At 70.5% G+C, this 57671-nt stretch carries 42 protein-coding genes (1 of these 42 running past the window's edge); 15 read left to right on the top strand and 27 right to left on the bottom strand.

All coding sequences use genetic code 11. The annotated features are described in order from the left end of the window. Nucleotides 1-222 carry the 3' end of an ATP-grasp domain-containing protein gene (locus WMF11_RS30505; RefSeq protein ID WP_437973210.1) on the top strand. The gene continues 903 nt to the left of window position 1, outside the view, so only the last 222 of its 1125 coding nucleotides appear in the window; the start codon falls outside the window, past its left edge; the stop codon is at nucleotides 220-222. 167 nt (nucleotides 223-389) lie between these two features. Here the strand turns inward: WMF11_RS30505 and msrB are convergent, their stop codons facing one another. The 7 genes from msrB to WMF11_RS30470 form a co-directional block, all read right to left on the bottom strand. Continuing rightward, nucleotides 390-788, bottom strand: coding sequence for a peptide-methionine (R)-S-oxide reductase MsrB (msrB, locus tag WMF11_RS30500; RefSeq protein ID WP_012238023.1), 399 nt, complete (start codon nucleotides 786-788; stop codon nucleotides 390-392). 1386 nt (nucleotides 789-2174) lie between these two features. Then, the gene (locus WMF11_RS30495; protein WP_437973209.1) at nucleotides 2175-2804 is read right to left on the bottom strand and encodes an SGNH/GDSL hydrolase family protein; all 630 of its coding nucleotides are present in this window, start codon (nucleotides 2802-2804) and stop codon (nucleotides 2175-2177) included. Nucleotides 2805-3032: 228 nt separating this feature from the next. Next, nucleotides 3033-3440 carry a VOC family protein gene (locus tag WMF11_RS30490; RefSeq protein ID WP_437973208.1) on the bottom strand — a complete coding sequence of 136 codons (408 nt, stop codon included), beginning with the start codon at nucleotides 3438-3440 and terminating at the stop codon, nucleotides 3033-3035. Between the two features lie 168 nt (nucleotides 3441-3608). After that, nucleotides 3609-4025, bottom strand: a complete 417-nt coding sequence (locus tag WMF11_RS30485; protein WP_437973207.1) for a DUF6210 family protein — start codon at nucleotides 4023-4025, stop codon at nucleotides 3609-3611. Nucleotides 4026-4182: 157 nt separating this feature from the next. Continuing rightward, a complete protein-coding gene (locus WMF11_RS30480; protein WP_437973206.1) occupies nucleotides 4183-4755 on the bottom strand; it encodes a hypothetical protein in 573 nt (190 codons plus the stop codon). Nucleotides 4756-4961: 206 nt separating this feature from the next. Beyond that, complete coding sequence (locus WMF11_RS30475) at nucleotides 4962-6392, bottom strand: SPFH domain-containing protein (RefSeq protein ID WP_437973205.1); 1431 nt, start codon at nucleotides 6390-6392, stop codon at nucleotides 4962-4964. A 184-nt stretch (nucleotides 6393-6576) separates the two neighbouring features. Next, a complete protein-coding gene (locus WMF11_RS30470) occupies nucleotides 6577-7416 on the bottom strand; it encodes an SDR family NAD(P)-dependent oxidoreductase (RefSeq protein WP_437973204.1) in 840 nt (279 codons plus the stop codon). Nucleotides 7417-7619: 203 nt separating this feature from the next. On the opposite strand from WMF11_RS30470, the gene WMF11_RS30465 reads away from it, so the two are divergent. Beyond that, complete coding sequence (locus WMF11_RS30465; RefSeq protein WP_437973203.1) at nucleotides 7620-8759, top strand: HEAT repeat domain-containing protein; 1140 nt, start codon at nucleotides 7620-7622, stop codon at nucleotides 8757-8759. Between the two features lie 6 nt (nucleotides 8760-8765). Here WMF11_RS30465 and WMF11_RS30460 read toward each other — a convergent pair whose 3' ends face one another. The 6 genes from WMF11_RS30460 to WMF11_RS30435 all read right to left on the bottom strand — a co-directional run bounded on the left by WMF11_RS30460 (nucleotide 8766) and on the right by WMF11_RS30435 (nucleotide 13225). Further along, nucleotides 8766-9320, bottom strand: coding sequence for a hypothetical protein (locus tag WMF11_RS30460; protein ID WP_437973202.1), 555 nt, complete (start codon nucleotides 9318-9320; stop codon nucleotides 8766-8768). 128 nt (nucleotides 9321-9448) lie between these two features. Continuing rightward, on the bottom strand, nucleotides 9449-9988 hold the full coding sequence (locus tag WMF11_RS30455) for a carboxymuconolactone decarboxylase family protein (protein ID WP_437973201.1): 540 nt from the start codon (nucleotides 9986-9988) through the stop codon (nucleotides 9449-9451). A gap of 75 nt (nucleotides 9989-10063) precedes the next feature. After that, a complete protein-coding gene (locus WMF11_RS30450; RefSeq protein ID WP_437973200.1) occupies nucleotides 10064-10528 on the bottom strand; it encodes a MarR family winged helix-turn-helix transcriptional regulator in 465 nt (154 codons plus the stop codon). 96 nt (nucleotides 10529-10624) lie between these two features. Further along, a complete protein-coding gene (locus WMF11_RS30445; protein ID WP_437973199.1) occupies nucleotides 10625-11947 on the bottom strand; it encodes a hypothetical protein in 1323 nt (440 codons plus the stop codon). Nucleotides 11948-12009: 62 nt separating this feature from the next. Continuing rightward, nucleotides 12010-12747 (bottom strand): HEAT repeat domain-containing protein, encoded by a 738-nt coding sequence (locus tag WMF11_RS30440; protein ID WP_437973198.1) that lies wholly within the window; start codon nucleotides 12745-12747, stop codon nucleotides 12010-12012. Between the two features lie 82 nt (nucleotides 12748-12829). After that, a complete protein-coding gene (locus WMF11_RS30435; RefSeq protein WP_437555523.1) occupies nucleotides 12830-13225 on the bottom strand; it encodes a type II toxin-antitoxin system PemK/MazF family toxin in 396 nt (131 codons plus the stop codon). Between the two features lie 337 nt (nucleotides 13226-13562). Here WMF11_RS30435 and WMF11_RS30430 point away from each other — a divergent pair, with 337 nt between their 5' ends. Beyond that, entirely contained in the window at nucleotides 13563-14900 is a 1338-nt protein-coding gene (locus WMF11_RS30430) for a serpin family protein (RefSeq protein WP_437973197.1), read from the top strand. Nucleotides 14901-15370: 470 nt separating this feature from the next. Then, nucleotides 15371-16969, top strand: a complete 1599-nt coding sequence (locus tag WMF11_RS30425; protein WP_437973196.1) for a DUF885 domain-containing protein — start codon at nucleotides 15371-15373, stop codon at nucleotides 16967-16969. Between the two features lie 16 nt (nucleotides 16970-16985). On the opposite strand, the gene WMF11_RS30420 is transcribed toward WMF11_RS30425, so the two are convergent. The 5 genes from WMF11_RS30420 to WMF11_RS30400 all read right to left on the bottom strand — a co-directional run bounded on the left by WMF11_RS30420 (nucleotide 16986) and on the right by WMF11_RS30400 (nucleotide 23413). Beyond that, the gene (locus WMF11_RS30420) at nucleotides 16986-17924 is read right to left on the bottom strand and encodes an aldo/keto reductase (RefSeq protein WP_437973195.1); all 939 of its coding nucleotides are present in this window, start codon (nucleotides 17922-17924) and stop codon (nucleotides 16986-16988) included. A 21-nt stretch (nucleotides 17925-17945) separates the two neighbouring features. Next, the gene (locus tag WMF11_RS30415) at nucleotides 17946-19859 is read right to left on the bottom strand and encodes a RiPP maturation radical SAM C-methyltransferase (RefSeq protein ID WP_437973194.1); all 1914 of its coding nucleotides are present in this window, start codon (nucleotides 19857-19859) and stop codon (nucleotides 17946-17948) included. A gap of 15 nt (nucleotides 19860-19874) precedes the next feature. Then, on the bottom strand, nucleotides 19875-21080 hold the full coding sequence (locus WMF11_RS30410; RefSeq protein WP_437973193.1) for an aKG-HExxH-type peptide beta-hydroxylase: 1206 nt from the start codon (nucleotides 21078-21080) through the stop codon (nucleotides 19875-19877). A 281-nt stretch (nucleotides 21081-21361) separates the two neighbouring features. After that, nucleotides 21362-21580 (bottom strand): hypothetical protein, encoded by a 219-nt coding sequence (locus WMF11_RS30405; protein ID WP_437542242.1) that lies wholly within the window; start codon nucleotides 21578-21580, stop codon nucleotides 21362-21364. 315 nt (nucleotides 21581-21895) lie between these two features. Continuing rightward, nucleotides 21896-23413 (bottom strand): xylulokinase, encoded by a 1518-nt coding sequence (locus tag WMF11_RS30400; protein WP_437973192.1) that lies wholly within the window; start codon nucleotides 23411-23413, stop codon nucleotides 21896-21898. A 136-nt stretch (nucleotides 23414-23549) separates the two neighbouring features. Here WMF11_RS30400 and WMF11_RS30395 point away from each other — a divergent pair, with 136 nt between their 5' ends. From WMF11_RS30395 to WMF11_RS30385, 3 genes are all read left to right on the top strand, one after another. Continuing rightward, nucleotides 23550-24584, top strand: coding sequence for a zinc-dependent alcohol dehydrogenase (locus tag WMF11_RS30395; RefSeq protein WP_437973191.1), 1035 nt, complete (start codon nucleotides 23550-23552; stop codon nucleotides 24582-24584). 158 nt (nucleotides 24585-24742) lie between these two features. Further along, nucleotides 24743-25501 carry an SDR family oxidoreductase gene (locus WMF11_RS30390; protein WP_437973190.1) on the top strand — a complete coding sequence of 253 codons (759 nt, stop codon included), beginning with the start codon at nucleotides 24743-24745 and terminating at the stop codon, nucleotides 25499-25501. Between the two features lie 266 nt (nucleotides 25502-25767). Next, nucleotides 25768-27429 (top strand): hypothetical protein, encoded by a 1662-nt coding sequence (locus tag WMF11_RS30385; protein ID WP_437973189.1) that lies wholly within the window; start codon nucleotides 25768-25770, stop codon nucleotides 27427-27429. A gap of 23 nt (nucleotides 27430-27452) precedes the next feature. Here WMF11_RS30385 and WMF11_RS30380 read toward each other — a convergent pair whose 3' ends face one another. Beyond that, nucleotides 27453-27722 carry a hypothetical protein gene (locus WMF11_RS30380; protein ID WP_437542234.1) on the bottom strand — a complete coding sequence of 90 codons (270 nt, stop codon included), beginning with the start codon at nucleotides 27720-27722 and terminating at the stop codon, nucleotides 27453-27455. A gap of 519 nt (nucleotides 27723-28241) precedes the next feature. On the opposite strand from WMF11_RS30380, the gene WMF11_RS30375 reads away from it, so the two are divergent. Further along, on the top strand, nucleotides 28242-28796 hold the full coding sequence (locus tag WMF11_RS30375) for an RBBP9/YdeN family alpha/beta hydrolase (protein ID WP_437973188.1): 555 nt from the start codon (nucleotides 28242-28244) through the stop codon (nucleotides 28794-28796). A gap of 16 nt (nucleotides 28797-28812) precedes the next feature. Here the strand turns inward: WMF11_RS30375 and WMF11_RS30370 are convergent, their stop codons facing one another. Genes WMF11_RS30370 through WMF11_RS30360 form a run of 3 tightly spaced genes read right to left on the bottom strand, consistent with a single transcriptional unit; the run spans nucleotide 28813 to nucleotide 38341 of the window. Next, complete coding sequence (locus WMF11_RS30370) at nucleotides 28813-29670, bottom strand: hypothetical protein (RefSeq protein ID WP_437973187.1); 858 nt, start codon at nucleotides 29668-29670, stop codon at nucleotides 28813-28815. Between the two features lie 58 nt (nucleotides 29671-29728). Further along, entirely contained in the window at nucleotides 29729-30106 is a 378-nt protein-coding gene (locus WMF11_RS30365; protein ID WP_437973186.1) for a hypothetical protein, read from the bottom strand. Nucleotides 30107-30148: 42 nt separating this feature from the next. Then, a complete protein-coding gene (locus WMF11_RS30360; RefSeq protein ID WP_437973185.1) occupies nucleotides 30149-38341 on the bottom strand; it encodes a CARDB domain-containing protein in 8193 nt (2730 codons plus the stop codon). 232 nt (nucleotides 38342-38573) lie between these two features. Between WMF11_RS30360 and WMF11_RS30355 the strand changes: the two genes are divergently transcribed. Together WMF11_RS30355 and WMF11_RS30350 are read left to right on the top strand one after the other, a co-directional pair. Further along, nucleotides 38574-39401 carry an SDR family oxidoreductase gene (locus WMF11_RS30355; protein ID WP_437973184.1) on the top strand — a complete coding sequence of 276 codons (828 nt, stop codon included), beginning with the start codon at nucleotides 38574-38576 and terminating at the stop codon, nucleotides 39399-39401. A gap of 60 nt (nucleotides 39402-39461) precedes the next feature. Beyond that, on the top strand, nucleotides 39462-40682 hold the full coding sequence (locus WMF11_RS30350) for a lanthionine synthetase C family protein (protein WP_437973183.1): 1221 nt from the start codon (nucleotides 39462-39464) through the stop codon (nucleotides 40680-40682). Between the two features lie 11 nt (nucleotides 40683-40693). Here the strand turns inward: WMF11_RS30350 and WMF11_RS30345 are convergent, their stop codons facing one another. Both WMF11_RS30345 and WMF11_RS30340 read right to left on the bottom strand, forming a co-directional pair. Then, nucleotides 40694-41395, bottom strand: coding sequence for a DUF4336 domain-containing protein (locus WMF11_RS30345; RefSeq protein WP_437973182.1), 702 nt, complete (start codon nucleotides 41393-41395; stop codon nucleotides 40694-40696). Nucleotides 41396-41557: 162 nt separating this feature from the next. After that, nucleotides 41558-42508, bottom strand: a complete 951-nt coding sequence (locus WMF11_RS30340) for a hypothetical protein (protein ID WP_437973181.1) — start codon at nucleotides 42506-42508, stop codon at nucleotides 41558-41560. A 350-nt stretch (nucleotides 42509-42858) separates the two neighbouring features. Between WMF11_RS30340 and WMF11_RS30335 the strand changes: the two genes are divergently transcribed. Then, nucleotides 42859-45864 carry a PEP/pyruvate-binding domain-containing protein gene (locus tag WMF11_RS30335; RefSeq protein ID WP_437973180.1) on the top strand — a complete coding sequence of 1002 codons (3006 nt, stop codon included), beginning with the start codon at nucleotides 42859-42861 and terminating at the stop codon, nucleotides 45862-45864. A gap of 169 nt (nucleotides 45865-46033) precedes the next feature. Here the strand turns inward: WMF11_RS30335 and WMF11_RS30330 are convergent, their stop codons facing one another. Further along, complete coding sequence (locus WMF11_RS30330) at nucleotides 46034-46804, bottom strand: hypothetical protein (RefSeq protein WP_437973179.1); 771 nt, start codon at nucleotides 46802-46804, stop codon at nucleotides 46034-46036. Between the two features lie 452 nt (nucleotides 46805-47256). Between WMF11_RS30330 and WMF11_RS30325 the strand changes: the two genes are divergently transcribed. Beyond that, nucleotides 47257-48297: a Gfo/Idh/MocA family protein gene (locus tag WMF11_RS30325; protein WP_437902723.1), complete on the top strand. Its 1041-nt coding sequence runs from the start codon at nucleotides 47257-47259 to the stop codon at nucleotides 48295-48297. 7 nt (nucleotides 48298-48304) lie between these two features. Here the strand turns inward: WMF11_RS30325 and WMF11_RS30320 are convergent, their stop codons facing one another. Then, nucleotides 48305-51841 (bottom strand): AgmX/PglI C-terminal domain-containing protein, encoded by a 3537-nt coding sequence (locus tag WMF11_RS30320; RefSeq protein WP_437973178.1) that lies wholly within the window; start codon nucleotides 51839-51841, stop codon nucleotides 48305-48307. 263 nt (nucleotides 51842-52104) lie between these two features. Here WMF11_RS30320 and WMF11_RS30315 point away from each other — a divergent pair, with 263 nt between their 5' ends. After that, a complete protein-coding gene (locus tag WMF11_RS30315; RefSeq protein WP_437973177.1) occupies nucleotides 52105-52815 on the top strand; it encodes a hypothetical protein in 711 nt (236 codons plus the stop codon). Nucleotides 52816-52866: 51 nt separating this feature from the next. Beyond that, nucleotides 52867-53961: a Kelch repeat-containing protein gene (locus WMF11_RS30310; RefSeq protein ID WP_437973176.1), complete on the top strand. Its 1095-nt coding sequence runs from the start codon at nucleotides 52867-52869 to the stop codon at nucleotides 53959-53961. A gap of 113 nt (nucleotides 53962-54074) precedes the next feature. Here WMF11_RS30310 and WMF11_RS30305 read toward each other — a convergent pair whose 3' ends face one another. Continuing rightward, complete coding sequence (locus WMF11_RS30305) at nucleotides 54075-56153, bottom strand: ATP-binding protein (protein ID WP_437973175.1); 2079 nt, start codon at nucleotides 56151-56153, stop codon at nucleotides 54075-54077. A 164-nt stretch (nucleotides 56154-56317) separates the two neighbouring features. Between WMF11_RS30305 and WMF11_RS30300 the strand changes: the two genes are divergently transcribed. After that, nucleotides 56318-57544: a sigma-54-dependent Fis family transcriptional regulator gene (locus WMF11_RS30300; protein WP_437973174.1), complete on the top strand. Its 1227-nt coding sequence runs from the start codon at nucleotides 56318-56320 to the stop codon at nucleotides 57542-57544. The last annotated feature ends 127 nt before the right edge of the window (nucleotides 57545-57671 follow it).

Below are 57671 nucleotides of genomic sequence, written 5' to 3'. Positions count from 1 at the left end.
TTCGTTCGAGACGGCCAGCCAGTGGTTCTTGAGCTCAACCCACTCTATGCCGCGGGGTACAACGTGCCCTCGGCGCACGCCCTGCTCGTCGCTGCGCTCGGCGCCGACCTCGCCCACCGTGCCGGGTACGCAGCGTTGCCGTGGACCGAGATCCTCGACAGCGCTGGGATACTTGCCGGCGAACGTGTCGAGCAGAGCCCGGCGGTATGGCTGCTCGGGTAATCGGTTTGCCTGGCTGTCCAGCCGGCCGACCGGCCATGTAGCAGCTGGAGCGCCTCGTGGCCGAGGGCATCCCACTCCCCGGCGACACCCCGGGCGCTCCGAGCGGCGCTCGGCGGGACCTGCCGGTCACGGCCCAGCTGTCGACGTGACGTTCGCCGCCTAGCGCGTCATTCGCTCTCGAACTCGAGGCAGGCGGAATTGATGCAGAAGCGCTCGCCCGTCGGCGCTGGCCCGTCATCGAAGACGTGCCCCAGATGTCCATCACAGCGCGCGCATACGACCTCCACCCGATCGAGGCCATGCTTCCGGTCGGCTCGGCGCTCGATCCGCTTCTCGTCGAGGACTGCGCCGAAGCTGGGCCAGCCCGTCCCAGAGTCGAATTTCGTCTGCGACGAAAAGAGCTGGGTTCCGCAGCCGGCGCATCGATAGACGCCCGTGCCGTGGTGGTTCCAGTACTGCCCCGTGTACGGACGTTCGGTGTTGCCGTAGCGGAGCATTCGGTAGCGATGCGGCCCGAGCAGCAAGAGCCACTCGGGTTCGGTCTTCGAGATCTTCTTGTCTGCCATCGCTGGATCCCATCGTTGAATTCTGGTGGTCGCCGTACAACGAGAAGTAGACATCGTGGACGGCGTATTCGACGGTACCGTCACTTCTCGCATGCCGCATCACACGCGGCTGGTAGTACTCGCCGGAAGCCTCGATGCGAAGCTCGGTCGCACGGCTGCGCGCCGCGGACGCGGCGATATGGCGTGCCGCCGCCGATCGCGCTTCGGCCAGCTGTTCATACCATGCAGCGCCCCGCTCCAGCGTGCTTCGTGACGATTCGCCCCAAAGACTCAGAGCCTCTTCGAGCAGCTTCGCGGCAGACTCCGGATCGCCGGCGCTCGACTCGATCTCGGCATGGCGCGCGAGCCGCGCCGCAAGCTCATCCTGTGAAGCGTGATTCTTTCGCAGCAGGTCAATCAGTCGGCCGTAGACCATGGACGCCTCCGCCCACCGCTCTCGGCCGTCAAGGTAGTCGGCGATCGACTCGAACGCGCGCACGCGCTCCGCTGCTTCGGTCTCCGCCTCCGCAGAGCGAATGGCCCGCCCAACGAGCTCGTCGGCACGGGCCGGGTCGTCTCGGTGGTTCCATCGGGCATCATCCAGCAGAGTCTTCCACGCCATGGCTTCACCAGGTCACCGGCACCAGTCCAACGACCTTGCGCTGCGCCGCGGGCGCGACGCGCCCGTCGGCACCAGCGCCTGATTGGGCAGAGGTCGGCATGATCGAGGTTGCCCGCTCCTGATGCTCGGAGACGGTTCGTACGACGCGCTCCACGTCTGCCGAGTAAAAACGGCTTCCGTTGAAGCAGTTGCACTCGACAATCTTTCGGATGTCGATCCAGGCTCGACGTTCGTCTGAACGATCCAGGTGGTTCGCATGGTTCGGATCTCCGCTCGCTGCGGGAGGTCTTGTTCCTTCTGTCCAACGGAAGGCATCCCGGACCGGCATCGTCGTGGTGCGATGCTACCACGTTCTACCGCACACGGCAGCAGATGAGCCGGTTCGAGGTGCCATCTGTAGCGTTCGGCTTCGTCCGACGGCCTCGTTCTGCGCCTGGGGGCCGATCGCGTTCGATCGGGAACCCAGCACGCCTCGAGGTGTCGTGCACGAGGTGGACGACGTGTTGCGCCCTCGAGTGAGCGGTCCCTATCGGAGCCCCTCGCCGGTTCCTCCAAGCGCTCCGCCTGCACCCCGAGTCGCCGGGCTCGGCCTCAAACCAGGCGCGTGTGCGCTCGCCGTCGTTGTTTCGGCGCTCATCCATGGAGCAGTCCTCGCAACCTCCGCCTTGGCTGCTCCTGGAACGTCGACGCCGGCGCATCCGGAGCCGCCGCAGAAATTCATGTGGGGCGACGTGGACTGGTGCCGAGTCGAAACGGCGGTCGGCTCGCGCAGCCGCAACGGCTTTCTAGCCGGCGGTCACGGTCGTCGCTCGCTTCTGGACTGCGGCGGCGCCCAGCGCGCGGACGAGCGCCTGTGCGATCTTCAAGCCGCCGGCGCCCGACGGCTCGATGGCGTTCGCGAAGTCCCCCACCTCCGAGCAGACAAGGCGGAGGTCGACGACGTCGAGCGCGCGCGAGAAAGCTTGACGGAGGATGACGTCATTGAACGTCATCAAGGCGATGCGAGCTCGCTCCGCCTCACCGGGAGCGAGGTTGCCGTTGTAGATCGTGCAGACCGTGGTCGGTCGACCGAGCGCGACGACGGCCTCGAGCGCCCATGAGTAGGATTGCTCGAACGCGTCCACGCGTTCGCGGAATATGTCCAGCGCCTCGGCCGTCGACCGGACGGGCAGTCCGAGAATGTCGGCGTTCGAGAGCGCGTCGTTCCCGCCGAGCGAGAGGAGGACGTGGGTCGCGTCCTTCGGTAGCCGATCGAGCTGGGGTCCGATATCAGAGGTGGTCGTACCGTCGACCGCGCACAGGGTGACTCGCCAGGAGGGCAAGAGAGCGCGGAGGTGCGATGCGACATCGGGCTCGCCGTTGGTATACGAACCATTGTCGAAGATTGAATCACCCAAGAGAACGACAGACGACATGATTCTCTCCCGTGAAATGAGCTGTTCTCCACGTACATGATCCGGCGCATCGCGACCCCTCTCGTCCGTTTCTATCACGACTCGAGCTCGAGCTCATCCGCGAGCTCGTACGCCAGGCGCTCCGAGAGCCGCGGCGGCCGGACCGGCCACGGGCCGGGCGGAGCCTCGATCGGCCAAGAGGCCCCCCGCCCAGCAGGTCGGCGATCGAGCCGGCCGACGGCCGCACGGTCAACGTTCGTGCAGCACCGCCTCCAGCCGGTGGCCGTCGGGGTCTCGAACGAACGACGCGTAGTAGCCGGGATCGTAGCTCTCGCGAACGCCGGGCGGTCCTTCATCGACACCGCCCTTGCTGAGGGCTTCCGCATGGAAGCGATCGACCGCCTCGCGGCTCGGGGCAACGAAGGCGAGGTGGAAGCCTCGACCGGGCGCCTTCGCGTCAGGACCGGACGCGACGATGGCGAAGGGCGGCTCAGCTTCGTATCCCTCGGGCCCATACGCCACGTGCCGGGCGTTTTGCGAGAGCCGGACAAAACCGAGCGGCGCCAGACAGGCGTCGTAGAACTCCGCAGCACGCTCGAGGTTCTCGACACCGACCGAGACGTGATCGAACACGAAGACTCTGGCGTCCTTGGGCATGGGGACGAGGTACCTCTTGCGGTCGTCCGTGGCAAGCGACGAGGCGCGGGAGGACGTGAACGATCGCGCCGGAGCGAGCAGTACCGAGCGGACAGCCGAGGACTGCCGAGGACAAGGGTCGCCTGGCGCTCGCCGCCGAGCAGCTCGCGCCCGACGAGCGCGCGGTCCTCAATCGGAATTGGGCCAGGTGAGAATCCCAGGGCGCGGGTACGGGCCGAACCCAGTGAAAGGGCTCCAATCCGATTCGCCTTCTATCACAGCGTGCACCCACGCTTCATGCGAGTCCACGAGACGCGCCCGGTCGGTCACGATGCCAACGATGCGACACTCGCGCAGGATGCGGTCAACGACATCCGCGTCCTCCCGGTCGAGTCCGAGCATCGCGCCGCTGCCCATGTACTTCGGTCCTTCGAAGTGCGCCGCGAGGGAGCGCCACCCGTCTTCGGCGTCGAGCGGAACGAATACGCCCTCGATCTCGGGTTGCATGCAAATGTTTCCACAGGTCTGATTCGAGTAGATGACCCCGCTCGGGCAGGGGATGAGCAGGCCGAGGCCTGCGTCGTATAGCCTGATGATCTTGTTCATCGTCCTCGCCTCCCGAACGCTTGCGGCTCTGTCGCGGCGCCGGTCGCCGCCGCTCGCTGGGCAGCTCGCGCGACGGTTCGTGAGCAATCCGGCCTATCCGGCTCCGCGATGTTTGCTCACGAAGCGATGGTTCCAGACCGTGGGCCACGGCGCAGGCTCAAGGTGAGAAGTCGAAGGAAGACTCCACCAGATCGAGGCCAGGCTTCACATTCTCCATGTCCTCGTCATGGCATTGCTCCACCGCGATGAACGAACGTTTGTCGTCCGCGTGAGAAAACACGCGAACCGAGCCCGAGCTCACGCCGAGCAGCTTCCCTTTCAGGAGCATGCCTTGTCCGGCGTACTTGCCCCAGGTGGTAAACGGCGTGCGTGCAGGCGCAGAGAGCAGCTTGGGGACGAACCCGTCGATCTGCGCCTGGACGTTGTCCGCGGGATCGGTCGGCACGTCAAGGACGAAGAGCATCGTCATGCACGAGCCGGGGCTCTCGACGTTCACGTGGTGATCGGGATCATTGTCCGGCGGGTCCGCCTCGACTCTCCAGTTTCCTGGGTATTTGAAGGAGAAGCCGGGCCGCGCATAGCTCCGGGCGTGCGCCAGATCGGCAGGCGCCTCGCTCGACGCGAGATCTTCGAGGAACGCAGCGCCGGCCTTCGTCGCGCCGATTCCGGCGAAGAACCCCACCACGAGCCCGATGAACAAAAACAGGAAAGCGACGGCGGTCTTGCTCATTCCGGGTGCTGGTTGCGGCGGGCCGTGGGGTGTCATCCTTGGTTGATCCTGCTGTGTTTCAGGCTGGCAATTACAGCAGCCCGATGCGGTACCTGTCCAGCGACTCGCTCAGGCGCGCGTGTGTCGCGCGTCAGTTGATCCGGCTCCTCAAGGAGACCAACGCGTGATCGCGCGGGCTCCAACGCCGGACGACGGCGCGGACGGGCTCAACGCCGGCGGCTGTCCGGCCCGCTCTCCTCGGTCAGCTCCGCCTTCTGCGCGCGCGCCGACGGCACCTCGAGCCCTGCCGCGCGCGCGAGCCCCATCACCCCCTCCACGGCCGCCGCGATGTACCCGAACGGGTTCGCCCCATCGACGGCCGTGACGTGCACCTCTCCCATCCGCTGCTGGAACGCGGCGGCGAGCGCCGGCATCTGCTGCGCGACCGTCAACCGGATGACCTCCGGCGACACGGTGTTCTCGATCTCCCGCAGCGCCCGCGCGCGGTCGATCTCGATCTCCTGCGTGAGCCGCGCTTTTTTCGCCTCGATCTCGGCGATGGCGAGCTCGGCCTCGGCCACGAGCCGGCGCGCGCCCGCGATCGCCGCGCGCTGCCTGAGCAGGTCGATCTCCTGGGCGCTCGCGGCCATCTTCGCCGCGTGGCGCGCCGCCGCCGCCTCCGCCTCGAGCGTCGTCTTCTCGATCTCGGCCCTCAGCGTGAGCGCCGCGATCTGCTGCTCGTGCGCCAGCCGCGTCTCCTTCAGCCGCGTTTCGGAGGCGAGCTCCTCGAGCCGGGTCTTCTCGCTGGTCTCCTGGCGTCGCGTGCGCAGCTCGACCTCGGCGGAGAGCTTGGTCAGCTCGATCGCGCGCTGCGCCTCCGCCTCGCCCTGCCGGACCGCGCGCTCGGTGAGCAGCGACGCCTCCCTCGCCTTCCGCTCCTGCTCCTGGCGATAGTGCGCCTGCAGGTTGCCGAACACCGCCGGAGAGAGGATGCGGACGTCCTGGATCTCGATGGTATCGATGAGGACGCCCCACCCCTTGTCCGTGGCGTCCTCGGCGCTGCCCCGCCCGGAGACGACGGGCACGATCTCTCGTATCAGCTCGCTGGCGAGCCCTTCCTTCCGCCGCGTCAGGCACTCCTCGACGGAGAGGTTCGCGACCAGCCGGCGCGCGGCGCCGGCAAACATGTCCACGAGGAGCGCCTCGAGCTTCTCCTGCGCGCGCTCGGGGAACGAGAAGTTCAGCATCCGGAACGCGATGAGCGGCTCCACGATGCGGTAGACGGCGAGCCCCGTGATCTCCACGCCGACCTTCTCGAGGGTGACCTGGTCGGCCGTGAACTGGAGCTTCTGGACCGTGGTCGGCACGATGGCGACGCTGTCGCCCGGGAGCTTGAAGCACGAGGCGCCCTGACCGGAGGTGGGCCGGAGGCTACCCCGCCGCATGTGAATCAGGTATTCGCTCGGCTTCGCGCTGACACGGCCCCATTTCTTGAGCTTCTCTGGATCTTCGGCCGGCTTGCCCGCGCGCCAGCCCTGATCGTACCGCCCGCGATTGGCCGCCCCGGTCCCGTGATCGTCCGCGTGGAGGACCGTCGCGGCGCCGCCCGGCACGCCGTTCTCGTGGATGATGACCCTGCGTTGCTCGATGTGCGTCATGACCTCTACCTCGCGAGAACGGCTTTCGCAGGAAACGGGCCAGGCAGGAGACACGGCGAAGGAGGCGTCCCGGGGCCGCGCCGCGCGCCGCCGACCCGCGACACGCGAGGCGCCGATCCGGAATGGAGCGCAGCGCCGATCCGGAATGGATCTCAGCGCCGGTCCAGGATGGATCGCAGTCGCATCATATCCAGGGAATTATCCGTCGGTGCTGTACGAGCTCGCCATGGACCACGCGCGTCGACTCGGCGGGTTGCGTGCAGATCCAGAGGACGTTCTTCGCGGCATCCGCTGGCGACTGCGCCGACGACATGTCGTCGAACCACGGGCGCGACGCGTCGGTGTCCACGAGCCCGGGGCAGAGCGCGGCGATGGTGAGCCCGCGCTGTGCGGCCTCGGCCTGTCGCTGGCGCGCATGGATCTTCATCGAGGCGACCTGCGCGACCTTGGACGGGATGTTGATCCACGCCGGCCAGTGGTGGGCCTCTGCTTCGCCGCGCTCGACCAGCTCGACGTACTCGTCCATGACGCGCTCGATGTCCTCGAGAGATCGCGTGGCGGGGTCGAGGCGGTGGTGCAGCCGCGAATCCAGCTTGCCGAGGGAGCCGAAGGCGCTCGCGACCACGAGGAACCGCCCGCCGTCGCGCAGCAGGGGCCCGAAGGCGCGGATCATCCGGTAGGTGCCGTGGTTGTTCGTGTCGATGAAGGTGCGGACCTGGACCGCCTGCGGCTGGTCCTTCACGATGCGCGCGGCCGCGTTCGAGAGCACGATGTCTATCCCGCCGTGCCGGCGCGCCACCGTCTCCGCCAGGGCCTGGACGCTGGCGTCGTCGGTCACGTCCAGCCGGGCCAGCGACGGCTGCAGGCCTTGCTCGCGCAGGCGCGCCACGGCCGCCTCGCCGCGCTCCGGATCCCGCGCCCCCAGGTACACGGTGCTGCCCGGCGGCAACTCCTGGCACAGACGGGCCACCATCGCGTAACCGAGGCCCTGGTTCGCGCCTGTAACGAGTGCGATTTTCGACATCGATGCCTCCTCACCCTCGCGCCGCGAAGACGTGGTGTTCGAGACGTGCTACCCCAGCCTGGCTCGGGGCGCGACGATCGTCGTTCAGGGGGCGCGCGATCCGCTCGACGCGCCCGGCGAGGCCAGCCGGAGCGAAATCAGTCCTGCCGAGTCGTGTCGGGCAGCGCTTGCCGACTGCGCGCCAGCACCGCATGCATGGATCCATGCCGCCCTCGCTCATCGCGCTCGTCATGATGGCGTTCGCCCTCCCTGCCAGCGACGGTTCCGCGGCGCCGGCGGTCGCGTCCGCTCCGCCGCCTCCTCCGCCTGCGGCGGCCCCCTCGGCAACCCCTGCCGCTTCAGCCGCGCCCGCCGCTCCGCCGGTGGCCCCGCTGCCCGTGCTGAAGGGGGTCGACGTCTACGGCACCGACCGGTTCGACGGCGCCTGGGTGAAGACGCGCTTTGGCGACGTGCTTCAGCGCTTCTTCGGCACGGAGGACGAGGCGGAGAGGAAGGCCCTCGCAAAGGAGATGGTCGAGGTGATCCTCGCCGAGCACAAGGCGATCGGTTGGATCGAGCTCTCACCCATCATCTATTACGACAGGGGCGGGGTCATGAAGGCCTATGTCACCGTCGACGTGGTGGAGCGCAGGGACATGAAAAAGCGCCTCACCTTCGGCCTGCAGCCCAAGGGCGATCTCGAGGATCCGGCGGGCCTGCTCGCGGCGTGGAAGGACTACCAGGACACGTACTTTCGCATGATGCATAAGAAGGAGATCGGCCCTGAGCGCGCCGCGTGCCCCGCGTTTCATTGCCTGGGCGGCTACGAGCACGAAGCGCTGCGCCCGTACGGCGAGAGATTCGTGAACGACGTTCCGCCGAACGAGGACAAGCTCATCCGCATCCTCGAGGCGGACAAGGACCCGGAAGACCGGGGCGCGGCGGCGTTTCTGCTCGCGCACATCAAGGATGGCGAGAAGCTCGTCTCGCTGATGCTGCCCGTGCTGAACGATCCCGACGCCCTCGTGCGGAACAATGCCATGCGCGTGGTCGCGCACGTCGCCATGTTCCACCACGACGTCCCCATCCCTCTGACGCCGTTCCTCAAGGCCCTGGACGGCCCGACGACGACGGACCGAAACAAGGCGGCCGCCGTGACGTGGGGCCTCATCGACCGGCCGGAGGGCACGAAGCTCTATGCACAGGTCATCGAGGAGGCGGGGCCGACGCTCCTCAAGCTGCTCAAGCTCGAGCAGCCGAACAACCACGACTTCGCGTACCTGATCCTGAAAAAGGTGAGCGGGAAAGATTTCCCGGAGCGCGATTACGCGGCCTGGGAGAAGTGGCTCGCCGCGGCGGCGTAGGGGGCTTCAGTACTTGCGGGAAAAGGCACGCTCGACCCACGCCTCGATCTCCTCGTGGGAGCTCCCCGGGCCTGGCTCATCCGTGCGCGCGATGCGGCTGCGGATGTCGGCCATCGGCTTCGAGCAGTCGGTGACGCGCGAGATTCGCCCCGCATCGAGCTCCACCTCGAGGACGTGGGCGTATTTCCACGCCGGGTGGAAGCCCATGTGAACATACAGATCGAGCAAGAAGTCGCGCGCGAGAAGCAGGCCGCCGCTGAACGGGACGTGGAGCCCGATGCCTTCGTAGGCGGCCGTGAATCCGAGGGGCGTCGCCGGCTTCTGCGGCATCTTGTCCAGCAGGGGAGGAGCTTCGCCTTCGAGCGCGACGTCCAGGCCGTCGAGGTACAGGGTGTTGTCGCGAAGCTCATAGCGACAAACGAAGCCACGCCAGCACGCCGTGCTCGCCGGGCGAACACGAAGTCCGTAGCTCGCCGGGTCGAACAGCTCGCCGCCGTTCACGCCCGCCAGGCTCCAGTCAGCGCCCGCATAGGCGACGTCGTCACCGATTTGCGCAGTCATACACCTGCTCCCTCGAACCCTTCTGTCGTGGAGAGCCAGCGTAGCTGACGCTTCCCCCACCTTGTCAAGGAGACCAGCGCGAGAGCACCGCGGCGCTTCCGCTCTCGAGCCCCGCGCTTCTGTCGCGATCAGCGCAGCGCGTGGGAGCGGGTCATCCGGTTCGCGAACGTCGACAGCGTGGTTGTGCCGATGCCGACGATCACCTCCAGGGCCTGCTCGGCGGTGAAGCCCGCGCGGAGGAAGGCGTCGAGATCGGCGTCCGGCACCTGGCCCCGCTCGCGCAGCGTGGCCTCGGTGAACGCCGCGAGCGCCTGGAGGCGCGCGTCGGGCGCCGGCCTTCGCTCGAACAGCGCCGCGGCGACCTCGGGGGAAGCCCCCGCGCGGAGGAGCAGCCCGCGGTGCATCGTGCGGCAGAGATCACAGCCGTTCTCGCCGGCGACGACCATCACCACGACCTCGCGCTCCACCGGCGAGAGCGTCGCCCCCTCGAAGACCGCGAGGAGCTCATCGAAGGCGCGCACCAGGAGCGGCGAGGTCGCGAAGCGCGCCAAGGGCAGCGGCAGGAAGCCGAACTTCCGCGAGGCCTGCTCCAGCGCGGGGCGGGCCGCCGCGGGCGCCGTGTCGAGCGTGTGCGCAGGAAAGTGAGGGGAAGCAGCGGTCTGGCTCATGCGGGTCTCTCCTGAATTGGTTGTCTATGCAATTAATTGACGATGAAGAAGGCGGCGTGGAGGGCGGGGCGACCTTCAGCCCTCGGGCTCGAGGTTCGCGAGGATGCGCTGCAGCGTGCGCCGGGTCGTGAGCAGATCGTCCTCCGGGATGCCGGCGCGCGACGTGTCCACGAGGGCCTTGGCCTCGCCCGACAGGGCCTTGCGCAGCGCTCGCCCGCGCGCGGTGAGGTAGACGAGCCGGGCGCGCCGGTCTGTCGGGTCGGGCCGGCGCTCGACAAGCCCGTCGCGCTCCATGAGCGCGAGGATCCGGCTCATCGTGGGCACGTCCCGGAAGGTGCGCTCGGCCAGGTGCGTCTGCGTGACGCCCTCCTGCTCCCACAGGCGGACGAGGACCATCCATTGCTCGGGCGTGATCTCGACGCCGTGCGCGCGGAAGCGCCGGTACATCTCGGCGCGGGAGGCGAGGTAGACGCGCGCCACCCAGAAGCCGAGCGCGTTGTCGAGGACGATCCCCCCGTCGGCCGTGAACTGGTCGCGCATGACGGCCGATCCTACCGCACAGGATTTGGTTGTCAATGCAATCAATTGTGTGGTGTGCCGCACGGCCTCGCCGGGCCCTGTCGAGCGACATGGCTCTCAGGGCGCCGCGAGCTCGGTCTCGATCAGGTGCGCGAGCGCGCTCCGCCGCTCGTACATCGACGCGTGCGAGGGAAAGGATCTCGCGGACTCGGCCAGAGGACGAAGCTCCGCGTAGAGGGCGTCCCTGGCGATCGGCTCGACCTGGAACGCCGAGCTCGTGGCCGGCAACAGGTAGCGCGGCACCGCGGTCGGCCCGGCATCCCTGGAGATGAGCAGATCGCGCATCACGTCGTCGCGGGTGATGAACTCCGCCCACGCGGAGGCCGCGGCATTGCAGGCTGGGTCGCCCGAGCATCCCTTGCGCCGCACGAAGGCGTCGGTGAACAGGAGGGGCGTGGCGCTGGTGCCGAGCGGGATCGTCGACACACGCAGCCCCTCGACGGGCGCTCCCTGCGCCTTCATGAGGGTGACAGTCCGATGCAGGCGCTCGCTGTATCCCCAGTAGCCGATCGCGTTGCCCTTCACGAACTCCTCGACAGGACCCTCCAGCGTCTCGTCGTACGTGCCGTCGATGCAAGGGTTCCTGTCACCCTGTCGACAGAGCGCGGCGAGCTGCTTGAGCGCCGCCGTGCTGCCCGCGTGAAGGGGTGGCTTCACGGCGTTGCTCAGGGTCAGCGGGTTCGTGGCATCGAGCCCGTTGTCGAGACGCGCGTCCAGGTAGAGGGCGGGTAGATCCCAGCTGCTCACGAAATTCCCGAGGAGGGGCTTCCCGCTCTCGCGCGCGGCCTTCACGAGGCCGGCGATGCTGGAAGCGCCATCGAGCTTCTCGGATCTCGTGACCAGGAAGAACCCGCAGCTGAGGTGGGGTACACCCCACCAGACGGACTTGCCACTCCGGTCGATCTCGGTGCTGGCTGACCTGGCTGCGGCCAGGTAGTCGCGCTCCGGCACGGAAGGCCACGGCTCGAGGACGTCGGCGTCGATCAGATCTCCCAGCACCACGGTGTCGATCTCGACGAGATCGTAGCGACCGGACGCGAGCCATCCGGCGAGGCGCGCCGGATTGCGGTAGCTGTCATCGGACTTGATGAGGCGCAGGTCCAGATCGACCGCCGCATGCTGCGATTCGAACCCGTCCTCGATCATCGCTCGCAGGGACGCGAAGTCATCGCCGGCGGCGTCTGGAATCCAGGGGACGAGGGCAACGCCGAGCTTCGTGCGGCCGGGCTTGCCGGCGGAATCGACCGGCGAGGCCGCCGGAGGCGGTGTGGGGGGCGGGCAGGGCATGCTGGTGGCGGAGGTGCCCGCCGCGCCTCCGCAACTGGCACCGGAGAGCGCGAGCACGGCGGTCCGCAGCCAGGCGCTTGGTCGTCGGATCATGGTCATGGTGTCCATGGACGGACGCGCTGGCATGGCCTCGTGTGTGCGTGAAATGAGCCCGTTCAGGGGTTACCCTGGGTCGCACGAAGCTCCCGTACGAGCTGCTCGATCGTGAATCTCGCTTCGTGCCACGACGGGTCGCTCCGGCTGGGACCGGAGGTCCGGTCCAGGAGCTCGTTCATCTCGGGCAACAGCACGGAAGCATGCTGTCCAAGCGCCGCGACGGCGCGCAGCCAGTCCCCGAGCCGATAGGCAGCAAGCGGAGCGTCGAGGCGTGGACGCGACGCCGCAAGGACGGGCGCCAGCGGGTGTTCATCGCCGCTGCGCGCGAGCGCCTCCACCGCCAGCCAGCGCACGGTGAAGAGCTCTTCGGAGAGCGCACGACGGAGCGCCGGTGCCTGCTCGGGACACGGCGCAGCGCGCGCGAGCACGCGGGCTGCGGCGAGCCGCACGAGGGGCTCCTTGCTCGTCAGCGCATCGGCGACCACACCCAGCACAGGCTGCGCTGCCGCCCCAGCCCTCTCGAGGGCGGAGAGGGCGGCTCGCTGGACGTCAGGATTGGACGCAGCCACCCAGCGCGCCGCGCTCTTCACGCCACGCTCGGTCGGGGCGACCGGCGGCAGCCACCTACCGAAACAACTCCGATGAACCGGGCGGCCCCACGCCTCGGCCAGCGCGAGCAGGAACCGCCCAGGCTTCGGCTTGTCCCCCGAAAGCCGCTCGATCGTCGCCTCGATGCGCGCCCGATCCTGGGCAAGCGCCTTCTTGAAGTCGTCCTCCCGGTCACCGTGGTGAGGCATTCATCGTCCTCCAGAGAAACCGCGCTCGTCCAACGTCGCTGCCTCGGTGAAGTCGACCTGTCCCACGAGGCGCACCCGCTCGCTACCGCCTGAAGAACGATACCTGCTGGAAGCGCAGGCCGGCCAGGATCTGATCCACCCGTGCGTCGGACAGCGACCCGATCCGCTCGCCCAGGCGGGCCTTCTCGACCGAGGAGATCTGCGACACGACCACGACGCTCTGCCTGGGAAGGTTGCCCTCGCCCACGTCGAGCAGGACGTTCCCAGGCTCGTTCGCCCGGCCCAGGTTCGACGTCAGCGCGCACACGACCACGGTCGTGATGCGCGAGTGGTTGAAGACGTCGTCCTGGACCACCACATGGGGATGGGAATAGCTCGGGACAGGCCCCCGCGAGTCATCGGGCCCTATCCAGAACACGTCGCCGCGATCGATCCGCGCCGAGCGCGTGCCTGTCGGTTCTCCTGCGCCCTCGTCCATCTTCATGTGCCTCTCGCGTCGGCCCGAAGGATGGTCCGTGGCGCACCTCGGCGCAACCCGCTCGTGCGGCACGAGCCTCCCAGCACACCACGGGGTTTGGCAGAGAGGCACAGGCACATCCACCCCCGCCGATCCCTCGGTTTCGTCGCCACCGACGCATCCCGGCTCACCCGTGAGCACCCCGTTCGGCTCATATTGGCACAATCTGATCCAGGCTTGCCGGGTCTGCGCGTCTCCCCCAGGGCGAACATGCGATTTGCGGCGCAAAAGCGCACTGGCACGCAGGCTGCAAAACCCTGGCTTCATGAGAACATCAATTGTCTTGGCGACCCTTGTCATGTCGGCTCTCGTGGGGTGCAACTCGAACGATGGAGGCGGCACCGGCGGCGGTGGCTCGGATCAGGGACAGGGCGGCTCGGGCCAGGGCGGGGGCGGGGGCGGCGGGGCCGTCGAGTGCTTCGAGAAGAAGGCTGGCTGCGTGCTGCCGTCGGACGCGGCGCGGATCGAGAGCCCGGTCGTCTCGGAGGAGGATCGGGTGTTGTTGACGCGCAACAACGCGAGCTTCGCGCTCGACCTCGGCCGCGTGCTCCCCAGCGAGAACGGGAACGTCGTCTACTCGCCTTACAGCATCTCGACGGCGCTCGCGATGACGTACGCGGGCGCGCGGACCACCACGGAGCAGGCGATGGCCGCGACGATGCGGTTCGAGCTCCCGCAGGAGCGGCTGCACCCGGCGTTCAACTACGTGGATCTCGAGCTCCACAGGCGCGCCGAGGGCTCGAGCAACGTCGAGGGAGGCGGCTTCCGGCTCCACACGGCCAACGCCATCTGGTCGCAGATCGACCTCCCGCTCGAACAGCCGTTCTTGAAGGTGCTCGGCGAGAGCTACGGGGCGCGCGTGCGGCTCGCCGACTTCGGTGCGCCGGACGAGGCTGAGAGCCTCATCAACGCCTGGGTGAAGGACCAGACGGAGGGCATGATTCCGGAGCTCCTCAAGAAGAACGTGAACCCGGAGACGGTCGTCGTGCTCACCAACGCCATCTACTTCGACGCCGCGTGGCACACGCCGTTCAAAGAGGACGCGACGAAGCCCGGCGCGTTCCAGCGCGGCGACGGCGCGAGCGTCACCGCCCAGATGATGCACGGCACACAGGAGACGCGCTACGGCGCCGGCGACGGCTGGGAAGCGGTGGAGATCCCCTATGCGGGCACCCCTGTCTCGATGTTCCTCGTCCTGCCTGCCGAGGGGAACGCGGACGCGCTGGCGGAGTCGCTCGACGGCGAGGGGCTCGCAACGATCATCGCCTCGACGCAGACGCGGTCGGTCGACATCACGATGCCGAAGTTCTCGTTTGGCACCGGGGCCTCTCTCAAGAAGGCGCTCACGGATCTCGGAATGGGCGCCGCCTTCGGCCCCAGCGCCGACTTCTCGGGGATCCTCGCGGGTGGAGGGCTCCAGATTCAGGACGTCATCCACAAGGCGGTCATCGACGTGGACGAGGCCGGGACCGAGGCCGCGGCGGCGACGGCGGTCCTCATCGGCTCCACGGGATCGGGCTTCTTCCCCGAGCCCGCGCAGATCGTGCTGGATCGGCCGTTCTTCTTCTTCATCAGCGATCTGCACACGGAGGCGCTCCTCTTCGCTGGGCGCGTCAACGATCCGACAGCGCACTGAGGAGACGTGAGGCAGACGGGACCTGGCCCGCGTGGCACCGGAGCCAGGTCCTTCCAACCGTCGTCGGATCGACTGCCCTCGTGAGCACCGTGGCCTCACGCCACGAGCAAGACCATCACTGCCGTGCCGGGCGGCGGATCTTGTGGTGGTCGTGCCTGTAGGTTAGAGTACCTCCCTCGATGCGCCCCCGTGACGTCGCCACGGCCCTGAGGCGGGATCACCGCTCGGAGAGGCTGCTCCAACGATGGGCTCGGCGCGGCGCGATCACGGCCCGGGGGGCTGGGGGGCACCTCGGCGCAGCGCCTGCGGGCGTGTGGCGCGCCTGCCGCGCGCTCGCGGCCTCCACGCTCATCGCAGCCTCCTCCGGGTGCCAGACGCAACCACCCAACGTGGCGGTGACCGTGCCCTCGCCCTCCCCGTCTCAGACCGCTTCATCGCGCCGTGATCGATATGCCCAGGAGCTCCTGCAGGTGATCGGCCAGGCTGCGCCGGAGGAGGTCGGTTACCTGGGCGTGGAGGGCTTCGAGGAGGCCGTCGTCGACGTCGCCGTGTCGTCCGATGAGCGCGACGTGCGGGCGCTCCAGGCCGTCGCCTCGCGCTTCGCGGACGGGCGCAAGGAAGAGCCCGACGCGGACGCCCGCACCGATCTGCTGATCCTCGAGGACGCCGCGAGGAGGATGGCCGAGCGGACCCGGCTCTCCACCCGCGTCATGGTGCGGGTGACCGATGTCGGCCAGACCATCTACCAGGGGCTCGCCCCCCTGCTCGGCGCAGGGGCCCCGCCGGGGCACCGGGCGATCGGTGAGCGCCGCGCGCGGCGGTACCTCGGCGACGGCGCCGTGCCCCTGGTGGACGCGGCGATCGCCCGGATCCGCGAGGACGTCTCCGCGCGCAAGCTGCCGCCGACCCAGCCCGAAGCGCAGCAGCTCCTCGTGAACATCCCCTCGCTCCGCGACGCGATCGTGGCGCTTGCCGGCGAAGCGCGGCTGCCGCAGGCCGAGGCGCTCGGGGCGGCGCTCGACCGCTGGCGGCGCTTCGTCGAGACGGAGCTCCTGCCCACGGCGCGCGACGACTTCCGGCTGCCGCCCGAGCTCTACGCGATGAACCTGCGCGACGCCGGCGTCGACGATGCGCCCGCCGCGCTCGCCGCGCGCGCCCGCGCGGCCTACGACGAGACGATGACGGCCTGGCGCGCGCTCGCGGGCGAGATCGCCGCCGAGCGCCGGCTCGCCGACAGCGACCCGGCGCGCGTGCTCGCGGCGCTCAAGCGCGATCAGCGGACAGGCACCGATCTCCAGGCGCTGTTCGGGCGGCGCATCGCCGAGATCGAGCAGGTGATCCGGAGGGAGCATCTGATGACGCTGCCCGGCCGCCCGCTCCTGTTCCGCGCGGCGACCCCGGCCGAGATCGCGCTCAACCCCTCGCCGACGATCGACACGCAGGGCTTCCTGAAGGGCGAGCGGGACATCGCGGTGCTGATGCCGGGCGCGCCCGCGCCGGGCGCGCCGCCTTATGACGACTTCACCTACGAGGCCGCCGTGTGGCCGCTCCTCGTGCACGAGGGGCGCCCCGGACACGAGATGCAGTTCACGACGGCGATCGCGCGGGGGATGTCGCCGGCGCGCACGCTGTTCGCGTTCAACGCCGCGAACCTCGAGGGCTGGGCGCTCTACTGCGAGGACCTCATGCGGCCGTTCATGCCGAAGGAGAGCCGCTTCGTCGCGCTGCACTACCTCCTCGTGCGGCAGGCGAGGGCGTTCCTCGATCCCTGGCTGCAATCCGGGCGCGTGTCGGTCGCCGAGGCGCGCGACGTGCTCCACGCCCAGCTCGGCACCTCGGAGGCGCTCACGGACGCCGAGATCCAGCGCTACACGTTCCGGTCGCCCGGCCAGGCGACGGCGTACTTCTTCGGCCTCGAGAAGTTCAGGCAGCTCCGGAGCGAGGTCGAGCGCGCGCTCGGGTCGCGCTTCGACCAGGCCCGCTTCCATGACGCCATCCTGCACCAGGGCTTCGCCCCCCTGCCGATCGTGGCAGAGGGGGTGAAGCGAGAGCTGAACGCCGCGCCCTAGCAGGCCCCGGGAGAGCTCAGGCCGCGGTGCTCGCCTCCAGCTCCTGGAAGCTCGGGACCTGGGTCGCCCCGAAGTTCTCCCGTGCTTGCTCGGGGGTCTTGATGCCGACGATGGTCGTGCTGATCGCCGGCTCATCCAGGACGAACCGCAGGGCGGCCTGGCTCAAGCTCACGCCGGGCCGCTCGAGCCGCCGCAGGGCGTTCGCGAGGGCCACGAAGAGCCGCCGGCGCCCCATCGGCCAGTGCCCGCGGTTGTCGCCGGCGCCGTACCGCGTGTCGAGGTCGTGCCGCCCGGAGAGGAAGCCTGCGGCCAGCGGCTCACGCGCGATGAGGCCCATCCCGCGTTGAACGGCCCGATCGAAGATGACCCCGAGAGACGACTCCGGCTCGAGGAGCCCGAACAGGTTGTAGACCAGCTGGAGCGCCTCGGCCCGCTGCCCCTCGATGCACGCCTCGCCTTCCTCCGCGGTGTGTATCGAGACGCCGTAGTGCCGGATCTTGCCGCTCCGCTTCACCTCGTCCAGCGCGTCGAACGCCTCCCCGGACCGGATCAGCTCCACCGGCGGGTTGTGCAGCTGGTAGAGGTCGAGGGTGTCACGGCCGAGCCTGCGGAGGCTGCCGTCGATGGCGGTGACGATGTGCTCCCGCGAGAAATCGAGCACGGTGCGCCCCGTGCTGAAGTTCCCGCCGACCTTGCTCGCGATCACGACGTCGTTCGTCCGCCGCGCCTCGCGGAGCGCGCGCCCCAGCACCTCCTCGCTGTGGCCGTACCCGTAGACATCGGCGGTGTCGAAGAAGGTGCACCCCAGGTCGAGCGCCGTGTGGACGGCGGCGATCGAGGTGGCGTCATCGGTGGGTCCGTAGCTGTTTCCTGTCCTGTGTCCGCCGATGGCGAAGGCCCCGAAGCCCAGCTCGGATACGAACAGATCGGTCGTGCCCAGTCGCTTGATCTTCATTCGCGTATCCTCCTGCGGCCGCTACCAGTTGGGGTTCGACGGGAGCGCCAGGCTGAAGTACTTGTCGTCCTCGCCGAGCATCAGCCGCGCGCGGCAGAACTCGTCCATGGCCTCGCGGACCTCGTCGGCGGAGTACGCGTGCTCCGCCGACAGAGCACGCAGCTGCTCGGCCACCTGGGCCGGCGTCCGGATCGTCTCGGTGCACAGCTCGTAGATGGCGGCGTTGGCGCCGCTCACGCTGTACGTCTTCTGGTGCTCGGGGCCCCGGTTGACGTCGATGAGGATGCCGCTCGTCGTCCGGCGGTACGTCAGCGTGTGCTTCGCGTCGGAGCGCCACGTCTCCCGCCATTGCTCGACATGCGCGTGCGTCGCCGCGTGCGCGGCGGACGCCACCGTGTCACCCATCTCGTAATCGAAGAAGTACGCGGCCTTCATCAGGTCGACGTGCGGCGGATACACGTGGCCGTAGCTGGCCTCCGGGCGCATGTTGCTCACGGGGAAGCTCTTGTCCGTGAAGTGCGGAGAGAAGCGCTCGAGCCAGATCCGGCCGCTGCCGACCGGCGGCTCGAGGTGCGTGATGCACTGCAGCACCTCGAGCTCGCGCTCGTAGTCTTCGACCACCTCGCCCGGGAAGCCCCAGATCAGGTTCCAGTTCACGCCGATGCCGTAGTACATGCACCACTTCAGGCAGCGCACGTTCTGGAGCATCGTGCAGCCCTTGCGCATGAGTTCGAGGATGTGGCTGCTCATGCTCTCGATGCCGGGCTGGACGCGCCGGATGCCGCCGCGGTAGAGCGCCCGTATCTGCTCGCGGGTGAGGTTCGCCTTGACCTCGTAGAAGAAGCAGTAATCCACCTTGGCGCGCTCGATCTCGCCGAAGAAATCCTTGACGTATTTCTGGTCCAGGATGTTGTCGACCGCCATGAACGAGCAGATGCGGTGCTTGCGCGCGAGCACGGAGAGCTCTTCCAGGACGCGCGCCGGGCGCTTGGCCCTGTACGCCATGCCCTGCCCGTTCAGCCCACAGAACGTGCAATGGTGCTTCTGGCCCCACCAGCACCCCCGGGAGCTCTCGTAGGGCAGCGTCCACGTCGACTTGTAATATGGCGACAAACCGAGACGGACGGCGTGCTCGAAATAGGTATCGTAGACGGGTACGGGCAGCTGATCCAGGTCGTGGACCGGCGGCGCCTGGCCTCCGTCCACGAGCCCGAGCCGGGTGCGCGCGATGACGCCGGGGAACCGGAGGTGGGTCTCCTTCCGCGCGAGGGCGAGCAGCAGCTTGGGGAACACCTCGTCGGCTTCGCCCGAGACCACATAGTCGATGCAAGGGAAGGCGCGCGCGTACTCCCGCCCCATCTCGCCTTCCATGTTTGCGCCCCCGAAGACGATGTGGACCTGGGGGTGACGTTCCTTGATGCGGCGCGCGAGCGCGAGCGACGCGACGTTCTGCTGGAACAGGGAGCTGAAGCCGACGATGCGGTACGAGCCCCAATCCACCGCGTCGAGGCAGCGATCGATGAACGCGGGCAGGATCTGCCGGCGCAGCTCCGCGAAGTACGCCCGGCCCTTGCCCAGGGTCTCGACCCACGAGACCTCGCCAGGGAACGCCTCGAGATAGCTCTCCTCGTCGCCCGGCGCGGATTCCCCGAACGCGGCGCGCGCGAAGAGCCACTCGCCGGTCATGTACGAGCGCCGCTCGCAGAGCTGCTCGTAGATCGGCGGGGTGAGCTCGGCCGCGAGGTCCAGGTTGAAATGGTAGAGATCGGCCGTGAACCCGGCCGATCGGGCGATCGCGCCGATGAGCCCGAGCTGGATGGACGGCCGGTCCGCCGACGCGAACGGCATGCATACCAGGGCCACGCGGAAATCGGCCACGTCGCGCGACGGAGCGACGGGCATGTGAGGTTCTCGCACCAGGGGCAGCGACGTCATGCTCAAACCTCCTCGCTAGGCGTGCAGAACGTTGTAGAGCGGCTCCCACAGCGCTCGCCCGAGCGGCGTGAGCGATCGGGCGTTCTTGAGCGGATCCTCGATGGCGCGGAGCTGCTTCGTCAGCGTCTCCTCCCGGCTCGCGAACGCCTCCGAGGTGATGACCCTCTCCGGCACGAGGCCCCGCTCGCGGGCGGTCCGGTAGAACATGAGGACGTTGGCGAAGGCGTGGTACGCCACGACGATGAAGAAGATCGGGCGCTCCTTGTTGCGGAACGGAGAGAAATAGAGGCTCTGGTCGGTCCCGTCGTCGAGGGGACCCAGCCGGGTGATGATGTGCAGATACTGGTGCGTGGCCTCGTGCACCAGCATCTCTGCGAGCGGCCACCGGAAGGGCTGGTCAGAGACGCAGACGACCCCCGGCGAGAACCGCTCGCTGCCGCTGTTGAACGTGGACGGCCTCGCCCGCAGCGGGATGAGGTCCCGCAGCACCCGGTCGACCCACGTCGCGTAGAAGTCGGCCGTCTCTCGGATCAAGTCCACCGCGGCGTCGCAGGTGGCACGCCACGCGTCCGCCGTGCTCACCTCGGCGCGATCGAACTGGTATGCGTCGGCCTGCAGGAGGCGCTCCGCGCCGGACGGCGACAGGGACTGCGCCGTCGACAACGTGAACCGGAAGTCCGGCCGCTGGCACGTGGCGAGGACGTCGACGTCGTCCCCGTCCACGAGCGCCCAGCCGCGCTCGCCGTCGCGTAGAAACGCGGCTGAGCGCCACTCGCCGGCGGCTCTGGTCCGGACGGCGGCATTCTCGGCCGCCGCCGAGACCTGGATGGCCTCGGCCGCCGGCAGCAGCCACCGGCCGAACCGGAGGCGGGCCGGGGCGGGGAGCTCGGCCTCCCACGCGCCCGCGTGGCCGCGCTCGTTCATGCGCAGCGCGAGCGCGCTGGCGCACCGGACCACATCGTCGGCGTGCGAGAGCAGGAGCGCGTGCGCATCCCCGAACGCGAGGTTCCATACCGTGTCGAACCGCTCGTCCTCGCGCGTCAGCCACGCTGTCAGGACCGTCGAGAGCCCCGCGGCATGGCGGTCGAGGTGAGCGCGGTGCCGCTCGAGATACGTCTCCACGACCTGCCGCGCATGACCGACGGCCACGACGTCGAGCACGTCGTCGCCGAGTCCAACCTGGGGACATGAAAAGCCAGAAAAATCCAGTGCTTCACTCATCGCTGGGCCTCCGCTTCTCGCCACCACGCCGTGGTCGGCGTCGCGAGTTGCACAACATCCAGGCGAGTCGTCACGCGCGGCCGGGTCGAGGGGGCATGCCGCACGGGCAGCGGACGCCGCCCCGTGCGCGCATGCGATCGACCGCGCCGTGGCGCTGGGCGGCGGGGATGGCGTTCGGCTCGCGATGCGGTCTACTGGCCATTCCACGGTGTCGCCCTGCGTCGGTGTGACGAATGGTTGCGCGGGTGGGTTCACCGCCCGGGCAAGGCAGCTATCGCGGTCTAGAAGCTGATGCTCTGACCGATGGAGCTGCTGATCGCGACCTTGTCGCCGGGCTTCAGCCCGAGCGTCTCGCCGCTCGCGGCGAGCTCGGCGTTGAGCGCGTTTTTCAGCTGGGACCGGAGCCGCAGCTTGGAGTCGTCCGACAGCGCCGCCCCGGCGCTGGTGACGAGGGTCTGCCCCCTGACAGTCTGAAGCTTGAGATCCTTGGGATCGGCCATTGTGCACCTGTCCTTCTTTGAATCACGTTCCGCTAGCCCGTGTGGGCGTAGCGATGGTGAAGGTACTAAGTCCCAGGAAGAGGTGTCAATCGTGCGAGCCTGTCGGAGTTCACGTGTTCTGGTGGTGCGTTCGTGTCGTGTGCTGAGGTTCGATTTCGATTTCTGTCGGGTGCTCACGCTCCTCGACGGATGGATCAGGGGATCGATTAAAGAATTGATTGAATTTTCATTCGGCCGACGCGTCCACGCAGAGGGTCGGTTCGGTGGGCGACCGGCGCCGCGCCCGGCTTGCGCCAAGAGGAGAGCGAGCCGCGCCTACTCCCTCGTGAAGGCCGAGAGGCGGCGCAGCAGCCCCGAGAGCTGCGGATACATGTCGCGGTAGATCCCCAGCAGCGCCGCGTAGCGCTCCCGGCGCGCGGCATCGGGATGGAACGTCGCCGTGGCGGTCCCGCGCATCGCCCTCGCGGCCGCCTCGATGCTCCCGGCCAGCCCGGCGCCGGCGGCCGCGCACATGGCGGCGCCCAGGCAGGCCGCCTCGACCGTCTCGGACCGCTCGATGGCGACGCCCGTCGCATCGGCCATCACGGCGCACCAGAGGTCGCTCGCGGCCACGCCGCCGACCGCGGCGAACTCCGCGACCTCGACCCCCGCCGCGCCGCGCATCAGGTCCAGCACCAGCGCCTGCTCCAGCGCGACGCCCTCGATCAGGGCGCGGTAGACGTGGCCGCGCCCGTGCGCGTCCGTGAGGCCCAGGATCGCGCCGCGGGCGTCGGGATCCCAGTGGGGGTTCATGGCGCCTTCCCAGTAGGGCAAGAGCAGCAGGCCGCCGCTTCCGGGCGGGAGCGACGCCGCCTCGGCCTCGAGCGCGGCCATCGCGGCCCCGTCGCGCGGATCGACGCCCAGCTGGCGGCGCAGGTACCAGTCCGAGAGCAGCGCGCCGCTGCGCAGGCTGCTCTCCAGCACGTAACCGCGGCCGGAGGCGCTGGTCATGGTCCGCCACGCCGGGTCCTGCCGCGGCTCGGCGCTCCAGACCCCGAAGACCACCGCCGTGCCCAGGTTCAGGTAGGCGCGCCGCGGGTCCAGGGCATCGACGCCGAGCCCGGCCATCTGGCCGTCGCCGCCGCCGGCCAGCACCGGCGTGCCCTCGCGCAGCCCGGTGGCCGCCGCTGCGGCCGCCGACACCGCGCCGAGCGGCGCGCCGGGAGGGAGCGCCTCCGGCAGCCGGTCGGGCGTGATGCCGGCGGCGGCGCAGAGCTCCTCGGACCAGCGGCGCGCGCCGATGTCGAAGAGCGCGAGCGGGTCGGCGCTCGCCCAGCTGGTGCGGGCGCGCCCGGTCAGCGCCTGCACGAGGTACGCCTGCACGTCGCAGAAGAGGGCCGTGCGGCGATGGGTCTCCGGCTCCTCGCTGGCCAGCCAGGCGATCTTGGGCAGCGCCGGGCCGAAGTCCGCGGCCTTGCCGGACAGCGCCCGCAGGCGGTCTTGCCCGATGCGGTCGATCACGGCGCCGAGGTGCCCGCGCGCGCGGCCGTCCAGCCAGAGCATGGCGGGGCGGAGCGGCTCGCCGTCGGGACCGAGGCAGGCGAAGGTCTCGCGCTGGTGCGCGATCGCGAGGCCCGCGATGCGGCCCGGGTCCACCGCGGCGGTGACGCCGGCGACCGCCTGGCACAGGGCAGCCCACCAGTCCCGGGGATCCTGCTCGAACCGGTCAGGAGCCGGCCGGGCCAGCGAGAGCGGCGCCCGGCCGGCGGCGTGCAAGCGCCCCTGGACGTCGAAGGCCGCCGCCTTGGCGGCGGTGGTGCTCAGGTCGATGCCGAGGACGAGGTCGGCCGGCATGGCGCCTTCAGCGACCCGGAACGCAGGATTGACAAGCGATCACGGGCGCAGACTACAGTAGGGAATCGCGCCGGCACAATCGTCCAGCGCGGCGCCGCCGGGGAGCCGGCGGAGCCTTGAAAGGGAGACTGGAACAGTGCGCGCAACGTTCATTCACGGCATCCGCGATGTCCGGCTCGGCGAGGTCGAACCTCCGCGGCCGCGCGAGGGCATGGTGACGATCCAGGTCGCGGGCTGCGGGATCTGCGGCAGCGATCTCCACTATTACCTGGAGGGCGGGATCGGCGCGGCGCAGGTCCGGGACCCCTTCGTGCCAGGGCACGAGTTCGCCGGCTGGGTCGTCGACGACCACCCGGCGCTCGGCCTGTCGAGGGGGCAGCTGGTCGCCGTCGACCCCGCGCACGCCTGCGGCCGCTGCGAGTGGTGCCACCGCGGCCACGTGAACCTGTGCCCGCACGTGGAGTTCCTTGGCGCGCCGCCGCTCCACGGCGGCATGGCGGAGCGGCTTGCGGTGCGCCCCGACCAGGTCGTGCCGGTCCCCCGCGGCTTCTCGGTGCGAAAGGCCGTGATGCTGGAGCCGCTGGGCGTCGCCGTCCATGCGATCGACCTGGCGCGGCCCCACCTGCAGGAGACGGTGGCGGTGCTGGGGTGCGGGCCGATCGCCCTCTGCCTGGTCCAGCTCGCGCGCCTGGCCGGCGTCGCGCGCGTCTTCGCGATCGACCCCGTCGCGTACCGGGCCGAGGCCGCGCGCCGGCTGGGCGCGCACGACGCTGCGCCGACGTTCGCGGCCATCGCGGAGTGGACGGGCGGCCGCGGCGTCGATCTCGTGATCGAGGCGACGAACTCGCCCGAGGGCTTCCACCACGCGGCCGAGGCCGCGCGCATCGGCGGGCGGATCCTGCTGGCGGGCATCCCCGAGGGCGATCGCTACGCGCTGCCGGCGGCGCTGTGCCGCCGCAAGGGGCTGAAGATCAAGTTCTCCCGGCGCATGGGGCACGTCTACCCGCGGGCGATCCGCCTGGTCGCCGAGGGGGCGGTGGACGTCGAGTCCATCGTCACCCACCGGTTCGATCTGTCCGAGGCCGAGAAGGGCTTCCGCCTGCAGGCGGATTGCCAGGACGGGGCGCTGAAGTCGATCATCGTTCCGGGCGAAGGCGATACGCCGTTCTGAGCGGGGTCGTCGCGCGGGATCTCCAGGCGAGGCAGCGCGGCTGTCGTTTTTCCTTTGCCCCATGTCACACGAGCTAGACCCGCTTCGTCATCGAGGGCGAGCGCGGGGTCGCAGGAGCAAGGCGCCGGTCGCTCGCGTGACGGACAAGGGAGAAAGACATGAAGATCGTGGTTATCGGTGGAACCGGCCTGATCGGGACGAAGCTCGTGCGCAGGCTCCGCCAGCAGGGCCATGAGGTCGTCGCGGCGTCGCCTTCCACGGGCGTCAACTGCCTCACGGGCGAGGGGCTCGCCGGGGCGCTCGCGGGAGCCGAGGTCGTGGTCGACGTGGCGAACGCGCCGTCGTTCGAGGACAAGGCGGTCCTCGACTTCTTCGAGACCTCGGGCCGCAACCTGCTCGCCGCCGAGGCCGCCGCGGGCGTCAAACACCATGTGGCGCTCTCGGTGGTCGGCACCGATCGAATGCTCGGCAGCGGCTATTTTCGCGCGAAGATGGCGCAGGAGGCGCTGATCGAGGCCTCCGGGATCCCCTACACCCTCCTGCGGGCCACGCAGTTCTTCGAGTTCATGGACGGCATCGCGCGCTCCAGCGCCGACGCCGAGCGGGTCCGCCTCTCGTCGGCGCACCTGCAGCCGATCGCGTCCGAGGACGTCGCCGAGGCCCTGGCCGATGTCACGCTCGGGGCGCCCGTGAACGGCATCCTCGAGGTGGCCGGCCCCGAGAGGCGCCCGCTCGCCGAGTTCGTCGGCAAGTACCTGAGCGCCAAGAAGGACCGCCGCGAGGTGATCGCCGACGCGGAGGCGCCCTATTTTGGTCTCCGGATCGACGATCGGTCGCTCACCCCCGGCGACGGAGCGCGCGTCATGCCGACGCGCTTCGACGACTGGCTCGCCCTGTCGCTGGCCGGCGCGGGGTGAGAGCTGTCGATCGTGGCCGGCGAGGGCGCGGCGGCTCGAGCCGTCGGCGGTATCGCGGTACCGGGGGGCGAGCGCGCTCTTGACACGAGCGTGAGCCGTGCCGTTCCCTGGACGCATGTGCTCCCGACACCATGTGTCGCGCCATGGATCGAAAGACGACCGCGGGCGCGCGGGTCCGTGAGGCTCGATCCCCCGAGGCCATGAGCGATCGAGGATGCGCAGGAGGTCCCATGCGCGCGTATTGCAGACGGTTAGCAGCTCTCCTGATGGCCCTCGGCCTCCTGCTCGGCAGCGCGGCGGTCGTGGTCGCGCACGCGCAGGCGCCAAAGGCGCAAAAAGCTCAGAAGAAGCCGAAGGCTCAGAAGGCGACCTCGCAGCCCAAGGCCCAATCGGTCGGCACGTCGCCGCCGTCCGGGGCCCCGCTCGCGCTCTTGCGCAGCAAGCTGCCCCCGGGCTCCGGGGTCTACTTCGTCTACTCCGTGAAGGCCCAGTCGAACGGCTTCGACAAGGCCTTCAGGTACGTAGGCTCGTCGTGGAACCTGCGCAATCGTCTGACGGATCCCAAACACCCGATCAACGATGTCAGCTCGCATGCTCCGGGTGTGCCCCTGCTCGAAAACGCCAAGGATCTCGTGGTGCTGATCTGGGAGCTCCGCTTCGCCGACTTCCCGAGCAACAGCGCGTGCATGTGCGTGCGCTACTGGGAGCAGCGCGCCATGGCCGCGACGAGCACGTGGCCGGGGAACGACGGCGTGCTCAACGAGCGGCTTCCGGTCTCGGAAGAGGAGGCGGCCAACATGGCGGCCGTGTGCAAGGACATCAAGCCCTCCCGGGTCCGCGTCATCCTCGGCGACAAGCTGGAGATCCTCGAGACCACCGAGGAATACAACGCTTTCCTCGCCCGGCAGCGGCAGAACAATCCGGAGACCGAGGCGGAGCGCGCGCAGCGCGAGCTGCGGAAGCCCGACAGACCAGGCCCGAACGACCTCCCCTCGAGCCGGAATCTGTGGGGACGGCACTGGGATCTGCGGCCGAGCCAGGACGTGCCGGCGCAGCTGCCAGCCGGCGGCCAGAACGCGATCCGCCGGGGCATCGACTACGGCCGCGAGCGCTATACGCTCAGGCGCGATCTGCCTCGCACGCTCGGCATCTACCACCTCACCGGCACGTTACCCAACGTCGGACAGCAGTACTATACGGGCTCTGCGTCCAACGTCTTCGACCGCCTCCTCCGCCAGACGCACGCCAAGGCCGACCACATCCTGAACCATCACGATGCGTCGGTCATGGTATGGCCCGTCAACCTGCCGAGCGCGTCGGATCCGGAGAAGATGTGCAGCTGCCTGCTCTGGGCCGAGCAGAAGATCATGGGGCTCATGGCAAACACGCCGAACAGCAGGGCGAGCATCGCGCCGAGCTGGCTCGACGCGAACAAGGGGTCGCTCAACTCGTACCGGGCCCTCTCGGAAGCGGCCGTCAATGAGCTCGAGCCCATCTGCCGCACCACGCTGGCCGGGACCACGCAGCAGGTCGAGGGCCGGCCGGTCCTGACCCCTGCCATGGGCAAGACCGTCTGGCCCGTCCCATCAGGCGTGTATCCCGCCTGCGTGCCCCAGGATGAAGGCCGGTGCGAGCTGGACGTGGAATGCTGCGAGAACGGGGTGGACGACGCGCCCTATACCGGCGCCTTCTCGTGGAGAGCCCGGTGCGTGAAAGACAAGAACACCAACATCGGCACCTGCCGGAAGCCGACGTGCGTGAAGGCGGGCGACGCGTGCAACTGGACAGCCGAGAGCTCGCAGCAACACTGGCTCGGAAAATCGTGCTGCCTGGATGGCGCCACGCAGGGCGGGGCGCGGCAAGGCCAGACGTCCTATCATTGCTACCCGACGAACAACCGCACGAAGGACGGCACCTGCGTCCAGTAGCGGCGTAGCCCTGCGAGGCGCGGTCAGCGCCGTCCGAGCGGCTTCACGACGAGCGCTCCGGTCTTGACATAGCGCTCGTACACGACACGCAGCTCCGCGTCGTTGAGCCCCTGCTCGTCGTCGATGATGTAGACCCCGCGCTGCGGGTCGCGGTGAACGTTCGCCTGGAACTCCTCCCAGCTCATGATCTCGTCCCCGTTCGGCGTGGACTCGTCAGACTCGGACGAAGAGGAGGGCTCCGTGCCGCCGCAACCGGCGAGCGCGAGCGCCACCACGGGCACGCAGAGAAACACAGACAGGGAGCTCCCGACGCGGCTCCTGGACAGACGTCTCGAAGACGATCCTTGATTCATTGAAACACCTTTCACGGTAAGGTCACACGTTGTTCGCAACCAAGAGGATCCTGCCGGCGGCGATTGGACATTCAGCGCCGACAGCATCTGGCATATTTACACAGGAATCGAGGGACATGGAAGTCCCATGCGGGAGTAGCAGGGCATTTTCATCGCCGCATCGCCGCATCGCCGCATCGCCGCATCGCCGCATCGTCGCGTTGCCACCAGCGGGGTGTGGTCTCGGCGGTGACTGCGCCTCGCGAGCCACGAGCGCGAGCCACGAGGATGAAGAGAGGCGCGCACGGCGTCTGCCACAGGTCGTGTAAATCGAATGAATCCGGCGCGCCTGGGCTACCTCGGCCCCGTCATGGCGCGCGTCGGAGGGGTCGACGTGGCTCCGGGGTCAGCGGAGGGTGACGACGTGATTTTCACCCGCTTCCTCTGTACCCTCTTCGTTCGCGGGGAGGTCTTGTCACGATGCTTTCGCTTCTCATCGTCCCTGGCTACAGCGGCTCCGGCCCTCGCCACTGGCAGACGCTCTGGGAGCAGAGGCTCTCCTTCGCGCGCCGCGTGGAGATGCCCGACTGGGATCACCCGGACCGACGCGCGTGGGTCGAGGCGCTCGACCGGGCGGTCGCCGCCAGCGCCGAGCCCCCGGTGCTGGTCGCGCACAGCTGCGGCGTGAGCACGGTCGTCCACTGGGCGGCGCCGGGCGCGCGACCCGTGCGCGCCGCGCTGCTCGTCGCGCCGGCCGACACCGAATCGCCGAGCTACCCGCGCGAGGCGTCGACGTTCCACCCGTTGCCCGGCGTCAGGCTGCCGTTCCCCTCGATGGTCGTCTCGAGCGCGAACGACCCGTACTGCACCCCGGAGCGAGCCGAGGCCTTCGCGCGCGCCTGGGGGAGCCGGCTCATCCATGCGGGGCCGTGTGGGCACATCAACGTCGACGCCGGCTTCGGGCCCTGGCCCGAGGGCGAGCGCCTCCTCGCGGCGCTGATAGGCGAGCCCGTCTCACGGGTGTTTCGCGCTTGAGTTGGCGAGCGCCGTCTCAGCGATTCTCGGCCTGGGCCGGGACTTCGAGGCGCAACGTCCATGCCTCGTACGCCGGCACGCCCAGCGCGGCGAGCGAGGGGAGGATCACGCGGTCGATCCGGTCGTAGAAGGCGCGCGCCGCGGCCGGGCGCGAGGGGATCCCGAGGTTCGGGCCGGCGGGCGGAGGCGCCTCGGGCAACGGCTCGCCGTCGGCGCGCGAGGCGCCGGCGTGGATGCGGTCGTAGTGCGCGAGCGAGAACGCCAGATCGGCGGCGAGCCAGTCGCGCTCGTCCTCGGTGAGGCGCGGAAAGACGAGGCGCGCGAGCGCCCAGCCGAAGCGGTCGTGGAGGATCTCGTCCCGGAGGAGGGTGCCCACGACCACCTGCAGACAAGGATCGGTGGTGTGCTGCTCGAGGACGTCGAGGATGCCGACGGACGCGGATTCTCCCACGCAGAACATCGATGCGGTCCACCGGGCAACGAAGAGATGGGCCGGGAGGCCGTCCCGCGGGAGCTGGAGATCCGAGGGGGCGAGCGTCGCTCCGTGGTTGCCGCCGAGGGCGTCCGCCGCGCGCGCACACAGCTCGGTGTGGCGAGCCTCGTCCTGGAGGAGGCGCGAGGCCGCGGTCGTGACCTCCAGGGGCAAGCGCATCTCGGCGAAGCGGGCGATGAGCTCGCCGAAGACGATCATCGAGCGGTATTCGGCGACCGCTCGCCCGGCCCACGCAAGGCGGGCGATCTCGACGTCGGCCGGCGGGAGCGCCGCCGGGTCGAGGCGGTCCCACGGGGGCGCGGGGTAATGGCGATCGAGGAAGCGGCGGTGGAGCGTCGCGAAGAGCCGCTCGGTCGTGCCGAGAGGGAACGCGGTGTTCATGAGGGGATGGGGCGCGGCCGCCGGCGAGCGAGGGGGGCGGCGGGGGATGCCGCTCGCGTCACGGCTTCGTGCGCGACGGCGTGTTGATGTGCACCGGCGACTTCGGCGGGAGCTGGGGTTGGCCGGGCGGAGGACGACCCACGGTCGCGGAGGACGACGCAGGGGGCGCCGTCGGCGGCGCAGGCGGGGGCGTGTTCACGTCCACGGGCGCGTCCGGCGGAGTGTCGCTCGGATTGGCCTGCGGAGCGTCCGGCGGGGTCGCGGAGGACGAGGACTCGGTGGGCGCCGCGGTCGGCGTCGGCGGGACGTGGTCGATGGGAGCCGGTTCGTTAATGGTGTGGTCGGGCGCGGAGCTCCCGCCGCAGCCGGTGACGAGCGCGGCAGCCGCCAGGAAATGGGCGCGAACACGGGCGAGGCGCTGCGGGTCGAGGGGCATGCGGCGAGACTAGCGGGGCGCGCGGGGGTTGGCGAGCGATGATCAGAAGCTGACGACGAGCTCGCCGCCGGCCGCGGCGTTGTTGCCCTCGAGGAGCTCGGGGACTTCGCCGTAGGCGTCCACGATGGCGCCGAGCGTATAGGTATCCGCTGGCGCGTAAGTGTCGGCAGGGACGACGAGGCTCTCGCACTGGCCTACGGCGAGGCTCGGCACCCAGGCGCCTCCGGGGAGGAAGTCGGCCGTCGTGATCGTCGCGTCGGCCGACAGCCGGACCTCCACCATGGTGCCGTAGCTCGCGGCCGTCCCCTGGTTGCAGACGGTGATCGAGACGTCGAAGAGGCTCCCCTGCGTGACGCTTGGCGGGCCGCTCACCGCCGAGACGACGAGATCGGGGCCGTAGCCGATGGCCATCAGCTCGCCGGCGGCGGCGTTGTTGGTCTCGATGAGCTCCTGGACTGGGCCGTTCAGGTCCACGATCGCGCCGAGGTGGTAGGCGCCGTCAGGAGCATAGGCGCCGGCGGCCACGGTGATGCTTTCACACTGGCCAGGGCTCAGCCCGGGGACCCAGCCGTTGCCGACAGGGATATCGGAGGGCGTGACCGTCCCGTCTGACGACAGAAACACATCGACGCTCGTGCCGCCGCTCGGGGTCGTGCCCTGGTTGCACACGGTGACGATGGCGTCGAGGCTGCTGCCCGGCGCGGCGGACGATGGGCCGCTCACGGACGCAATGAGATCCGGCTGGTAGCCGACGCCGAACACGCCGCTTGTGTTGGCGTTGTTGGTCTCGATGAGCTCCTGCGTCGAGCTGAAAGGGTCCACGACGGCGGCGAGGCGATAGGCGCCGTCGGGCACCGCCGAGTAGGCGGGGATGGTCACGACCGTGCACTGGCCAGGATCCAGGTACGGAACCGGCGCGCCCCCGGCGATCACACCCGCGCTGGCCGCCTGGTCGCTGGCCGCCAGGCGCAGCTCCACATCGGTGCCGTAGCTCGGCTGCGTGCCCTGGTTGCAGACGGTGACCTCGGCGTCGAAGCTGCTGCCCGGGAGGGCGCTGGGCGGGCCCTCCACCGCGGAGACGATGAGGTCCGGCCGATAGCCGACGCCGAGAACGCTGCCGGCCGTGGCGTTGTTGGTCTCGATGAGCTCGGGAGCCCAGCCGTACGGATCGACGATCGCGCCCAGGTGGTAGGTGCCGTCGGGCCCGTACGCGCTCGCCGTGAAGGTCACGGTGGCGCACTGGCCAGGATCCAGGTACGGCACCGGCCCGTTGCCAGCCAGGAAGTCGGCCGTCGTGACGGCCGCGTCCGAGGAGACGCGCAGCTCCACATCGGTGCCGTAGCTCGGCTGCGTGCCCTGGTTGCAGACGGTGACCTCAGCGTCGAAGCTATGGCCCGGGGCGACGCTCGGCGGCCCGCTCACGGCGGAGACGATGAGGTCCGCCCCGGAGCCGACGCCGATCACGCTGCCCGCCGCGGCGTTGTTGGTCTCGATGAGCTCCGTGAGCGACTCGCTCCGGTCCACGATCGCTCCCAGGCGGTGGGCGCCGTCGGGCCCATAGGCGCTCGCAAAGACGAGCAACGAGGTGCACTGTCCAGGGCTCAGGCCGGGCACAAAGCCGTTCCCGGCGTGGATGTCCGCGGGCGTGATCTCGTCGTCGCTCGAGAGGAGCAGCTCGATGTCGACGCCGTAGCTCGGCTGCGTGCCCTGGTTGCAGACGGTGACAGAGGCATCGAATCCGCTGCCTGGCGGGGCGCTCGGCGGACCGCTGACCGCCGAGACGACGAGGTCCGGCCCGAAGCCGACGCCGATGAGGGCGCCCGAGGTGGCGTTGTTGGACTCGATCAGCTCTTCCTGCCAGTCGTTCACATCGACGATCGCTCCGAGGTGGTAGGTGCCGTCGGGAGCATAGAGGACTGCGGCGACCGGCACCGCGGCGCACTGCCCGGGTGCCAGGAAGGGGACCGCGCCGCCGCCGGCGGGTATGTCGCCTGCCGTGATCGTGGCGTCGGCGGACAGGTAGAGAGCCACGTCGGTGCCGTAGCTCGGCTGCGTGCCCTGGTTGCAGACGGTGACGGACGCGTTGACGCCGCTGCCCGGCATGGCGCTGGGCGGGCCGCTCACCGCGGAGACGATGAGATCGGGCCAGTTGCCGACGCCGATCAGGTTGCTCGCGTCGGCGTTGTTCGTCTCGATGAGCTCGGGAACCCAGTTGTCCCGATCGACGATGGCGCCCAGGTGATAGGCGCCGTCAGGCACGTACGCGCTCGCCGGGAAGGTCACGGTGGCGCACTGGCCCGGATCCAGGTACGGCACCGGACCGTTGCCAGCAGGGGCGTCGGCCATCGTGAGGGCCGCGTCCGCGGAGAGGAGCAGGTCCACCTGGGTGCCGTAGCTCGGCTGGGTGCCCTGGTTGCAGACCGTGATCGACGCCTCGAAGCTTCCGCCAGGGATCACGCTCGGCGGCCCGCTCAACGCAGAAATAACGAGGTCTGGCTGGTAGCCGACGCCGATCACGCTGCCCGCCGCGGCGTTGTTGGTCTCGATGAGCTCGGCGACCGCGCCGTACGGGTCCACGATCGCGCCGAGGTGGTGCGCGCCGTCGGGCACATAGGCGCTCGCGGGGATCGTCGTGGAAAAACACTGCCCTGGGTTCAGGTAGGGCACATAGCCGCCGCCGATCGGGACATCGGCGGGCGTGAGCGCGCCGTCGGGTGAGAGCAAGAGGTTGAGCTCGGTGCCGGAGCTCGGCTCCGTGCCCTGGTTGCAGACGGTGACCGAGGCGTTGAAGAGGTTGCCCGGCGCGACGCTCGGAGGGCCGCTCACCGCCGAGACGATGAGGTCGGGGCCGTGGCCGATGGCGATCAGGTCGCCGGCGGTGGTGTTGTTGGTCTCGATCAGCTCCTGGACCGGGCCGTTCAGATCCACGATCGCGCCGAGATGATAGGCGCCGTCAGGAGCGTAGGCGCCGGCGGCCACGGTGACGCTCTCGCACTGGCCAGGGTTCAGCCCGGAAACATCGTCGTTGCCGACGTGGATATCGGAGGGCGTGACGGCCAGGTCTGACGACAGCAGTACATCGACGCTCGTGCTGCCGCTCGGGGTCGTGCCCTGGTTGCAGACCGTGACGATGGCGTTGAAGCCGCTGCCCGGCGCGGCGATCGATGGCCCGCTCACGACGGACGCGATGAGATCCGGCCGGCTGCCGACGCCGAACACGCTGCTCGCGTTGGTGTTGTTGGTCTCGATGAGCTCCTGCATCCAGCCGTAGGGGTCCACCACGGCGCCGAGGTGATAGGCGCCGTCGGGCGCCGCCAGGTAGGTGGGGATGATCACGACCGTGCACTGGCCACGATCCAGGTATGGCACCGGCGCGCTTCCGGCGTGGAAGCCGGTGCTGGCATCCTGGTCGCCGGCCGCAAGGCGCAGCTCCACCTCGCTACCGTAGCTCGGCAGCGTGCCCTGATTGCAGACGGTGACCTCGGCGTTGACGCTGCTGCCCGGGAGGGCGCTGGCCGGGCCCTCCACCGCGGCGACGATGAGGTCCGGGCCATAGCCGACGCCGAGCACGCTGCCCGCCGCGGCGTTGTTGGTCTCGATGAGCTCGGGAGTCCAGCCGTACGGATCGACGATCGCGCCGAGGTGATAGGCTCCCCAGGGCACGTACGACGCGCTCGCCGGGAAGGTCACCGTGGCGCACTGGCCCGGCGCGAGGAACGGCGCCGGCCCGTTGCCGGCCAGGAAGTCGGCCGTCGTGATGGTCGCATCCGAGGAGAGGCGGAGCTCCACGTCGCCGCCGTGGCCCGCCTGTGTGCCCTGGTTGCAGACAGTGACCTCGGCGTTGAAGCTATCATTCGGGGCGAGGCTCGGCGGCCCGCTCACGGCGGAGACGATGAAATCCGGCCCGAAGCCGACGCCGAGCACGCTGCCCGCCACAGCGTTGTTGCTCTCGATGAGCTCGTCGAGCGATTCGCTCGGGTCCACGATCGCCCCGAGGTGGTAGGCGCCGTCGGGCCCATAGGCGCTCGCGGGAACGAGCACGGAGGTGCACTGTCCAGGGCTCAGGCCGGGTACATAGCCGCTCCCCGCGTGGATGTCCGCGGGCGAGATCGCGTCGTCGCTCGACAGGAAGAGCTCGAGGTCGACCCCGTAGCTCGGGGACGTGCCCTGGTTGCAGACGGTGACGGAGGCGTCGAATCCGCTGCCCGGCGGGGCGCTGGGCGGTCCGCTGACGGCCGAGACGACGAGGTCGGGCCGGAAGCCCACGCCGATGAGGCCGCCCGAGGCGGCGTTGTTGGACTCGATCAGCTCTTCCTGCCAGTCGTTCACATCGACGACCGCTCCGAGGTGATACGCGCCATCGGGGACATAGGCGCTCGCGAAGACGAGCACGGAGGCGCACTGCCCGGGCGCCAGGAAGGGGACGGCGCCGCCGCCTGCGGGTGTGTCGTCTTCCGTGATCGCGGCGTCGGCGGACAGGTAGAGAGCCACGTCGGTGCCGTAGCTCGGCTGCGTGCCCTGGTTGCAGACGGTGACGGACGCGTTGACGCCGCTGCCCGGCATGGCGCTGGGCGGGCCGCTCACCGCGGAGACGATGAGGTCGGGCCCGTTACCGACGCCGATCACGGCGCTCACCTCGGCGTTGTTCGTCTCGATGAGCTCGGGAACCCAGTTGTCCCGATCGACGATCGCGCCCAGGTGGTATGCGCCGTCGGGCACGTACGCGCTCGCCGGGAAGGTCACGGTGGCGCACTGGCCCGGATCCAGGTACGGCACCGGACCGTTGCCAGCAGGGGAGTCGGCCATCGTGAGGGTCGCGTCGGCGGAGAGCAGCAGCTCCACCTGGGTGCCGTAGCTCGTCTGGGTGCCCTGGTTGCAGACCGTGACCGACGCGTCGAAGCTTCCGCCAGGGATGATGCTCGGCGGCCCGCTCACGGCGGAGACGACGAGATCCGGCGCGTGGCCGACGCCGATCACGCTGCCCGCCGCGGCGTTGTTGGTCTCGATGAGCTCGGCGAGCGCGCCGCTCGGGTCCACGATCGCGCCGAGGTGGTAGGCACCCTCGGGCACATAGGCGCTCGCGGGCACGACGACGGAGGCGCATTGCCCGGGGTTCAGCCCGGGGACATAGCCGTTCCCGGCGTGCATGTCCGAGGGCGTGATCGCCCCGTCGCTCGACAGCAGCAGCTCGACGTCGGCGCCGTAGCTCTGGGTCGTGCCCTGATTGCAGACGGTGACGGCGGCGTTGAAGCTGCTGCCGGGCGTCACGCTCGACGGCCCGCTCACGGCCGAGACGACGAGGTCGGGCCAGGTGCCGACGCCGATCAGATCGCCCGGCGTCGCGTTGTTGGCCTCGATCAGCTCGGGCTGCCCGCCGTACGGATCGACGATCCCGCCGAGGTGATAGGCGCCGTCGGCCACGTAGACGCTGGCGGGGATTGTCACGGCCGCGCACTGGCCGGGATCCAGGGTAGGCGTCGGCGCGCCGCCCGCGAACGCATCGGCCTCCGTGACCGTGGCGTCGGCGGACAGGCGCAGCTCCACCATGCTGGAGCCCGGGGTCGTGCCCTGGTTGCAGACGGTGATCTCTGCGTCGAAGCCGCTGCCCGGCAGGACGCTGGGCGGACCGCTCACGGAAGCGACGGTGAAGTCAGGCCCGTAGCCGACGCCGATCAGCGCGCCTGAGCCTGCGTTGTTCGTCTCGATGAGCTCGGGGACGCCGCCCTGCGGGTCGACGATCGCGCCGAGGTGGTAGGCGCCCTCGGGCACATAGGCGCTCGCCGGGAACGTCACGGTGGCGCACTGGCCGGGATCCAGGTACGGCACAGGACCGCCGCCGGCGAGGGCGTCGGCGGTCGTGAGCGTCGCATCCGCGGAGACGCGCAGCTCCACGTGGGTGCCGTAGCTCGTCTGCGTGCCCTGGTTGCAGACGGTGACCGACGCGTCGAAGCCGCCGCCGGGGAACACGCTCGGCGGTCCGCTCACGGCGGAGACGATGAGGTCGGGGCCATGGCCGACGCCGATCAGGCTGCCCGCCGCCGCGTTGTTGGTCTCGATGAGCTCGAGCAGCGAGCCGCCCGGGTCCACGACGGCGCCGAGGTGATAGGCGCCGTCGGGCACGTAGGCGTTCGCGGGCACGGCGACGGAGGCGCACTGCCCGGGGCTCAGACCGGGCACATAGCCGCCCCCGGCGGGCGCGTCGAACGGCGTGATCGCCTGATCGGACGAGAGCACCACGGCGACGTCGCTGCCGTAGCTCTGCGTCGTGCCCTGGTTGCAGACGGTGACCGAGGCGCTGAATCCGCTGCCGGGCACGAGGGTCGGCGGCCCGCTCACGGCGGAGACGATGAGATCCGGCCGATAGCCCACGCCGAGCAGCCCGCCCGACGCGGCGTTGTTGGCCTCGTTCAGCTCTTCTTGCGCGTCGTACAGATCGACGATCGCGCCGAGGTGATAGACGCCGTCTGGCACGTAAGCGCTCGCAGGGATGGTCACGGCGGCGCATTGCCCCGGTTCCAGGTACGGCGCCTGGGCGCCGCCGGCGGGCGGGTCGGCCCACGTGATGTTGTCGTCGGCTGACAGGCGCAGCTCCAGCGCGGCGCTGTAGCTCGGGGTCGTGCCCTGGTTACAGACGGTGACGGTGGCGCCGAAGCCGCTGCCCGGAAGGGCGCTCGGCGGGGCGCTCACCGAGGAGATGATGAGATCCGGCCGATAGCCGATGCCGACCACGGCGCCAGCTGCGGCGTTGTTGTTCTCGATGAGCTCGGGAACGCTGCCGTACCGATCGACGATCGCGCCCAGGTGGTAGGCGCCGTCAGGCGCGTAAGCGCCCGCGTGGAGCGTCCGCGTGGTGCACTGCCCCGGATCGAGGTACGGCACCGCATCGCCGCCGATGGGCACGTCGGCCGCTGTGATGATCGCGTCCGAGGAGAGGTACAGCTCCACGTTGCTGCCATAACTCGCCTGCGTGCCCTGGTTGCAGACGGTGACCGAGGCGTCGAGGGAGCCGCCAGACATCGCGCTCGGCGGCCCGCTCACCGAGGACACGATGAGGTCCGGCTGGTAGCCGACGCCGATCGAGCCGCCCGCCGCGGCGTTGTTCGTCTCGATGAGCTCGGGGGTCCAATTGGGGACGTTCACGATCGCGCCGAGCGTGTACGCGCCGTCGGGCACGTACGTGTTCGCGGGGATCGTCGCGGAGAAGCACTGTCCGGGGCCCAGGCTGGGCACATCGCCGGCTCCGATCGGGAAATCGGCGGGCGTGATCTCGCCATCGGGCGAGAGCAGGAGGTCGACCTCGGTGCCGTAGCTCGACTGCGTACCCTGGTTGCAGACGGTGACCGAGGCGTCGAACCAGGCGCCGGGCACCTGGCTCGGCGGCCCGCTCACCGCCGAGACGACGAGGTCCGGCCGATTGCCGACGCCGAGCAGCCCGCCCGCAAGCGCGTTGTTGGACGTGATGAGCTCCGCGTACCAGCCGTTCTCGTGCGCGATCGCGCCGAGGTGATAGGCGCCTTCGGGGACACTGGCGCTGACGGGCACGGTCACCGACTCGCACTGGCCAGGATCCAGCCATGGAACCGGGGTGCCGCCGCCAAGGAGGTGATCCGACGGCTCGATCGCGGCGTCCGGCGAGAGGAGCACATCCACGAGCGCGCCCTGGCTCGGCGTCGTGCCCTGGTTGCACACCGTGGCCTGGACCTCGAAGCCGCCACCGGGGAGCGCGCTCGGCGGGCCGCTCACGGCCGACACGATGAGATCCGGGGCGAAGCCGACGCCGATCTCGCCTGCCACGGCCGTGTTGTTGGTCTCCGACAGCTCGATCTCCTGCTCGAACGAGTCCACCACGACGCCGAGCGTGTACGCGCCATCGGGCACGGCCGCGGCGGTCTGGACGCCGAGCTCGACGCATTGCCCCGCGTCGAGATACCCCAGCGGCGCATAGCCGGTGATGGGATCCGACGGTGTGATGATGTCGTCGTCCGACAGGCTCACCTCGACCTGGGTGCCGTAGCTCGCCGAGTTGCCCTGGTTGCACACAGTGACCCACGTCGTGAAATAGCCGCCCGGCAGGACGCTGGGCGGCGCGCTCGCGCTCGAGATCACGAGGTCCGGTTCGTTGCCCGTGAGCGCCCCGGTCGCGGCCCCGATCGGCTCGGGATCGTCAGGGGGTCCGCTGCTCCCGCACCCCACGGTCATCGCCAGCATGCCGAACACGAAGCACGCCCGTCGCACCCGAGATACTCTTAGGCTGAGCATAGAGAATCAGGAGAAGCTGGGGGCGCGTCCACGTCAAGGGGGTCGCAGATTCTTGCCGGAGTTTCGCGGGATAGGGACGTTGCGCCGTCGCGAGGCGGGGGGCTCCTCCGCTTCCGTGACGTCCTCGGTGACGTCCTCCGTGACGTCTTCCGTGGCGTGCGCGCGCGGTGGCCTTGCGCTCACCGCTGGAACTTGAGACAGGAGCTCCATGAACGGGAAGGTCTGCATCGTCACCGGCGGCAACACGGGCATTGGCAAGGAGACGGCCCGCGGCCTCGCTCAGCGCGGCGCGAAGGTGGTGCTGGCGTGCCGCGACACGGGCAGAGGGGAGGCGGCGCGCGACGACATCGCGCGCTCCACCGGCCGCGAGGACGTAGCGGTGATCGCGCTGGATCTCGGGAGCAAGGCGAGCATCCGCGCCTTCGGCGAGCGGTTCCGCGCGGCGCACGAGCGCCTGGACGTCCTGGTGAACAACGCCGGGGTGTGGCGGAGCGCGCGCGGCACGACCGAGGACGGGATCGAGGCGACGTTCGGGGTGAACCACGTGGGGACGTGGCTGCTCACGCAGGACCTCCTCCCGCTCCTGAAGAAGAGCGCGCCGTCGCGGGTCGTGGTCCTGTCCTCGAAGCTGCACTACCGCGGCCGGATGGACTGGGAGGACCTGCAGTTCGAGCGGCGCAAGTACGGCACGACCGCGGCGTACAGCCAGTCGAAGCTCGCGAACGTGCTCTTCACCAAGGCGCTGGCCCGGCGGCTCGAGGGCACCGGCGTCACGGTCAACGCCGTCCATCCGGGCGTGGTCGGCACTGACCTGATGCGCGATTATCCAAAGCTCCTGATGAAGCTCTCCAGCCTGTTCCTGCTCACGGCCGAGCAAGGGGCCGAGTGCTCGCTGCACGTGGCCACGGCGCCGGAGCTGGCCGGGGTGACGGGGGAGTACTTCGAGAAGAGCCGCATCAAGCCGGCCGCCGAGGCGGCGCTCGACGAGGCCGCGCAGGAGCGGCTCTGGGCGCTGACCGAGGCGCTGGCGGCGTAGCGCTGCGGCGGCCCGCCCGCCCGAGGTGGGCGGCGCGGGCAGAGCAGGCTAAGGCACCGCATGCTGCACGAACCCGAACGCCACGAGGCATTGACGTCGGTCGCGTGGGACGAGGACATCGCGCGCGACGCCATCAAGGGCATCGTCCGCGACACCGAGGGGCGCTTCTCGGAAGACGCGTACTGGCCGCTGCACCCGAAGGACCTCGAGCCCGGCGACGACCCGGGCCAGCCGGCGCTGCCGCTCTACCACGGCGCTGCAGGCGTCCTCTGGGCGCTGCGCTACCTGCACGGGGTGGGGGCGGCGCCGGGCGCGCGGCGCTCCACGGAGCAGCTCGACGCGCTCTCGCTGCGCAACCGCGCCTGGCTGGCCTCGATGCCGGGCGACGAACGCGCCGCGTTCTTGATGGGGGACACGCCCATCCTCCTGATGGCGCAGGGCGAGCGGCCCACCGAGGAGCGAGCCGACCGGCTCGCGGCGCTCATCGAGAGCAACCTCGACCACCCGGCGCGCGAGCTGATGTGGGGGGCGCCCGGCACCCTGCTGGCGGCGTCGTTCCTGCATGAGCGCTTCGGCCACCCGCGCTGGGCCGATCTCTTCCGCCGCACTGCCGAGCGCCTCTGGTCGCAGCTCCAGTGGTCGGAGGAGCACGGTTGTCATTACTGGGCGCAGGACCTCTATGGCCAGCGGAGCACCTATCTCGACGCGGTCCACGGGTTTGTCGCGACCGCGCGCGCCCTCCTCCGCGGCCGGCACCTGCTGGACGCCCGCGCGTGGACGGCCTGGGAGCAGGTCATCGTCACGACGATCGAGCGGACAGCCATGCGAGAGGGCAGCATGGCCAGCTGGCCAGCGCAGCTGCCGCTGCAAGGCGATGCCTCGTACCCCCGGCTGATGCAGTTCTGCCATGGCGCGCCCGGCTTCGTCATCTGCCTTTCCGAGCTCCCCGGCCCCGCGCTCGACGAGCTCCTCCGGGCCGCGGGCGAGGCGACCTGGGCGGCCGGGCCCCTTTGCAAAGGCTCGAACCTTTGCCATGGAACGGGCGGAAACGGCTACGCCTTTCTCAAGCTCCACGAGCGCACGGGCGACGCGCTCTGGCTGGATCGCGCGCGCGCCTTCGCGATGCACGGCATCCGGCAGACGCAGGAGGACGCGCGCCGGTACGGACAGCTGCGCTACTCGCTCTGGACGGGCGATCCGGGGTTCGCGATCTATCTCTGGGACTGCATTCGCGCCAGGCCGGCTTTCCCGACGCTCGATGTCTTCTATCCGCCCGCGTAGCGAGGCCCTGCTTACACCTCCACGCCCTCCAGTCGCCAGGCTTGTGCGAGGTGGTCGCGCCAGCCTTCTTCGATGACCTCGGCATGCCCCACGATGAGGCGCTGGGCCGGTCGCTCCAGCATGGCGCGGATGGAGCGCGCGGCCGCGGTCTTGTCCGGGATCTTCTTTCTGGCGTCGGGCGGCACGCGCACCCGCTCGTAGAAGCCGGTAATGCGCGCGGCATAACGCAGCGTCCAGTGGTCCTTGGCGCAGGCGCAAAGGACAATGTCTGCGCCCAGCAGGGTTTGCGTCGGCCGATGGTAGAGCACCGTCTCGTCCCAGAACGGCACGCCCCCGAGCGGCAAGGCCTCGAGCTCGGGAACCTGCTCGCCGAACTGGCCGTCGTGGATATCCACGTGGAGTTTCAACGCGTTGTTCCTGCTCAGCGCCGACGCCGGTCCCACCACCTTGGCCTCGGGGAAACGGGCCGCCGCCGCGGGGGTCCCGAGATGATGCCAGCAGTTGGGTACCACCAGCCAGCGCACCGGGCCCAGGGCTCGCAGCTGCTCTGCCAGCGCATCGGTGGGAGGGGCTGGCGTGTGCAGGAGCAAACTGCCGTCGTCGAGGCGTACGACGGTGGTGCGGGCGCGCATCCGTACCCCGCTGAACCACACCGGGCGGTCCAGGGTCCAGAGCTTGGCATCGATTACGGCGGTGAGAGCGCTATCAGACATGCGGGGGACCTCCTCCGAGCGGCCAAGCTCTTCAAGGGGCCAGGAAATCCAAGCGCGATCCGAAAGTCAATCTCCTTTTTGCGCGCTTGTGCCTTTGCGCCTTTGCGCCTTTGCGTTGAACTCTCTCTCCGGATCCATGGCCAGGACCCCCGGCGGGCGGAGTTACGGGCAGCTCGGCCGCCACGCGTCGTCGGCGAAGTACCTGGCGATGAGGTCGTGGAGCGGGCGATCGTAGTCGCGCAGCTCGGCCCGCGTGTCGATCTCGTTGTGGATCCCGTTCGTGGGGATCGCCTCGGTGTTGGCGTCGAACCAGGACTGGACCCCCTCGGCCCAGTATTCGTCCTTGTTCGTCGCCGCGTAGGTGTTCTCCCATTTCCCCGCCCGGAGCGCGGTATCGAAGACGTCCTCGAGCTCCCCGTTGAACGCCGGCTCGACGAACGCGATGCCCATGATCGCGATGGCGTGCGAGAACTCGTGCACAAGGATGTCCTCGCCGAGATACGGATCGCTCGCATAACACAGGACGTTCTCCTCGGCGCAGGAGCTCGCGGGCCGGGCGGGGGTCGCGCCGAGGCCGCGGGCCCGCGTGTCCCAGTCCGTCCCCGGGAACGCCTCGTACAGATCGCTGTGCTCGGGGATGTCGGTTGTCACCTCCGTCTCCGCCATCACGGCGACGCGCGTGTGGTTCTCGATCATCGCCTGACGCACGTCGTCGCGGTGGCCGAGCATGCGGACGACCACCGAGCAGGTGCGCAGCAGCGCCGCGTCAGGCACCTTCTCGGAGCTGATGACGGGAATCCCCGCGGCGTCGACGTACTTCTTGTAGAAAGGGTCGAACCCCAGCTCGGGCGGCGCCTCCGAGACGCTCCCGCACCCGCCATCGGGCTCTCCTCCTCCTCCTCCGCTGCCGCCGCCGCCGCCGCCGCTGCCGTCGCCCGCCCCGGCGCCCGTCGCGGCGCTGGAGGTCGCGCCCTCGGCCGCGCTCGAGCTGGCCTCGGCGGCGCCGCCGGAGCCGCCGCTGCCGGCTGGACCCGCGCCACCGCCGCCTGCGCCGCCGTCGTCGGCCGGCGACTCGGAACAGGCGGCCAGGGCGCAGGTGAGGAGAGCGATCAATGCAACTCGTCCATGCACGCTTTCACGCATGCGCGCGAGGCTACAAGAGCTGAAGCCAGCATCCAAGTCGCGCGCCGGCCGAATGGGCAGTTGACCGCATCCGCCGGCGCGGCCCCCTGGCGGTGACGGCGCAGGCGCTGGCACAGCCCGGCGCACGGCGAGCCACGCGTGCGGCCGAAGGACTGGATTCCACGAGCTTTTTGCGCCGCGCCAGGCGCCGGTGGGCGCGGCACGCCGCGTGCTGGCGGAGCGGGCATGACGGTGCAGGAACGACGGGAGCACGCATGATGGAGCGCTCACCCAGCGATCGCGTTCACCCTTTGTCCCAGCCGCGCGTGGGTGCGGCCCTCTTGTCGCTCGCCCTCGGCGTCGGCTGCTCGGGTGAGACCCAGCTCCCGACGGAGGAGCACCCACCGAAGCCGACGGTGTGCGACTTCGAGCTTCCCGCGGCCGCCTCGCCCGCGCTGAGCGGCGATCTTCGGATCAACGAGGTGATGACCGGCAACGACGGCGCCTGGGTCGACGAGGTCGGCGAGACGGACGATTTCATCGAGCTGATGAACATCGGCCAGCGCCCGCTCGATCTCGGGGAGTACGCGCTGAGCGACAAGTCCGGCAAGGCGACACGGCTGCCGAAGCTGACGCTCGGGCCGGGGCGAACGGCGCTGTTCTGGGCCGACGACACGCCGGAGCAGGGCCCGCTGCACCTGCCGTTCAAGCTCTCGAACTCGGGCGCGCGCGTGGCGCTGTGGTCGTCGTCGTGCCAGCTCGCCGACCTCGTGAATGTGCCGGAGCTGCCGCGGTCCGAGAGCTACGCGCGCTTGCCTGACGGCACGGGCGAGCCGTCGATCTGCCGCTATGCCACGCCCGAGCGAGCGAACGGCGAGACCTGCGGTCCGCCGGATCCGCCGAACCTCGACGACAGCATCCGCTTCGCGCCTTTCCAGTGGCCCGAGCCGTTCCCGGCCATCGCCGGGCCGCTGGTCATCTCCGAGCTCTCGCTGCGGCCCGCGGGGTTCGTCGAGGTGCTGAACGCGAGCGGCGCGCCCGTCGCGCTCGACGGCTTCGCGCTGCGCCTCGCGGCGCTCTCTCCGGGGCAAGCGCCGCCCGGCGCCGACGCGGGCGTGCTGCTCGCGTGGCCCGAGCCGTCCGTCACGCTCGCGCCCGGCGAGCGGGTGAGCGTCCCGGTGGGCGCGAGCGACACGGCCGAGATCGAGGCCTCGCCCGAGTTCGAGGGCGTGGCGACGCTGTGGCGCGAGGACAGCCCGGAGCCGAGCGATCGCATCGACTTCATGGCCTGGCCCGAGGGCGCGTCGCTGGCCCGCGTGCCCGACGCCACCGGGGCGCCGCGCTTCTGCGGGGCGGCGAGCCCCGGCGCCGCGAACGACGGCTGCGCCGAGCTCCCGGGGCGTGAGCTCGCGAGCGGGCGCGCGCACCGGCTGGAGACGGCCGCGGACTTCGCCGAGCTGGCCGAGGGCGGCACCGCGGTCGGTGAGCTCGGCGTCAAGTTCGTCGTCGACATGGCCGCGAACGACACGGTGCACCTCCTGAGCACGCGAAAGTGGGCGCTCCACTACACCTTTGTCCGCGAGCAGATCCGGAAGGAGCCCCACCTCGATCGCTGCGATCCCGAGCAAGCCGCGGAGTTCAACGTCGGCTGGGGGTTGTTCAGCCAGACCGAGTACTTCCGGTCCGAGGGCCGTCGCTACCTCCTCGGCACGCTTGTCGAGCACACCAACGGAGCCAAGACCGTCGAGTTCTCGCCCGGCGACCAGATCGTCGGCGAGCAGATGCGGCGCGCGTTCTTCGCGGCGATGAAGGCGGTGCCCGACCCGGAGGCGTGGGCGATACGGCCCACCGAGGGGCGCCAGATCATCGAGCTGCGGAAGATCGAGGGGACGGCGCCCATCGTGGGGCCGAACGCGCCGTACAAGGGGCTCACGTACCAGTCGCTCAACCCGGCCGAGGGCTTTGGCACGCTGACGTTCGTCCCGGCGCGCGATCTGGAGACGGCCGAGCTCGGGCCGAACGTGATCGTGGTGACCGACGACGTGCCGAACGAGACCGCGTTCATGGGCGGCCTCATCACCGAGGCCTTCCAGACGCCGCTGGCGCACGTGAACGTGCTGGCGCGCGGCCGGGGCACGCCCAACATGGCCCTGCGCGGCGCGCGCGACGACGCGCGCCTGAAGGCCCTGTTCGGCAAGCTGGTGCGGCTCGAGGTGCGCGCGTCGGACTTCGACATCCGCGAGGCCACCGCGCAGGAGGCGGACGCTTACTGGGAGAAGCGCAAGCCGACCGGCGAGCGGCTCTCGCCGGCGCTCGACCTCTCCGTGCGCGGGGTCGTGCCGCTCGACGCCGCGGGTTACGCCATGGGCGACAGCATCGGCTCCAAGGCGGCAGGCATGGCCGAGCTGTACCGCGTGAGCGGCGTGGGGCAGTATTGCCCGCTCGACCTCTTGCCGCTTTACGTGCCGCCCGCCGCGTTCGCGATCCCGTTCTCGCACTACATGGATCATTTCGAGGCGAGCGGCGCGGCGGAGCTCCTGGCCGAGCTCGAGCAGGATCCCGAGTTCCGCGCCGATCCGCACGCGCACGCCGAGGGCCTGGCCGAGGTGCGGGCGCGGATGCTGGCGCACCCGGTGGACCGCGCGATCTTGAGCGAGGTCACGGGCGCTGTCGAGCAGCGCTTCGGCGGCGACCGCGTGCGGCTGCGCAGCAGCAGCAACACCGAGGATCTCGCGACCTTCAACGGCGCGGGCCTGCACACGTCGACGAGCGGCGAGCTGGACGCCGCGTCGAGCTCCATCGAGGACGCGCTGCGCACCGTCTGGGCGAGCCTGTGGAACACGCGCGCTTACGATGAGCGCGAGTTCGGCCACGTCGAGCAGGCGCGCGCGGCCATGGCCGTGCTCGTGCATCAGGCCTGGCAATCGGAGCGCGCGCAGGGCGTGGCGATCAGCCGCAACGCGCTCGACGCCACCCGCGACAGCCAGTACTACATCAACGCGCAGATCGGGGAGGCCTCGGTCACCAACCCCGCGCCCGGCGTGACAAGCGACGAGATCGTGTACACGCCGCCGCCTCGCACGATCAAGGCGGAGTACCTCACGCGCTCGAGCCTGTCGCGCGGGCGCGACGTGCTGTCGTTCCCGGAGATCCAGCGGCTCGGGTGCGTGCTCGAGTCCGTCCACGCTCATTACCGGCCGCTGGTGGACCCGAAGGGGGAGAACCGGCTGTACGCGATGCAGATCGAATGGAAGCTGATCGGCCCGGAGCGCCGGCTGCTGGTCAAGCAGGCGCGGCCCTACAGCTTCGGCACGCTGGAGGCGCCCGGCGACTGCCGCGAATACTAGAGCGACGGTCACCCGCTTCGGATACGGGCCCACCTCGACGTTTTCGGTGCTCAGCGCACCGGAGTGCGCTTGCGCGCCGAAAACGCCGATCTGGGCCCGTCTCCTGTGCGGGTGACCGTCGCTCTGCTCGGCATGGTGCAGAGGGGGGCGGGAACCGCTGTAGATCCTCTCATTCGAGGAACACCGTGATCGGGTGCACGCTCATGGTGGTCGAGCGGCTCGCCGGATCCGTGAAGCAGGAAGGGTGATAGATGCCGTTCTTGGGGGCGATGGGGTCGCAATAGCTGTCACACGGGCCCAGGAGTCGGATCGCCCCGCACGGTTGGATGGAGCCAGTCGCCTCGTCGATGTGCCCGGCGGCGCAGTCGCGGAGCGCCGCGCGTGAGCTCGCGTCGTTCTCTGGAACATGGCAGGCGTAGAGCGCCGGCGAGCTCCCGTAGATGTTGCCCCAGAACGCGCCCTCCTCCCTCGTGAACGTGGACAGCTCCGGCGAATTTTGTTTGTTGATCGCCTTGGTGGGTCCACGCGAAGAGATCACGACGGGGATCCTGTAGTAGTTGGTGCGCGCCGCGAGGCACGCCGAGACCCAGCGCTGCCCGTCACCGTCCAGCGGGATCCACGCCCAGCTCCGCGCGAGTCCGAGCACGCCTGTGTAGATCTCGTCGTGATAGACGCCAGAGGCGTCGATCCACCCGAAGCGGAATGATTGCGAGCTTTCGAGGGCGCATTCGACGGCGTACCTCAGGTGCTCGCGTGAGAGCGCGCCGTTGGGCCCGGGGTCCAGGATCGCGGTCAGCGCCTGCGAGCCAAGGGAGATGAGGCTCAAGGCGCCGATCGCCAGCGCGTTGGGGTTGAGCGCGTTGGGATTGAGCGCGTTGGGGTTGAGCGCGTTGGGATTGAGCGCATTGCCGGCCTCCAGCGCGCTCTGCGCTTCGCCCAAGGGCTCTTCCAGCCACACTCCGTCCCCGCCGCATCCGGTTCCGGCCAGAACGATGACCGGTATCAGGCCTACCACGGTATTTCGAGCCATATCAGTCCCCCACTGAAAGGCTGCAATTCTGGTAATAATGGCAGAGTTTGCTGAAGGTGTCGAGTGAGCGGGGCGAAGTAGTGGCGTGACGTCCGACGGACAGACGTCTGGAGCGTGAGGGGGACTTCGATGGCGTGCTCTGTTCCGCCGCCTGTTCCGCCCCTGGTCGATGTCGGGTACGTCATTGGCGGCGAGGAGCGCTCCGGGGAGGATGCCGCCGGCGGTCCAGAGGCTGTCTGGCGTCGAGGCGCGTCCGATGACGCAGGCCGCGATGGCGTCGAGCGCGTACGAGGAGGCCATCGTCACGTCCAGCGTTTACAGGCGCGCCGTCGACCGTTAGCTTCGCGAGCAGCGAGGTGCCCATGTCCACATCTGCCCAAGGTCCGACGTCCGACGAATCCCTCACCCCCGTGCGCTGGGGCGTCCTCGGGGCGAGCAACTTCGCGTTGACGGTCAGCCTGCCCGGCATGAAGCGGGGGCCGCTGACCCAGCTCACGGCGCTGGCGTCGCGCGACATCGGCAAGGCGCGCGACGCCGCGCGGTCGCTCGGGATCGCGAAGGCGTACGGCAGCTACGATGAGCTGCTCGAGGATCCGGAGATCGAGGCCGTCTACAACCCGCTGCCCAACCACCTGCACGTGACGTGGACGGCGCGCGCTGCCCGCGCCGGCAAGCACGTCCTGTGCGAGAAGCCGATCGCGCTCAGCGCCAGGGACGCGGAGGCGCTTGTCGACGTCCAGCGCGAGACGGGCAAGCTGATCGCCGAAGCGTTCATGATCCGCAACCACCCGCAGTGGCAGCAGGCCAGGGACTGGGTGCGAGGCGGCCAGATCGGCGACCTGGTCAGCGTCCAGGCGGCGTTCTCGTATTTCAACCGCGACGCCACCAACATCCGCAACAAGCAGGAAGTCGGGGGCGGCGCGCTCTACGACATCGGCTGCTACGCGGTGAACACGTCGCGCTTCCTGTTCGGACGCGAGCCCGTGCGGGCGATCGCGCTCGTCGAGCGCGATCCCGAGTTCGGCACCGATCGCTTGACCTCGGGCCTCGTCGACTACGGCGGCGCGCACCTGACGTTCACGTGCAGCACGCAGGCGGTGGCCTACCAGCGCGTGAACGCGCTCGGTAGCAAGGGCCGCCTCGAGATCGAGATCCCGTTCAACGCCCCCGCCGACGAGCCGTGCAAGGTCTTCCTCGATGACGGCTCGACGCTGAACTGCAGCTCGGCCAGGGTCACCTCGTTCCCCGCCGTCGACCAGTACCACCTGCAGAGCGAGGCGTTCTCGCGCGCCATCCGGACGGGCAGCCCGGTCGAGAACTCGATCGAGGTCGCGGTGGGCAACATGCGGGTCATCGACGCGCTCTTCCGTTCCGTCGAGAGCGGGCGCTGGGAGAGGGTCTAGCGGCGCGTCAGCGCGTGACGGCGCCGAGCTCCACGAAGGCGCCGTCGGTCATGACCACGAAGGGGCGCTCGTCGAAGGTCAGACCGCCCTTGCCGTCGTGGTCGACGATCTGCAGCTTGCCCATGCCGTAGCCCATCGGGCCGCGCGCGTAGTAGTGCGCCTGCAGGGTGTACCGGCTGGCCCGTTGCTCCCGGGGCGCGCGGATGGTGAAGCACTCGGGCCCGTAGCCGGTGGTCACGTCGGCGTAGAGGCGCCCGCCGCCTGGCAGCGCCGGGTCGCCGTAATAGGCGTGGCCGCCGCGGTCGTCCCGGATGTGGAAGTCGACGTCGTTGGCGTCGGTCTCCCAGTTCAGCACGAAGCGGAGCGAGGGCGCGCCCTCGAGCGCGGCGCCGGCCTTCGCGAGCCGGGCCAGGATGGCCGCCCGGCGCGCGGGCTCCACCTTGAGCCACGCCGCGGCGACCAGGCCGAGATCCTCGCGCAGGATGCTCTCCACGCCGGCGAAGCGCCCCGGCGGGTAGCGGCGCGCGATGCCCGCCGCGAGCGCGTCGAAGGCGGCGGCGTGCTCGCCCCGCTTGAGGCGGGCGAACGCGAGCAAGCGGTGGCTCGCGGGGTGGTCGGGGCGCTGCTCCCGCGCCTTCTCGTACGTGTCGACCGCCAGCTCGAGGCCGGCGCCGCCCGCGAGCCGCTCGAGGCGCGCGCCGGCGAAGCGGCGGAGGTCCGCGCGCGCCGGGAACAGGTCGATCAGCGAGCCGTACGCGCGGGCGGCGCCCGGCGTGTCGCCCGCCGCCTCGAGCGCCTCGCCGAGCGCGACGAGCGCGAGCACGTCGCCGGGGGCCTCCGCGCGCCAGGCCCGGGCGTCGCGCACGGCGGCCGGCGCGTCGCCCCGGGCGAGGGTGTCGTGGATCTGCTCGAAGCGGCCGGCATACGGCTCTGATCGCGGGGGCGCGGCGTCGTCGGGGGCGTCGGGGGCGTCGGGGGCGGCGGGCGCGGCGCTCGGGGGCGGCGAGAACAGGACGGGGTACACCACGTCGACGCTGCCGCCCTCGGGCGCGGGGAAGGTGAGGTCGCGCAAGGCGCGGACCACGCAGGAGACAACGGCCCTGTCGGGCAGATCGGAGCCGCCGTCGCGCGCGTTGATGAGCGCGCCGCGCGGGTCGATGGTGAAGCGCAGGGTGACGCGGCCTTGCAAGCCCTCGTCGCGCAGGAGCCCGCTCTCGTAGCAGAGGCGGAAGCGGCCGAAGTTCTGGCGGACGATGCGCTGGATCACCTCCGGCGGGAGGCGGCCGCTCACCTGGGTGGCGCCCATGCGGACCTGCGGCGCCCTGGTCCGGTGGCTGCCAGCGAGGCGGCCATGGCCGCTGCCGAAGCCCTGGCCGGTGCCCGTGGCGGCCGACACGGCGCTCGGCGCGGGCGCCGCGGCCCCGGCCGCGCTGCCGTGGCCAAGGGTGCCGATATTGCCCAGGCCGATGCCCTCGCCGCGGCCGCCGCCGCCCTCGCCGACGCCCGATAGCCCGAGCCCGCCGGCGCTCCCGCTGACGACCGACAGCGCGCGCCCGTCCGCGCCGAAGGAGTCCTTGCTGTCCGCGCCCGCAGGGGGCGCCGGCGGCGCGGGGGGAGCGCGCAGGGCGGCGCTCCCGCCAGGGGAAACGTCGGCGGCCTGCTCGGAGAAAATCTCGGCGCGCTTGCCAGGCGAACCGCCGGCGACCGGGCTTTGGGCCGGCGCGGGGCCCCACGGCTTCCCGCCCTGCGGCCGCGAGCGCCTCTGCACGGCGACGCGGCCGCCCTCCACGGTCAGGATGTCGGAGAGCCCTCGCCGGGCGATGTCGAAGCGCGCGTAGTCGTGATCGGTCTCCAGCACGAGCAGCGCGGTGTACGGGCTCAGCACCCGGTGCGCGATCGAGAGATCGATGATCTGCTTGCGGATCGCGTCCTGATTGCCACCTTCGCCCTCCCGGGCGAGGAGGCCGTCGATCTTCGCCCGGGCCCAGGAGCGCTGGAGCAGCGGGCGCTCCACGCCGCGGAGGTCGGGCGTCGTGGTGCGGCCGTCGACCGTGAGCCGGACGGGCAGCTCGGCCGGCACCTCGGCGTAGACGAGCGCCTCGTCGCCGGGCTGCACGCCGTTCAGGGTGCGGGGCCAGACCCAGCGCGCGCCCTCGATGTTCACGGCGATCCCCGAGCGCGTGGCCGAGCCGAGGCGCCGCTCGATCTCGGCGGCGCCGCGCGCGCCGTCGACCACGGCCCCGTCGCGGGGCAGGCCCGCCGCGACGAGCTGCCGCAGCGCGGCCTCGTCGCGGAGGCCGCCGAGCGCGACCGCGTCGAGCCGCTCGACCCCCGCGCCCCGCAGCGCCGCCGCGGCGCCGCGGAGCGCCCCCGTCGCGACCTCGCCCGCCGTGGCGATGCCGTCGGAGAGCAGCACGACGCGCCGCTGCCCGCGGGCCCGCGCGCGTTCGCCGGCCCAGCGGAGCGCGCGCCCGAGATCCGAGGCGCCGAGCGCCTGCCGCTCGCGGATGCGCGCGAGCTCCGCCTCGCCGAACGCCGCGGCCGCGCCGTCGAAGACGGGGGTGACGGCCTGGTCGTAGCAGGCGACGGTGAGCGGCGCGCCCGGGCCGCCTGCCTGGGCGACCGCCCGCGCGAGGGCCGCGAGCACGCCGAGCTGCTCCTCGAGCCCGAGCGCGCGTGAGGCGCTCGTGTCCACGAGGATCACCGCGGAGGCGAGCGGATCGGGCCGCGCGTCCACCGGAGCGTCCACGCGGGCGAGCACGAGCTCGCCGCTGCGCAGGCCGCCGCGCGCCTCGATCGACGCGAGCCGCGCGGGATCCACCACGAAATCAGCCTCGGGCGCGGCATCGTTCCGGCGCAGCGCGTGGACGGGCGCCGCGGCGCCGGCGACGGTGGCCTCGATGTCGAGGCGGCTCACCGTGGGCAGGCCGCGCAAGGGGACGGCGAAGGGAGCGTCCGCGCGGAGCTCCTGGGAGTACGACAGGACGATGTGCTTCACGCCGCGCGCCGGGATGGGGAAGACCCGCGCGCTCACCTCGTTGCCCGCCGCCTGCTCGAGCAGCGCAGGGTCCTGCTTGCGGTGGAGGAAATCCTCGTACGCCTCGCGCGCGCGCTGGCGCTCGACGACCTCGCCCTCCTGCCATCGGTCGTCGATCTTCATGGCGAGGCGCCCGACGCTCGCGCCGGGCGGCAGCATCACGCTGAAGGTGCCCTCGAGCACGCGATCCTCCGGGTTCTCGAAGGTGAGGTGCAGCTCGGCGAGCGCGAGCGGCGCCTCGATCACCGCGCGGCCGGTGAGCGCGACGAGGCGCAGCCCGGTGCCGTCCGCGGCGGTGAGCCGGAACGGCGCGGCCTCGGGGCGGCGCGCCGCGACGGCGACGGCCGGCGCGGCGGGCAGGGGGCGCGGCGCGGCAGGCCCGGGCGCGCGCGAGAGCGTGGCGGGGGTGGCGGGCGGCGAGGGGCTGTCGGCGCAGCTGAGGAGGGAAGGGACGAGGGCGGCGATCGCGGCGAGCGCAGCGCGGCTGCGGAAGAGGGCTCTGGGCACGGGGGATCTCCGGTCGTTGTGCGGTGGGCCGAGCCTGAGCGCGGGCCCGCCAGCGGTGGGGCAGGGCGATCGACAACCCGGGCGGGCCCGAGGTTCCCGCCTCGGTGAGCCCGGCCGAGCGGCGAATTCCACGGCGTGGTCGGTGCGGCGTGGAGACGCAGGGGACTTGCGTCTTCTCGACGGACAGCATCGCCGCGGGGGCGCGACAGGGGGCATCGAGACATGTGTACGGCGTGCGCTTGAACTAGATTGCTGCGCACCTCATGCAGCTCCTGAACCTCCCTCCCGCCGAGCGCAGCTCGCTGCGTGTGCCGGGCGCGCCGTCGAGCCGCTGCCGGCTCGTCCCCGTCTTCCTGCTGGCGCTTGCGGCAGCCGCGTGCGGCGGCGGGGAGCGCGGGGGCCACGACCGTACGCGTGATGGCGGCGCCGGTGGCAACGGCGGCGCTGGCGGCAACGGCGGCGCTGGCGGCAACGGCGGCGCTGGCGGCAACGGCGGCGCTGGCGGCAACGGCGGCGCCGGGAGCGCGGGCCAAGGCGACGCGCGTTGCCACGACTACACGCGCTTCGACGCCGGGGGCCCCGTGGAGTTCCGGACGGAGGTGCTGCCGCTCCTGCAACGCTCCTGCGCGACCGGCGCCGCCTGTCATGCCGACACGCGCGGCGACACGACGCGGCCCTACCTGGGGCCGACCGCGAGCACGCCGCCGGCGCAGGTCAGCGCGGAGGAGCTCGCCGCCATCCGCGAGCAGAACGTGAACGTCGACTCCGGTGAGGCCTCCGGGATGAAGCGCGTGGCGCCGGGGGACCCGGAGCACAGTTACGTCATGCACAAGATCGATGGAACGCTCGAATGCGGGCTCGTCTCGTGCGACGAGGGGTGTGGCCTCGCGATGCCGCCGACGCTGAAGCCGCTCTCGGCCGACGAGAAAGACACCGTTCGCCGCTGGATCGCTCATGGCGCCGCGATCGATTGAGGAGGAGGCCGCCGGCGCTCGATGGCTTCACTGAAAAGGAGATCCGTCACGATGTCTCACAGGAACGGTTCGCTGTGGTTCACACCGTGCATGCTCGCCGCGGCGGGCGCTCTGGCAGTCCTGGGTTGCGGCGATGGCGACGACGAGCAGCTGCGGCCGGTCCCGACGCCCTCCGTGTTCCGCACGCTCCCCACGGTCCCCACGGGGGAGGCCCGGGAGCTCGATCTGCCGCGGGCTCAGCCCCCGCGCCGCTATCCCGACCTGCCGGAGGCCGTCAGCTCCTTTGGCGCCGCCCTCGCCGACGACACGATCTATACCTACGGGGGGAACCTCGGAGGAGGCTTTGCGGCCGAGCACCAGTCGACCGGGTTCCGGCGGCTCTCCCTCGCGCAAGGCGGCGCCTGGGAGGACCTCGGGGCCGTGGAGCACCTGGAGAGCATCGCGCTCGTGGCCCACGGCGGCTTCATCTACCGTATCGGCGGCCTCCGCGTGGACAGCGCCATCGACGAGCCGGAGGTCCTCACCTCGGTGGCGACGGTCCAGCGCTACGATCCGCGCGAAGGGACGTGGCAGGCCATGCCGGACCTGCCCGAGGGGCGCTCCGGGCACGGGGCCGTGGTGGTGGGTGACCGGCTGTACGTCGTGGGGGGCTGGACGCTCGCGGGCCCCGGCGAGCTGCTGACCCGGGGCGTCGTGCTCGACCTCTCGACGCCCGACGCGGCGTGGGTCCCCCTGCCCGAGGCGCCGTTCATGCTCCGCTCGCTGGGCGTCGCGAGGCGCGGTGACACGATCTACGCGCTCGGCGGCGTCGGCGAGGGGATGGCGTTCTCGGGCGAGGTCTACCGGTTCGACACGAAGACCGAGGCCTGGTCGCCCGGCCCGGCGCTCCCCTCGGAGATCCCGATTGCGGGCTTCGGCGCGACGGCGTGCAACGACGAACAGGACCTCTACCTCAACATCGTCGACGGCCTCTTCCGGCTCAACGCGGCGGGCGACGGCTGGGAGCCCGCGGGAGCCCTGGATTTCACGCGGTATTTCAGCCCCCTCATCTGTCCTGGCGGCGGCGAGGTGATCGTCCTCGGCGGGCGATCCGCGGCGGACAACGAGCTGACCGCATCCGTCGAGTCCGTCGGCGTGGCGCAGTAACGGCCGCGCGCCGGGCGCAGGAGCGTCGGCTCATAGAGTGGAGCTGGCTCCAGTTTGCTGGAGTCGTGCAACCCGCCGGGCATGCGGCGAGGGGCGGGTTGGCCTCCCTGGGTTCAGCGCGTGACGGGGATCGTGCAGGAGAACGTCGTCCCCGCGCCGAGCTCGCTATCGACCGAGATCTGCCCCCCGTGCGCCTCGACGATGCCCTTGACGATGTACAGCCCGAGCCCCGCGCCCGCGCAGCGCGCCGCCCGCCCTTGCCAGTAGCGATCGAACAGGCGCGGGATGTCTTCCGGCCGGATCCCCGTGCCCGTGTCGCTGACGGACAGGCGGACATGGGGCCCCTGGCGCTCCGCGCCGATCGTGATCTCCCGTCCTTCGGCGGTGAACTTCAGGGCGTTGCCCACGAGGTTCGACAGCACCTGGAGCATGCGGCCACGGTCGCAGCCGAGCTCCAGGCCGCTCCCGGGAAGGAGGGTGTGGAGCTGGATCCGCTTCTGCTCGGCGAGCGGCGCCAGCATCTCGGTGACCTCGCGCACGAGCGAGCCCACCTCGCACGGCTGGATGTCCAGCTTCAGGCCCTTCGCCTCGATGATCGCGGCGTCGAGCAGCTCGCCGAGCATCTCGACGGCGCGCTCCGCGGCGCGCTTGATCTGCCGCGCCCGGTTGCGGATTGGCTGCCCCGCCGCGTCCGCCGGGGCCGATCGCTCGAGCAGGGCCGCGGCCAGGATGATCGACGACAGCGGGTTCCGGAGGTCGTGCGCCGCGATGGCCAGCGCCTCCTCGCGGAGCCGCCGCGCCCGCTGCTCGGCCTCGTAGAGGCGCGCGCGCTCCAGGGCCTGCGCGCATTGCAGGGCGAGCGTCGTCATGAAGCGCCGGTCGTCCTCGCTGATCCGGCAGGTGTCGCGGTACGTGACCCCGAGCACCCCGATGGTCACGTCGCCCAGCGTCATGGGGACGCAGATCAGGGTCTTGGCCCAGTCGCCTGCCGGCGTGTCGGGATAGGCAGCCCGATACGCCGCGAGCGACTCGAAGATCAGCAGCTGGCCCGTGCGGATGCAGTCGACGACAGCCATGCGCGCGGACATCGGAATGCGGCGCAGGCGCGCGACGACGTCCTCGGGGTAGCCGGGCGCGCGGAGGACCTCGATCACGTCGTCCTCCGCGAGCAGCGCGACGTACCCCGCGTCGGCGTAGAGCGCGGCGAGCCCGAGCGAGAGGACCACCTCGGCCACCTGCGCGGGCGTCACCGCGCGCGAGAGCTCGGACGTGAACGTCTGGAGGCGCGCGACGCGCGCCTCCGCCAGCTCGACCCGGACGCGGGCGACGCGCTCGCAGGCGAGCGCCCGCTCCCGGGCGTCCTCGGCCCGCTTGCGGCGCTCGATCTCGTTCACGACCTCGACGACGTACAGCGGCGCCCCCGCGCGATCGCGGGCGAGCGAGCGCGTGACCGCGACCCAGAGCATCGACCCGTCCCGCCGCACGCAGCGCTCCTCGGTGGTCGAAGAGGGGATCGTCCCATCGCCCAGCGCATGGACGTGCCGGAGCGCTCCCTCCGCGTGGTCCGGGTGGCGGAGATCCTGGGCGCGGAGCGCCATCAGCTCCTCGACGGTGTATCCGAGCAGCTCACAGAGCTTCGGGTTCACGCGGAGCAAGCGGTCGTCGAGGGAGACGTGGGCCATCCCCACCGCCGCCTGGTCGAAGGCCGCGCGGAACCGCTCGTCGCTCGAGGCGCGCGCGACGTTCGCGGCGCGCGCCTCGAGCAGAGCGCGGACGGCCGTCATCAGGAGCCGGCGCTCGGTCGGCCATGCGCGCGAGCCGGCACGACAGCAATCGTACGCGGAACCATACGCGGAACCATACGCGGAACCGTTCGTCGAACCGCACGTCGAACCGAGCATCGAGCTCGAGGTCGATGGCTGACCGCCGGCCGCGCTCGGCCGGCTGGCGTGCATCACCGGCGTGGCCGCCGCGCCCAGCGCCGCCTGGAGGCGCTGGCAGAGCTCGCACCGCTCGCCGTCCGGCAGATCGACGCCGATGAGCACCAGGTCCGGCGGTCGATGGGCTCTTCGCAGGCTCTCCGCGACCGTCGCCGCGAGCTCGACCCGCAGCCCAGCGGCCTCGAGCGTGCGGCGGATCTCCTCTCGTTGGGCCTCGTCATGATCGACGATCAGGACGGTAGGTGCCTGCATACGGTCCGCGCTCTTCCTTGGGGAAAATGGAGAGTTGAAATAGCTCACTTCCTCACGGCTCGCCTCTCGAGGAGGCGTGTCGAGGGTACGAACTGTGCAAGATCCCGGAGCAGAATCGCGGACGATGGCGGACGCAACCGCGCGCTCGGACGAGGGGTGGGCTCATGGCAGCGTGGCTGGAATCAGCGCTCGAGGCGGGGCGCCTCTACCGCTCGATCGGCGCCCTGGAGGCGGAGCAGCTGCGTCCTCACGTGCACCGCGCCTGGGTGCGCTCTCACGGGGGAGGGGCCGATCCGCGCCGCCCCAAGGCCGAGTTCCTGAGCGCGCTCGACACCGAGCGCCTGCGCGAGCGGCACCGGGACCTCATCCTCGCCTCCGAACCCTACCTTCACGCGCTCAGCCTGGCCTCGGGCGACGAGCGCCACGCGGTGATGGTGGGGGACACGCGGGCGATCCTCCTGGATGTCCGCGGTGACGAGCAGACGATTCACGGCCCCGAGCGGGTGCCCGGTGCCGGCGCGTTGCTTGATGAGAGCGTCTGTGGCGCGAACGGCGTCGGTACGGCGCTCGCCGAAGATGGCTATACGGAGCTCGTGGGGCCGGAGCATTTCATTCAGGGATTCCACGTCTTCACGTGCCATGGGCTCCCGCTCCGGGACGGCGATGGGGCGGCCATCGGCGTGCTCAGCCTCTCGGTCAGGAGACCCGAGATTGGCTTTCGTCTCCGGGAAATTCTGCTCTGCGCCGCGCGCGCCATCGAGATGGATCTCCTCGCCATGCGGCTCGAGCGGGACATGGATCGTCTGCTCACTGCGCGGGACGTGCCCATCGAGGAGCTGCGGCGGCTGCTCCAGGACATCCTCCAGGCGCGGGCCGCCGCGCGGCTCAGGATCGATCTCGCCGCGGATCAGCTCGCCGGGAGCGTCCTCGCCCAGACGCGCGATCTTCTCCACCTCGCCGCCAGCGTGCTGCGCCGCTTCCAGCGCTCCGCTGCGCTGTGGCGGGCGCTCGCGCTGGGCGGAGCGGCGGCGCCGCGCCCGGTGGCGCTCGACGCGCTGATCCGCGATCTCGCGGAGCTGCTGGAGGTCGAGTCGGCTGTCTTCAACGTCACGACCAGCATCGAGGAGCTCGATCCCGTGGTGGTCCAGGCGGACCACGACTCCCTGGCGCGCGGGCTCTTTCGCGTGCTGGTGAGCGCCATCCGGGCTGCGCGCCGCGGCGCCGTGCACCTCGCGCTCCGGGCGAGGCCGACGGGCGGAGAGCTGTGCCTCACGCTCTCACCCGGCGCGGGGGTCGCCCCGCGCGCGCCGCGCCCCGTGCGGGTGCTGGTGCCGGCACACCCGGGAGCCCCGGAGCGCGCGCCGAGCGATCTCTCGGCGTGCGTGGCCTGAGCCGGCGGGCCCGCGCGCGCCGCTCACCGCAGGAGCGAGCCATCACCACCGCCGATCGAACGGCGTCGTCCCGGCGATCCGATTCTTGCTGCGCGCGCCGCGAGCGCATCGACGCGCGTTATGCTCG

The organism is Sorangium sp. So ce295, assembly GCF_051527405.1.
Lineage (GTDB): Bacteria > Myxococcota_A > Polyangia > Polyangiales > Polyangiaceae > Sorangium > Sorangium cellulosum_B.
The sequence above is the reverse complement of the archived record's forward strand: the minus strand, read 5'-3'. Positions and strand labels throughout refer to the sequence as shown.

What these genes read in the sequence shown, in the direction of transcription:
- msrB (WP_012238023.1), bottom strand. Translation starts at nt 788, where the DNA reads ATGGCAGACAAGAAGATCTCGAAGACCGAACCCGAGTGGCTCTTGCTG.
- WMF11_RS30495 (WP_437973209.1), bottom strand. Translation starts at nt 2,804, where the DNA reads ATGTCGTCTGTCGTTCTCTTGGGTGATTCAATCTTCGACAATGGTTCG.
- WMF11_RS30490 (WP_437973208.1), bottom strand. Translation starts at nt 3,440, where the DNA reads ATGCCCAAGGACGCCAGAGTCTTCGTGTTCGATCACGTCTCGGTCGGT.
- WMF11_RS30485 (WP_437973207.1), bottom strand. Translation starts at nt 4,025, where the DNA reads ATGAACAAGATCATCAGGCTATACGACGCAGGCCTCGGCCTGCTCATC.
- WMF11_RS30480 (WP_437973206.1), bottom strand. Translation starts at nt 4,755, where the DNA reads ATGAGCAAGACCGCCGTCGCTTTCCTGTTTTTGTTCATCGGGCTCGTG.
- WMF11_RS30475 (WP_437973205.1), bottom strand. Translation starts at nt 6,392, where the DNA reads ATGACGCACATCGAGCAACGCAGGGTCATCATCCACGAGAACGGCGTG.
- WMF11_RS30470 (WP_437973204.1), bottom strand. Translation starts at nt 7,416, where the DNA reads ATGTCGAAAATCGCACTCGTTACAGGCGCGAACCAGGGCCTCGGTTAC.
- WMF11_RS30465 (WP_437973203.1), top strand. Translation starts at nt 7,620, where the DNA reads ATGCCGCCCTCGCTCATCGCGCTCGTCATGATGGCGTTCGCCCTCCCT.
- WMF11_RS30460 (WP_437973202.1), bottom strand. Translation starts at nt 9,320, where the DNA reads ATGACTGCGCAAATCGGTGACGACGTCGCCTATGCGGGCGCTGACTGG.
- WMF11_RS30455 (WP_437973201.1), bottom strand. Translation starts at nt 9,988, where the DNA reads ATGAGCCAGACCGCTGCTTCCCCTCACTTTCCTGCGCACACGCTCGAC.
- WMF11_RS30450 (WP_437973200.1), bottom strand. Translation starts at nt 10,528, where the DNA reads ATGCGCGACCAGTTCACGGCCGACGGGGGGATCGTCCTCGACAACGCG.
- WMF11_RS30445 (WP_437973199.1), bottom strand. Translation starts at nt 11,947, where the DNA reads ATGATCCGACGACCAAGCGCCTGGCTGCGGACCGCCGTGCTCGCGCTC.
- WMF11_RS30440 (WP_437973198.1), bottom strand. Translation starts at nt 12,747, where the DNA reads ATGCCTCACCACGGTGACCGGGAGGACGACTTCAAGAAGGCGCTTGCC.
- WMF11_RS30435 (WP_437555523.1), bottom strand. Translation starts at nt 13,225, where the DNA reads ATGGACGAGGGCGCAGGAGAACCGACAGGCACGCGCTCGGCGCGGATC.
- WMF11_RS30430 (WP_437973197.1), top strand. Translation starts at nt 13,563, where the DNA reads ATGTCGGCTCTCGTGGGGTGCAACTCGAACGATGGAGGCGGCACCGGC.
- WMF11_RS30420 (WP_437973195.1), bottom strand. Translation starts at nt 17,924, where the DNA reads ATGAAGATCAAGCGACTGGGCACGACCGATCTGTTCGTATCCGAGCTG.
- WMF11_RS30415 (WP_437973194.1), bottom strand. Translation starts at nt 19,859, where the DNA reads ATGACGTCGCTGCCCCTGGTGCGAGAACCTCACATGCCCGTCGCTCCG.
- WMF11_RS30410 (WP_437973193.1), bottom strand. Translation starts at nt 21,080, where the DNA reads ATGAGTGAAGCACTGGATTTTTCTGGCTTTTCATGTCCCCAGGTTGGA.
- WMF11_RS30405 (WP_437542242.1), bottom strand. Translation starts at nt 21,580, where the DNA reads ATGGCCGATCCCAAGGATCTCAAGCTTCAGACTGTCAGGGGGCAGACC.
- WMF11_RS30400 (WP_437973192.1), bottom strand. Translation starts at nt 23,413, where the DNA reads ATGCCGGCCGACCTCGTCCTCGGCATCGACCTGAGCACCACCGCCGCC.
- WMF11_RS30390 (WP_437973190.1), top strand. Translation starts at nt 24,743, where the DNA reads ATGAAGATCGTGGTTATCGGTGGAACCGGCCTGATCGGGACGAAGCTC.
- WMF11_RS30385 (WP_437973189.1), top strand. Translation starts at nt 25,768, where the DNA reads ATGGCCCTCGGCCTCCTGCTCGGCAGCGCGGCGGTCGTGGTCGCGCAC.
- WMF11_RS30375 (WP_437973188.1), top strand. Translation starts at nt 28,242, where the DNA reads ATGCTTTCGCTTCTCATCGTCCCTGGCTACAGCGGCTCCGGCCCTCGC.
- WMF11_RS30370 (WP_437973187.1), bottom strand. Translation starts at nt 29,670, where the DNA reads ATGAACACCGCGTTCCCTCTCGGCACGACCGAGCGGCTCTTCGCGACG.
- WMF11_RS30365 (WP_437973186.1), bottom strand. Translation starts at nt 30,106, where the DNA reads ATGCCCCTCGACCCGCAGCGCCTCGCCCGTGTTCGCGCCCATTTCCTG.
- WMF11_RS30355 (WP_437973184.1), top strand. Translation starts at nt 38,574, where the DNA reads ATGAACGGGAAGGTCTGCATCGTCACCGGCGGCAACACGGGCATTGGC.
- WMF11_RS30350 (WP_437973183.1), top strand. Translation starts at nt 39,462, where the DNA reads ATGCTGCACGAACCCGAACGCCACGAGGCATTGACGTCGGTCGCGTGG.
- WMF11_RS30345 (WP_437973182.1), bottom strand. Translation starts at nt 41,395, where the DNA reads ATGTCTGATAGCGCTCTCACCGCCGTAATCGATGCCAAGCTCTGGACC.
- WMF11_RS30325 (WP_437902723.1), top strand. Translation starts at nt 47,257, where the DNA reads ATGTCCACATCTGCCCAAGGTCCGACGTCCGACGAATCCCTCACCCCC.
- WMF11_RS30315 (WP_437973177.1), top strand. Translation starts at nt 52,105, where the DNA reads ATGCAGCTCCTGAACCTCCCTCCCGCCGAGCGCAGCTCGCTGCGTGTG.
- WMF11_RS30310 (WP_437973176.1), top strand. Translation starts at nt 52,867, where the DNA reads ATGTCTCACAGGAACGGTTCGCTGTGGTTCACACCGTGCATGCTCGCC.
- WMF11_RS30305 (WP_437973175.1), bottom strand. Translation starts at nt 56,153, where the DNA reads ATGCAGGCACCTACCGTCCTGATCGTCGATCATGACGAGGCCCAACGA.
- WMF11_RS30300 (WP_437973174.1), top strand. Translation starts at nt 56,318, where the DNA reads ATGGCAGCGTGGCTGGAATCAGCGCTCGAGGCGGGGCGCCTCTACCGC.